The organism is Sporosarcina sp. SAFN-010 (assembly GCF_059415065.1).
Genome location: NZ_JBPFDS010000008.1, coordinates 128175 through 179943, shown reverse-complemented (window position 1 = coordinate 179943; position 51769 = coordinate 128175). Strand labels below are relative to the sequence as shown.

The following is a 51769-nucleotide window of genomic DNA, read 5'->3' as shown; positions in this document are numbered from 1 at the left end:
GAAATTCACATGATGAATTTCCTGTGTTTTCATGCCAAAGGCATTTATCACAGAACTTGTCGCGCTGGCCCGTTTGCGGCATAGTGACTAATTAAAGTTCTACACCGCAACAACCATTTTAACTATTCATTCAATTTTAACATACTTACCAATAATTGAAATACTCTCCAGGAAAAAATACCCTTTAAAAGTATTTGGTGTAGAGATCGTATCTCAGTTTCCCACTAAGTTGAGCGTAAATTCTTGTTGTTTCACTTTTTTCGTGACCCAGGAGGCTTTGAATCACTTCAAGCGGGGCTCCGTTATCGATCATATGAGTCGCATAGCTGTGACGCAACTGATGAGGGTGGATTGTTTTTTTAATGTTCGTTCGACCTGATATCTGCTTCACTACGTACCTTAACGAATCTATGCTCATTCGCTTTATAGGATTACGCTCTGTGGCAAACAAGCAAGGATCCTCGTCCTTCCGTTCCTCTAAATACCTTTTTAACCAAATGGCACACCGCACATTGAAATACACTTCCCTCTCCCTATCCCCTTTGCCATGGACAATGACTGAGTTTCCCGTGAAGTCAATATCTTCCCGGTTCAATTTTGCCACTTCACCGATTCGGCAGCCCGTCGAATAGAAAAACTCAAACAACGCATTCTCTCTGGATGTTTGACAGCTTTCGCGAAGATGTTCAATTTCATGTTTGGTTAGGAATCTGGGAACGCGCTTTCCTATTTTTGGTTCTTTCAACTTTGAAGCTGGATTTTTCACTATAAATCCTTCCTCATGGGTCCATCTAAATAGTGATTTTACAAATCGTACACGGTGGCCTAAACTGGATGGTTTTAAATGTTCCGCAGCTTCTCCTAAATACTGTTTCAAGTTATCTGTTGTGATATCTCTTATGTTGACATCACCCAAATAGCGCGTTAACAGATCATATTGGTACCCGTATGTTTTCAATGTTAGAGGTGAATAACCTTCAATTCTTTTATCGGATTGGTATTTTCGCCACGCTTCCGATATTAACATCGTAACCACGCTCCCTTACTATGAATTAGGTATGAATGTGTTCGAGCTGAAAGGCAAACAAACCATTTCGTTTCGGCAACTCTTTATTTACCCATTACTTTCGATGGTGATCACCTCACTCCTTAAGCTTTGTCCATAGTTGCTCACTACCCAAGGTTTTAAAAAAGTACCTGCGACCGGAACTCTCATGGATGTTTAAGCATTCATGATTGTTTCTCACACAGATACGCTATTATTTACTTCATTACAATCAGGTCTCTTATCACAAAACACTTTTACTTTTATAAATAGATATCCGAAAACTCATATTTTATTAACTCATCTCTATCCATGTTACTTTTATGGGCCTGATTACTATTTGTAGTATCTATTCTTTTAATAGGAAGTTCTATAGTAAATGTACTCCCTTCATCTACAATGCTCTCTACACGAATACTACCTCCATGTAGCTCAGTCAAAGATTTGGCTATGGGTAAACCTAGTCCAGTACCTTCAGCTATGCGATTTAAATTCCTGTTCAACTGTGTGAATTTCTCAAAAATCGCATCTATATTCTGTTGGTCTATTCCTATGCCTTCATCTGTTACAGAGATGCTCACAGTATGCTTGTCTTTTTTCACTAGCCTTATTAATATGACTTCACCTGGAATAGAGAATTTAATCGCATTCGAAATTAGGTTAAGTAATATCCTATCAAATTTATAGACATCCACCGCCATATTCAGTTCTTCAAGTTCCGGATCAAATATTATCTTGATGCCTTGTGACTTTGTATATTCAGATACCGAATCTACAATATCATCTATTATCGCTACAATATTGTAAGTAGATAAGTTCAGTTCATGTAGTCCGGATTCTATTTTGGAAATATCCAATATATTATTTACGAGTCTGGTCAGCCTATAACAATTCCCTATTGTCATTTTACTTACACTTTTTATATCTTCTCTATGGTCTTCTAAAGAATCATGTTCCAAATATAAATTCAATAATTGAGCGCCACTGAATATTACCGTTAATGGAGTCTTAAGTTCATGAGAGGTGTTGATGAATAGTTCTTCTTGAGCTTTAAGAAGCTTAGCCATGGTTTTGTTAGCTAGTTCTTCATCCGATATATCTATTCCTAAAGCAATTATCTTTTCTACCTCATTATTTTGGTTGATAATAGGCTGAAAAATTGTTTTCGTATGATATGTTTTTCCATCTTTAGTAAACTCGAGTTTATGCAAATATGAGGATTGAGTTTCAATCGATTTATTAATATCTTGAGTCAATTCTTCTAAATCTTTGGTTCTATAGTAATTAAAAAAGTTTTTCCCAATTATATCCGACTCCGTTTTTATCTCTGGCCATTCTTCTTTAAAGGCTTTAAATGAAAACTGATTGAGATAATTAATTTTATAGTCTTTGTGAGAAAATGATGCATAGTACATAGAAATCTCTTCTACACTTTCTTGCAACGCTCTATATTCTTCGATTTTATAACCTGGTTCTATATTTTTATAGATCAGAATGCCACCATCTATATTCCCTTGCTCATCATAGATAGGTGTACCATCACATTCATAGTAAGTAGTCGGCAGTTCACTTGTTCCAACAACCATATGTTTAGTAAGTTTTTCTCCTCTTAACACCCTTTGTTCAGGAGTATCTTCAAATGATGATTTCTCTTTACTTGTATCATTCATATCAAAAGCATGATCTGATTCTATATCTGGGTTACCTGGAGCTAGAACTTGCTTGCCCACTTTATTTACATACGTATACTTTCCGTCCTTATCTAGAATCATTATGGCATCTGACATATTGTCTACAATGAATTCCATTTCGCTTCTTTGCTTTCTGAGAAGTTTTCTTTCTCGAGTTTTCTCCGTAACGTCATAAAAAGAAGTTACAGCATACTGCTTTGTTCCATCTCCTGCTATCATTTTCACATCAATGTCCCAATAAGTGGCTGATCCGTTAGAGCCGAGTGATTCCACTTCAAATTCATGAAAAGAAGTCCCTCGTTTAAGTAAATCTAAAATACTAGTCGAGAATGATGGACATTTTCCTATCGGATTGTCAGAAGCAATACCCATCAAGTGCAGTGTTGGGATGTAGTTTTCATCATGGCTAAGCAGAATACAATCCGGATAGCTAAATATTGCTGTAGAACCATTTCTATTCGTTTTGTTACCGCCAAAATTAGTTAACAAGAATTCTAGCGCTAGATTATTCTGTTCTTCAAAGTGATAAACTTTATGGTCTTCATTATCTAAGATATCAAAGCTAACTTTAACTTCTAATGGCACGTTATTGCTATTAAATATATGGGGATAATAGATATCTTTAATATCCTGAAACGCTATTTGATGTTCAGATTTTAATAATTTGTCTAATTCTATAAGAGATTTCCCCATCAAGTCACACTCTTCATAGCCAGTTAAGTGTAAGAAGCTTTCGCTCACCCTATAAATCATATTATCTCTAGTATAAAGAAGTGGATTTTTCTTTAAACTCTCTAAGCCGTTTGCCATAATGGATCACCTGCATGTTTTATTTTTATTTTCGGGGACACGTATTAGTAGAACCTATTTATATTCATCTATCAGATAGAAGGCGAATCAAAACCAAGGTGGAGTTAGGTCAAAATGATGGAACAACTGGTTTTCCTACATTATCAATAGCTATATTTTCGTTAAATATCAATTGCGTTCGTTTGCTGAATAAAATAATCTATCCTCACAATCATAACATTTATATGAGAATTATCGAACTACTTCCCAAAAACTTAATAGTAAAGGAAAACTTCTAATCCCATTTTTTAAATGTAGGATTAGAAGTTCAGGTTCAACTATAAAGTATACGTTTTACTAACCTTTATACATAATCTCTCCTGCCACAACGGTCATGACGGTTTTCGCTTTCAGCATGTCCTCACTTTCTACTGTCATCAAGTCTCGATCCAGAATGGTGAAGTCGGCGTCATAACCTTTTTCGATTTTACCGCGACTGTCCGCTTTGTCCATGGTTGCCGCACTACCTGAAGTAAATAGAGCAACAGATTCGTAGCGACTCAGCCTCTCATCAGGAAGATAGCCTTCGTGCGTTTCTCCTGGCTTCCGACGGGTTGCAGCTGCATAGATTCCGAGCAATGGATCCACTTCTTCGACAGGGGCATCCGAACCCCCACCGCATATGAAGCCACGGTCAATCAGTTTTTTCCATGCGTACGCCCAATCCATCCGATCTTCACCGAGGCGGTCTTTGGCCCAAGGGAAGTCAGATGGTACAAACACTGGCTGAATGTCTAGAATGACCGGAAGTTTCTCAAGACGATCTACCAGTTCATCACTCAAAACATTGACGTGGATGATGCGATCACGTTTTCCTGCTGCAGGTGGGTTTACTTCTATCACATCAAGCAATTTTTCCAACGCTTTGTCACCAATTGTATGAACTGCGACCGCTTCACCATACTTCCTTGCAACCGCGACGTTTTCTCGGATTTCTTCATCTGTCAGCACTGCCATCCCTGAATTTCCCGGATCATCGGAATAGGGTTTGCTAAGAAGCGCGGTTCTACCACCAAGCGCCCCATCGATGAAGAATTTCATCTCTCCGCCGTGGATCCAAGGTTCATCATAAGTCGCCTCATCTTCCATCAGTAATTGAAAGACCGTCGAACGGCGCAGCAAATGCGCACGGAATTTCAACTTGTCCTCACCAATCGCATTCCGAAACGCCTGAAGCGGGTTGCGGTAGTCTTCATAATAACCAAGGTCATCCGTCACAGCACCTGTAATCCCACGAGCCAACAAGTCTTCAACGGATGCTTGTAACGCCCGCGTGAGTGCCGCTTCGTCTGGCACCGGTATGACTGCTTCTATCAGATCAGCGGCACCTTCAAGTAGTAGTCCCGTCGCTTCTCCTGAGTCATCCCTCACAATCGTACCGTTGCCCGGATCAGGCGTATCTTTCGTGATACCCGCCAGTTCCAAAGCTTTCGAATTGGCAAGCGCAGCATGACGACATGTGCGTTTCAAAAACATAGGCGACGTGCTAATTGCATCCAGCTCAGAACGAGTCACAATTCGACGGTCTAAGAAGTTATTTTCGTTCCATCCGTCCGCTGTAAACCACTCACCTGCCGGATGATTCTCATTGGCTTCTTTCAGTCTCTTAAGCATATCTTCTGCAGAATTGACGTATGACAGATCCAATTGTAACAATCGGCTACCGTGCCCAATCATATGCATATGACTATCGATGAACCCTGGATACATGACAGCACCTTGCAAATCCACTTCATTATCTGCTTGCGCGCGTAAAGTATCGAAGGTCCCTACTTCAAGAACCGTCCCATTTTCCGTCAAAACAGCTTCTACTGTCTCGCCTTCTTTTCGCATCGTGTAAATCTTGCCATTATGCCAGATCGTCTTCATATCCCCATCGCACTCCTTTTTCCTTAGTGTACTCGCCCCGACAATTTGAGGCAATATTCTGCTACAATGAAATCACTAGAATCTAGGAGGAGATCCAAATGGAATTATCGGTATATTTAGCAGGTGAAATCCACAGTTCATGGCGTGAGGAAATTAAAGAAAAAGCAGCGGCCCTTCGTTTACCCGTCACGTTTTATGGCCCAATGGAAGACCACGACCGTTCGGACAATATCGGAGAGGAAATTCTCGGGAAGCAACACGATGCCGTGGCAAAGGATGCTGCTGCGTCGAGCTTTAATAACTTGCGTACGGAATTGCTCCTTAAGAAATGCGACCTTGTCATCGCGTTATTCGGTGAAAAGTATAAGCAATGGAATACGGCAATGGATGCAAGCACTGCGGTTGCACTCAACAAGCCGTTGATTTTAATCCGTCCTTATGAGCATCACCACGCGCTCAAAGAACTATCTAGAAAAGCCCATGCGACGGTAGAAACACCTGATCAGGCACTGAAAGCACTTAAATACATTTTCGAGTGAACAATATTTACACAATCTTTACACTGCCTTCATACCAACTCAACACTTCTTCTCTATACTGATGAAGAAGTTACGAGAAAGGGGCAGCGAACATGACTACATTGACAAATTACCGACCTGCCACACGGTTACGGGTCGTTGCACGAACTGAAGCGCCCGCACCGATTTTTACAACGGAAGGTTTGAACGTTTGGTATGGAACCACTCATGCACTAAAAAATATCGATCTAACGATTTATGAAAACGAAGTGACTGCAATCATCGGCCCCTCTGGATGTGGCAAGTCCACCTATTTAAAAACGTTGAACAGAATGGTCGAGACCGATCCTGCCGTAAGGATTGCTGGTACCGCCAAATTTAAAGAAACAGATCTTTTACATGCAACCGTGGAACGTCTTCGATCCGAAGTGGGTATGGTGTTCCAAAAGCCAAATCCATTTCCGAAATCGATTTATGACAATGTCGCCTATGGACCAAAGCTTCATGGCATCCGTAAAAAGGCCATGTTGGACGAAATCGTAGAGAACAGTCTGAAGAAAGCCGCTCTATGGGATGAAGTGAAAGACCGCCTGTCCTCCAGTGCATTCGGACTCTCTGGTGGACAACAGCAACGACTCTGTATCGCACGTTCACTCGCAATCGAACCTTCTGTCTTACTCATGGACGAACCCACATCCGCTCTAGATCCTGTGTCCACAAACAAAGTGGAAGAATTGATCGGCGAGTTGAAGAAAGACGTCTCCATTGTCATTGTGACGCACAATATGCAGCAAGCTGCACGAATTTCCGATCGTACTGCCTTCTTCTTGCATGGGGAAGTAGTTGAATTCGATCGAACTGAAGCGATTTTCGAGCGACCATCCAGTCATTTGACGGATGATTATGTAAACGGACGTTTTGGATGAACTATAAACGGGCTATTCCCTTCTTAATGTAGGGGAATAGCCCGTTTTTTTCTATTACAATAGAAAAAACTACTACGGGTAATTTACTAGCGTGATAGAATAGGAGTATCAAATTAAAAGATAATGAGGTGTACCGTGCCTAGAAAGAGCATTCGTACCTATTATATGAGAATTATTGCAGCGCTCTCGATCGGATTACTTCTATTACTTGGAGCCGCTTATTTCTATAGCACCTCCACGTTTGAACAACGGAGTGAAAAGCTAGTTGCACAAACTGAGAAAGCAAAAGTAATTAGTGAACTCTCCGACAGCATCACTAATCTCTTCTTTCGAACCCGTGGATTCTACGCGTTCAAACTCGAACACGAACTGAAATCAGCTCATAAAGAACTTCGTAAAATTGATGAGTTAAACAACAGATTGAACGCGATTGAGTTAACAGAGAAAGAACAACAATTCACCAATGAAATCAAAGGATTCGTTTCTAATTTCGAAAAGGTTATTCTTCCTAAAGCCGTACAATTAGTAGACAACGATGACTACGAAGGCTTGCGTGAATTGTCTGGTGCCGGGACAAATCTTTCAGTCAATCAGTTCATCAAGTATGCAGACCAATACGAACAGCAGGCAAAAGATGATCGAGATGAATTTTATCAAAAATCCGAACAGCAGTTGAATCAGCTCTATCTAGCTATTCTGCTTGTAGGAATTGTTGTGCTCCTATTCCTCGTTTTCTTCAGTTGGCGAGTCGTCAGTAAGCTCATCTCTCCGATTGAATCCATGACATCCGCAACTGAACGCTATATGTCCGATCAGGACGTGAATTATGAACCCGAAATCCGGGAAGATGAGCTTGGATCACTTTCCCGTTCATTTGCAGGAATGATGGAAACGATACAAGTGAAAGAACAAGAATTACTAGCTCAAAACGAAGAACTTTTGTCCCAACAAGAAGAGTTACTCTCTCAGCAGGATGAATTATTCAACCAGAAGAAACAACTCGAAAGTGCTCTCACAGAAGCACGCAATTCAAAAATACGGTTAGAACGCTATAACGGACTGAGTCATCAGCTCTCTTTTTCAGACGATGCGAAAGGGATTGCAACTTCAACCCTTAACTACTTGGATACACTGTTTTTCATTGACCAAGGAATGATCTATCTGCCTTCGACTAATCAGCATGTGTTACAAGGATTTTCAGAAGAGGCATTTGCAAACTATCCTGATGAGCTCGCGCAAGCTGCTCTTGAACGTTTAAAGAAAGAGCCCTACTTCCAAGTTGAGCGTGTATTGAAAGACAGCTCAATCTCTTATGATTTTTACGCTGCACCACACGTTACCGGTCAAACTTTTAAAGCACTGTTCGTACTTAGTAGTTCATCATGTGAATTTTCAGCAGAAGATCAGGCAGACTTATTCGCGCTTGCGAGCCGTGTTTCGTTCGCAATTGACCGAATCGATCAACATGAACTCATTAGTAAGGAGCGTCAATTGAACCGTACGATACTCGATAATCTAGAAGAAGGGATTCAGTTCATCTCTATGGAAGGAACCCCTGTTCAAGTGAACCAGGCGCTATCGATCTTAATTGATCAGCCTTCTGAAACGCTTTCTCAGCAGGACTGGAAAGAACGAATGGCTGAACTATCCACTAACCCAGAGGCGCTCACAAACTTTATAAATGCTTCTCTAGAAGACGAAACTTCTGGACTTGCAGAGACGGTCTATACAGTCAAAGGCTCAGAAGCGAAAGTGATTTCGCTCTATGGATCTCCTGTACACTATGAAGGACAGCGGATTGGCACGCTGTTTGTCCACAGGGATATTACACAAGCATTCGAAGTAGATAAAATGAAGACAGAGCTCGTCTCAACGGTTAGTCATGAACTACGTACCCCTCTATCAAGTATTCTTGGATTTACCGAATTACTCATTGGTAAAGAGATGGATAGTACAAGGCGCTCCCGTTATCTTGATGCAATTTATAAAGAAGCAAAGCGTCTGACCTCTCTTATCAACGACTTTTTAGACGTGCAGCGCATGGAGTCGGGGAACCAGGAATACACGATGCAAGAAGTGGACATTGTGGACATCGCACAGCAGACCATTCAGAACTTCCCAGCACAGGATCATCATTCGATTGCATTACAGGTGAATGATGATCAAACTATATGCATGGGTGATTCGGATCGTCTTGTTCAGGTTTTCACGAATTTGCTCAGCAATGCCATTAAGTTCTCTCCAGATGGTGGAGATGTACGTGTGACACTTGCTCAACAAGGTAATCATTTAAAAGTCACCGTCCAGGACCAAGGACTTGGCATTCCGGCGGATGAATTGAAGCATATGTTTGAAAAGTTCTATCGATTTGATAATACGTATAGAAGAAAAATCGGTGGCACCGGACTGGGTCTTGCGATATGCCGAAAGATCATCGAAAAACATGGTGGTGAAATAACAGTGGAGTCTGAGGAAAACGTGGGCACTGCAGTCAGCTTTACACTTCCATTAAAACCATCCCCGGCGCGCTTGCCCGAACGCTCTGACTTGCCCGCCATCGTAGTAGTCGAAGATGATCCAAGCATCGCTCTTTTGCTAGAAGAAGAATTGAAAGCGCATGAATATGAGGTGTTCCATTTTCACGACGTCGTGAGTTCGTTCGCTCATGCGAAGAAGCATCAGCCAGACTGCATGGTCATCGACTTAATGCTTCAAGAGGAGCTAACCGGTTGGGATTTAATCGGCATGTTGAAGGGTGACGTCGAGACGCGTCAAATCCCAATCATTATTTCTTCAGCGCTGGAACGTGAGGAAGAGTTGACCCGCAAGTTTGGAATCAGTCATTATATGACGAAGCCTTATCCGCTTCGTACACTTTCTGAAACCGTTGCTGAAACGCTGAAAGTGGATGACGGGCGAATTTTATATCCTACGAATGATGAGTAACACGAGCCACTGGGTGAGCAGGAAGTTTCCTGCATCGCCCGGTGGCTTTTTTGATTGGGGTTGGTTGTGGGAACGGGCGGGTTGATGGCCGATACGGGCGGGTTCTCCTCCGGAACGAGCGGGCTGGCCGCCGGAACGGGCGGGTTCTCCGCGAATACGGGCGGGTTGACCGTCGAAACGAGCGGGTTCTCCACGAAAACGGGCGGGTCGACCGCCGATACGAGCGGGTTGACCAACGGAACGGGCGGGTTCTCCTCCGGAACGAGCGCGTTGACCGCCGATACGAACGGGTTCTCCTCCGGAACGAGCGGGTTGACCGCCGATACGAGCGGGTTCCACCACGGCAACGAGCGGGTTCCCCCCCTCCCCCCCATCTTTACACAGTCTTTACACTTCTCCCATACTGCCTTTACACTCCATCCCTATACTAAAAGTTGAAAGGCACACAAAACATAAACAAAGGGGAGAACATTCATTGATCAAATCCATTAAAAAAACCATTCTAATCGGAGTGGCGGCTCTCGCACTTACTGCTTGTAGCGCAAAGGACGAAGAAAGTGGCACTGCTTCCGCAACTGCATCTTCGGAACTTGAAGGAAGTGTTCTCATCGATGGATCTGGAACGGTTTACCCGCTCATGGCAAAACTCGCTGAAAACTACATGCTCGATGAACAAGAAGGCGTCTCTGTAGAAGTAAGTCGCGCCGGCACGAGTGCTGGTTTCAAGAAATTCCTTGTAAAAGATGGAACAGATTTCAACGATGCTTCTCGTACTATAAAAGATGAAGAAACTCAAGCTGCTGAGGATGCGGGGATTGACGTGAAAGAACTCAAGCTCGCACTCGACGGTCTTACGTTCGTCGTCAATAAAGATAACGATTGGGTCGATCAACTGACACCTGAACAGCTTATAAGTATTTTCACAGCAGACGGTGAGGTAACAAAATGGTCGGATCTGGATCCTTCTTGGCCTGACGAAGAAATCAAGGCAATGGGACCGAACGAAAACCATGGAACTTACGAATTCTTCTATGAAAAAGTGTTGGAAGAACAAGATTTAAAGTCCTCTGTTAACTTGCAACAAGATTACTCAACACTCGTTTCACTCGTATCAGACGATAAGAACGGTATTGCATTTTTCGGATTTGGCTATTACGCAGGTAACCAAGAGAAACTAAAAGCAGTCCCTGTAGACTTCGGGAACGGACCGGTTGAACCTTCACTTGAAACAATCGCAGAAGATGGAGACTATGCAGCATTCACACGTCCTGTGTTTACGTATTTGAATGTCGGACACGCAAAAGAGAAACCACAAGTGCTCGACTACGCAAAATACGTCCTGGAAAATGCAAATAAGATGGCAGGCGAAACTGGATTTGCACCGATTCCGGAAGCTGAGAGTAAAGAGAACTTGGACTTCCTGAATTCACTAGGTGATAAGTAAAACATCGCCACTCATCGTAGAAAAGGAGGATGAGAGGTTATGACATCTCCATTCCAAGCAAGCTCAAGTAGCAGTAGCGGCATTCGTGACCTTATCCGTCACAATCAGGATAAGAAGTCGTTCAGAAAAACAATTGAAGTCTGGATTCCAAGATTTCTGTTCCTGCTCGCTTCCTTATCCGTACTAACGACGGTAGGCATTCTCATTATTTTATTGACAGAGGCTATTGAGTTTTTTAAAACAGTGCCAATACTCGACTTCTTCACTGGAACTGTGCTGAAACCACTTAGTCAAACACCCGCCTTTGGTATACTTCCCCTTGTAATGGGGACACTTGTGTCCTCTGGGATTGCGATCTTGGTGGCGGGTCCAATCGGTCTCATGGCAGCAATCTATTTGAGTGAATATGCTTCACGTCGGGTACGGAGCGTCCTGAAGCCTGCACTGGAATTGCTTGCAGGTGTGCCGACCATCGTCTATGGGTTCTTTGCATTCACATTTGTTACTCCATTGCTTCGAGAATGGATACCTAGCTTAGAAGCTACGAATATTTTGAGTCCTGGTTTGGTAATGGGTGTCATGATCATTCCGATGATTGCTTCACTTTCAGAGGACGCGATGCGCTCAGTCCCTCAAGCAATGCGTGAAGGCTCGGCAGCACTCGGTTCCACCAAACTGGAAACAGCCCTGAAAGTGGTTGTACCGGCTGCATTATCCGGCATCATCGCTTCCTTTGTACTGGGGATTTCACGTGCACTCGGAGAGACGATGATCGTCGCAATTGCAAGTGGCAGTTCGAAAAACTTCACGTTCGACATCACAGAATCTATGCAAACAATGACAGCCTATATCGTAGAAGTTACAAGTGGTGATGCGGCAGCAGGGTCTACAGTTTACTATAGCTTGTACGCTGTCGCGATGACGTTATTTGCAACGACGTTACTGATGAACTTACTGGCAGGGAAAATCGCGCGTAAGTTCAGGGAGGTGTACTAATATGCTTCATACACGACAATCGCCAAATTCATCTAGAATTCGTTTCCGTCTTCTCGCAGACCGCGCAGCTAAAATAGTGTTTGGAGCTGCTGCTCTGTTTGGAATTGTCATCATGGGCATCTTGTTAGTTCGAATTACTTCCGAAGGCTTGAGTTGGCTTTCACTCGATTTCCTAACAGGACGTTTTTCCACTACACCTGAACGAGCTGGGATTATGGGAGCCGTACTCGGTACTTTCTGGTTGCTAGCTGTTGTTGTTCCTGTAACAATGCTGATTGGAATTGGTTCAGCCGTATACTTAGAACTCTATTCAAAGAATGGTAAAATCCGAACGTTCATACAAACCAATATTGGGAATCTTGCAGGTGTCCCATCGATTGTCTTCGGAATTCTTGGATTGACGGTATTTGTGAGAGCACTCGGATTTGGAAGTGTCGTACTCGCTGGGGGCCTGACCTTATCGTTGCTCATTCTCCCTATCGTCATTGTTTCAGCTCAAGAAGCACTTCGATCTGTTCCGCATCAGCTCGGAGATGCTTCCTACGCACTAGGCGCTTCCAAGTGGCAAACCATTCAATCTGTTATTTTGCCAGTCGCTTTACCAACAATTTTGACAGGTGCAATCTTAGCTCTTTCAAGAGCAATTGGAGAAACAGCACCGCTTGTTGTCCTAGGAATACCCGCGTTACTTATCCCGTTCCCAGGTGGAATCTTAGATCGTTTCACGGTCTTACCGATGCAAATCTACTACTGGACATTGGACGCAGCACTGGTTGCAGACTATGCTCACTTAGCTGCAGCCGCTAGCATTGTGTTGCTCATCAGTCTATTTCTTTTGAATGGCTCTGCTATCTACTTACGGAACAAATACACGATTAAAGCGTGAAGACGCAAAAACGCTAGCTCCTAAATAAGGAGCTAGCGTTTTTGTTTGTCTTACACAGCATCTTCCAAGACTTGTGTTACCAGTGCAACAAGTTCAGAAGGGCTGAATGGTTTAGGCATGAAATAATCTGCTCCAAAATGAGCAGCTAAGTCACGATCTGATTGCTGAGCTTTTGCAGTCAGCATAATTATCGGGATTCCAAGTTGGAGCGGTTGTAAGCGTTCTAAGACCTCTGGCCCTGTTAATTTTGGCATCATGTAATCAAGGAGGATGACATCGTATTGACCAGTTGCCGCTTTGTCGAATCCTTCTTGTCCATCCTGCGCTTCTTCCACCGCATACCCTTCAAAAGAAAGCGTATCAGCGATCAGCATTCGTAAAATCTCTTCATCGTCGACCACCAATATCTTCTTGCCTTCTTCCATGAGCGATCCTCCTGGTCTAGTCAAATTTGTATTAAAACATTCTAGATGATAAATTCTGGATTCGAGATAGAATTTCATTCTTTTGGAAAGGTTTCATCAGATAATCGTCGGCGCCTAGCCAAAGTGCAGACTTAATATCCTCTTCACTCGTGCGGGCCGTCATCATTGAAACTAAGACATTGTTTGTATCGGGTCTTCTCTTTAGTCGTTCCAATACTTCAAGTCCATCCATTCCAGGCATGATGCCGTCCAGAAGGATAATGAAGTTGGTATCCGGTTCATACCAATCTGCTGCTAGAAATGATACTCCATCTTCAAACAACTTCACAGACAACTCAATGTCAGGTAAACTCCATCCACTCAGTTCTTCCTCCAGCATCGTCCTGATCAGAAGGTCATCATCGACAATGATGACTTGAAGTTTACGCTTTACTTGGACTATACTCTTATCAAAAATCACACTTCGATTCCGCCCAGTGCGTTTTGCTTGATAGAGCGCTTGGTCTGCTTCAATAAGAAGCATTTCCAATCTACCTTCATATTCCGCGATTCCTGCTGAAAACTTGACAGAAAATGAGCGATCGCCATCTTCGAACACAAGCTTGTTGAAGGACTCACGCAACCGTTCTACGAATGTATTTGCTTCCTCTTTGTCACCTGTAATGAGCATGACAAATTCTTCTCCTCCATAACGGAAGATATAGTCGGTTTCCCGTTTTTCGTCGAGGGCGATCCTGCTAAAAGCCCTGAGAACTTCATCTCCTGTGTGATGTCCATATGTATCATTTACACTTTTAAAATGATCTAAGTCCATCATTACAACAGAGAATGGCACGCCAGAGCGTTGCGAGAGTCTTTCACAGTATTTTAGCATCTCATCTAACCGTTTTCGATTACCTACACCAGTCAATCCGTCTGTCGTAATGGATTGACTAATTGCTTTTCGTAATTTATCTCGATTAAATACAAAAGGTACAAATACATCCAGTTCAAATGGCTTTCTTATAAAATCCATCACCCCTGCTTCATACGCTTGGCTAATCACTTCATTGGAATGGTTACTGCTCATTAAGATGGAGATTACATGCCGATCACTTGCAGTATCACAAATTCTCTTATAGACTTCCAAACCTGTCATATCCGGTAGTTGTAAGTCAATCATCACCATATTCGGTTGCATATCGTAAAATTGCTGTATACCGCGCTTGCCATTCATGGCGACAAGAACTTGCGCGCCTAGCTGTTCCAACAATTCCTTTACGAATGACACGAACTCCAAATCGTCATCTATGAGTAAAATGAAGGTCTCTTGGTCAAAATGATTCACATATAAGTCCGGCAATACGATATCCCGTCTTTTCTTCTTGTCACCATTAACCAGTAGACGAATGTTCTTTTTAAAGTTCTTTAAAGAAGAGACTGGAATACCTGTTTCATCATCTGGAGACAAGATTTCTAAATGTGCACTGCAAAATTCTGCTAGATCATGAAGTCCGATTGTTCCAGCAGTTCCTTTCAATGTATGAAGAAACGCATAGAGCTCGGACTCATTCACCATCTTTTGAGTGTCCCACTTTGTGAAAGATTCCTCTGTCTTTCCAGCTAACAGTTTACGATACTTTTCGTAGTCCACACCTACACCCCCGTTCCCTACTACAATCGTCCTTATCCCCTGGACACATTTCATGTGATAATTTTGAAAAGAACTGAAGCCCTTTTAATCCAGGAACTTCAGTTCTTCATCCATTTACGTTAGTCTAATCCCATCTCTTGAGTGACCACATTTACTATTCGGGTGCTATAACTTTCACACGCTTCTGTTGTCGGTGCTTCCACCATCACACGAACTAATGGTTCTGTTCCAGAAGGTCGTACGAGAACCCGTCCTTCTCCAGCCATTTCAACTTCCACTTCGTTGATAATCGCAGCGACTTTTGCATTATCCGTTACTGCATGCTTATCCGTCACTCGGATATTCACAAGCTTTTGAGGATAAATTGTCATACCACTCGTCAATTCAGACAACTTCTTACCTGTTCGCTTCATAATATTCACAAGTTGCAGTCCAGTGATAAGACCGTCTCCCGTTGTATTATAGTCCAGCAAAACAATATGCCCTGACTGTTCGCCGCCAAGATTATAATTGCCTTTACGCATTTCTTCTACAACATAGCGGTCACCTACCGCTGTTTGGGCACTTTGGATTCCTTGGTCTTCTAACGCTTTGTAGAATCCAAGATTACTCATCACCGTTGAAACAATCGTATCTGAATTCAATGCGCCTTTTGAGTGAAGATAACTACCGATGACATACATGATCTGGTCTCCATCTACAATCGTTCCCGTTTCATCGACTGCAATTAAACGGTCTCCGTCACCATCAAACGCAAGTCCAATTTGTGCATTCTTCTCAAGTACAAGCTTCGCGAGTTCTTCAGGATGAGTCGAGCCCACACCATCATTAATGTTTAAACCATTTGGGGATGCCCCCATAGTAGTTAGGTCTGCTTCTAAATCTGCAAACACGTGTGTCGCAATCGTAGAAGTTGCACCGTGTGCGCAATCGAGGACAACGTGCATGCCTTCAAAATCACCGTCTATTGTTTGTTTCAAATACTGATTGTATTTTTGACAGCCTTCGAAGTATTCTGTAATGGTTCCTACATCGCCACCTGTTGGGCGTGGTAACGTATCTGTCTCCGCATTTAACAGCTGCTCAATTTCAGATTCAAGATCGTCCGACAGTTTAAAGCCATCTGCTCCAAAGAATTTAATGCCATTATCTTCGACTGGATTATGTGAAGCTGAAATCATAACACCCGCTTGAGCATTCATGGCTCTCGTTAAATAAGCGACTCCTGGTGTACTAATTACGCCTAGTGTCATGACTTCGACTCCTGTTGACAAAAGCCCAGCGATTAACGCACTCTCTAACATTTGACCAGAAATACGAGTATCTTTTCCAACAAGAACACGTGCTACCTCTGTTGAATGTTGCGTGAGGACGTGACCACCGAAACGACCTAACTTAAATGCCAATTCCGGAGTCAATTCTGCATTTGCAACGCCTCTTACACCATCCGTACCGAAATACTTAGTCATTTTCATTCTCCCTTTCGATCCTATCCATTCTGCGTATTTTACGCTTGTTCAACCATTACGGTAATATCTTTAAAACTAACTTCATATTGAACATCCGATGGTACCTGCACAAAGATCGGCAGAACGTGGTCACCTACATGGTTCACACTTTTAGCTTCTGCAAACACCATAACATCCGATTCAGTTAGCGCATCGATCACTTTTTCTTCGCCCGTTAACGTAACTGCTGCTACCCCATCCGAAGGCTTTACAATTCTTCCTTTAAAACTCTTGTCTAAACCATTTATTCCAATTTGTATCCCAGTGAATTTACGAGTCTTCTTAGTGACGGTGGTAGGTTCCTGTCCATCTGTAGAAGGTTCTTCTGTTGCAACATCTGAGTTGGTAGAGTCTCCAGAAGACGGTACTTTTGCTTCGTCATCGGACTTGTCTCCATCAGCATTTTCCTTTTCTGCCTCTGGAGATACTTTGACGTCAATATTGACGTTTACTTTGTCAACAGACATTTTGAGAACACCCTTTGGTTTTGGCAATTCAATCGATTGCTTCCCACTTCCGGTAAGCTCACTCACATCTACATCCACGTTCAGCTGATCGATAGCATCTACCGTTTTACGAGGGCCATATAAGGTAACCATTTTTTCATCAGACGTTAAGGAGTTGACTGTAACTCCATCTTTCGTTTTTCCTTTTTGCTTAACGGAAATCGGCACCTCTTTATGATACGCTTCTACATCCACTTTTACAGTGACTTCTTCCGGTTCAATAGTAACATTCAATTTATTTAAATCCCGATCGAGTACTCGAACTCTTCCTTTTTGCTCAAACGATTCGTTGATTTCATTGTCACCAGTTACAGAAACCTTTACAAAGCTGATGGAATCCACAACACTTTTAGCACCTGTTACTTCAATCGTCGATGGGTCCACTTCCATTTTCACCAGTTCGAAATCATCTGCCAGTAACTTATCGTTCATTTCTGGATCCACTCTAAACGATTGTGTAATTTTCTCTTCAATGTCCACTTCAATCGTTGCTGGATCCAATTCGACTTTGATTTTATCTGAAATATTTTCTGTTTGAATTTGAACCGTATGGCTTCCCATCGGCATACTTCGCAAGTCGACTTTTAAAGTAAAGTCTTTAAGCAATTTTGTAGTCTGCACTAAATTTGTAGGTCCTGAAATTGTCATATTGACTGTTTCAGGAACTCCCGTAACTACGAGGTTCTCGTTGTCGTAATATACTTCAACAGGAACATCACGAATGATCCCCATTGAGTCTCCTACATTTGCAAGAGATTTTTTTTCCTCGTCTGCACGTACGGAAAAGAAGAGAGATAGCGCAAGTGCGAGTGCCGTTAATCGCAAAAACCAAGGACTATCCATAAATTTATCCATTTTTTCTCTTCCCCCATTTCCAAATGGAGTTTACAGCACTAACAGCTGTAGAGTCTCCGAACCAAGCGAGACGTACAATCCGTTCAAATTCTTCCATCGAGACATTACGATTAATATCGCCGTCACTTGTCACACTAACTGCACCGGTTTCTTCGGAAACAATAATGGTGAACGCATCGGTCACTTCACTAATCCCTAGAGCTGCTCGGTGGCGTGTTCCCAACTCTTTTGAGATGAACGGGCTTTCCGAAAGTGGTAAATAACAAGCTGCTGCTGCAATTTTGTTTTTTTGAACAATAACTGCACCATCATGCAGTGGTGTATTCGGAATGAAGATATTAATGAGCAATTCTGATGAAATATCAGAATTCATGGTGATACCGGTCTCAATGTATTCACTTAAGCCCGTTTCTTTTTCCACTGTAATGAGCGCTCCGATTCGTCGTTTCGCCATATAGCTCACCGATTTAGTAAATGCACTAATCAAACGGTCTCTCTCTTCTTCCTCCTGCATTTGTGTCCGAGCGAACAGTCGACCTCGGCCAAGCTGTTCCAGCGCTCGACGCAACTCAGGTTGGAAAATGATAATCACAGCTAAGAAACCAAATGTCAGGACTTGCTCTACCATCCATTTCAAGGTATCTAGACCGAGCAATTCAGTCAAAATACGGACGATTAAAATAACAAAAATCCCTTTTAATAGCTGTACAGCTTTTGTTCCTTTGATAATTGTGATGAGTTTATACACAACAAACCAAACGAGAAGCACATCCAAAATGGCTTTCAAGACTTCAACAGCATTCATATTTGTAATTATTCCCCAATCAGGCATGCGCTTCCCCTACCTTTGCATACAATTTTTCACTTACTTAAGTATACCATAGAGCATTCTTTACATGCTGTACTTAGACGGGAAAACCGTTCTCCAAGTTCCCGCCCCTACTGAAAAAGCGACCGGCATAATTGCTCGTCGCTTACTCAGTATCTTGATTTTCAGTTTTGTCCGGGGTTAGACCTTTAAATGCAGTTTTCATCTTATACCATAGCCAGTCGAATAGTTCATCGATTTCTTCAATATTACCCGTCACTACGGCGGTGGAAGCCATATACTTCTCTCCCCTGATGACAGTTACATTTCCATCAACCTGTCCCTCAATACGTAAGTCCCCGTTCTTTACTACGAGATCTCCCTTGATCACTTCGCCTGCAGGGACGACAACTGTATCTCCTTCAATTACGAGGTTCGGTTGCATCGTAACTGAAAATTGTTCGTTAGTATTGTAACTTGAAAAGAGTGCCGCACTCATTAGAATGAGAAATAATGCTGCCGCAGACAACATCGGATGTTTGCGTAACCAGCGATTTACTCCTGTCTTCTTTTTTTGTTGTGTACTTTGCGGTAATCGCGTCATGACTCCCTCAGCAAATCCAACAGGTGCTTGCATCGGATCTGCGAGTTCAAGGAGCGCAACCGCTTCACTTAATTCATCGAATAGCATTTGGCACTCTTCGCACGTAGCGAGATGTTCGTTTAATACCTGTTCTTGTTCAGGAGCAATTTCTCCATCCAGGTATTCGTGCATATATTGGACAACCTCATTTGGACAGTTAGTCATCCTTACCCCTCCTACATTGTACCTATCTGTTTTCGTAATGCTTCCCGCCCTCGATGCACACGTGTTTTTACGGTGCCCAGCGGAAGATCTAATATGTCGGCGATCTCTTGGAGTGGCAGTTCTTCCATATACCTAAGCGTTATAACAGAACGATACTTTTCTGGCAAACGTCCAATTTCGTATTGAACACGTTCTTGTGTCTCCATACGTTCGACTTCCTCTTCAGGCAGATCCTCAGCGGCTGCAATTTGTGAGTACATATCGAGCCCTTCCGTACCAGGAACTTGCGCATCCAGAGAATAATCTGGCTTCTTTTTCCGGATTCTATCAATGCAAAGGTTCGTCGCAATTCGAAAAATCCACGTTGAAAATTTACGCTTTTGGTCAAACGTATGCAAATTTGAATACGCCCTAACGAAAGCCTCCTGCGCAATATCCTGTGCCTCCTCCCGACTTCCGAGCATCCGATAACAGACATGATATAAGCGGTTCTGGAAAAGCAGTACAATCTCTTCAAAAGAATCTTGATTCCCTTTCAGCACTTCATTTATTCGTTTATTGATCAACTCATCCAAAGACTCTCATCCTCCGCTTCTGCTGCGGCTGTCCCTTCTATACGGACGAAGGGGTCTACAGGTTTCATTTAAATATAAATTCATTTTACCAAATTGCAGAAAATATTTCCTTACTTTCTACAATACTCCCAAAAAATAAGAGACACACATGTATTGTATGCCTCTCTTACACTTAACTATTAGTTTCACAACGTGCAATTATTTCATCTTAAAGAAGTTTTTCACCGAATAGTGAACCGATTAATCCAACTGCTACGTCGGCAGTTGCATTTTTATCATCCAATATCGGATTGACTTCTACGAACTCCGCAGAAGTGACTAATCCTGAATCTTGAAGCATCTCCATTGCTAAATGACTCTCACGATAGCTGATGCCACCTGGAACAGGCGTGCCAACACCTGGCGTATATAGTGGATCCAATCCATCCAAATCCAGTGACAAATGGAGTCCATCAATATTTTTAGATTTTAAGTAGTCGATTGCTTGATTCATGACAGACGTCATGCCATCACGATCGATTTCGTGCATTGTGAACACTTTAATCCCCAATTCCTTAATCACTTCGCGTTCACCAGGATCGACAGAACGTGCTCCTATGATAACGACGTTTTCAGGTTTAATTTTCCGACCCTCTTTATAGATGTTTACAAGTCGATCATGCCCCATTCCAAGGCTAACCGCAAGAGGCATCCCATGGATATTACCTGAAGGCGATGTTTTTTCTGTATTGATATCAGCGTGCGCATCATACCAGATGACACCCAAATTATTGTATTTCTCCGATAGTCCTGCAAGTGTACCAATCGCCATGCTATGATCGCCGCCGAAAACAAGCGGGAATTGTCCATTCTTCGTCAACTCAGCCACACGTCCAGCAAGCTCCGTGCATGCATTTGTAACTTCATCAAGGTTTTTCAACCCATCTATATCCTGTCCAACTCGCTCGCCCGTTGGAACAGCAATATCTCCCGTATCTGTCACGAGATGGCCTATTGCTTCAAGACGAGACACTGCACCTGCGTAACGAATTGCACTTGGCCCCATATCTACGCCTCTTCGGCTCTGTCCATAGTCAAGCGGAACGCCTACCATTGAAATGTTCAAGTTCTTCTCCATGTCTATTTCCCCCTGAAGTTTTCTTTATCTGACATTTCTATTGTATCCGCTTCTTTCTAATGGCTCAACCAAGCAATATACTGAATATTTATTCAGTGTCATTACCGTTTTTCGAAAATTTTTCAAGTAATTCACGGATTTCTGTAGATGGAATTGGACGGCTATAAAAATAACCTTGTCCCTCTCTGCAACCGAGCTGTCTGACAATACTCGCTTGCTCAGCAGTCTCAATTCCTTCTGCTATGACATTCATGCCGGCAATGTCCGCCATTGTAACGATTGCTTTTATGATCGCACGACTATTTTCACTCGTTTCAACATCCCGAACAAAAGACATGTCAATCTTCAATGTTTCCGCAGGGAATTCCTTTATATAACTGAACGAGCTAAACCCTGTACCAAAATCATCTATGGATACAACAAATCCAAGGTCCCGCAATCGTCTAAGAGACGAACTCATTTCCAAACGGTCTGCAAAAGCACTCTCTGTCACTTCCATTTCTATGTATGCAGGATCAAGATCAGTCTTCTCCAGTAATGAGCGAACATAGGGAATGAGATCTGGACTCTCTAATTGGACCGCCGAGAGATTGACCGCTACTGTTATAGGCAATGAACAGACAGTCTGAAGTTCCTTTGCTTTTTTAAACGCTTCTTCTAAAATCCATTCTCCAAGAGGAATGATAATTTTCGTTTCTTCTGCTATCCCAATAAATTTGTCGGGAGGAATTCGTCCAAGATCAGGGTGTTGCCATCTAACTAGCGCTTCAAATCCAACGATCACTTCTTTATCCAGATCAACTTTCGGCTGATATTCTAATAGAAAGTGTCCCTCTTTGACACTTTTCCTAAGCTCGTTTTCTAAGATAATCCGGTCTAACGATTTTGAATACATATCAGGAACAAAAATTGCGCTTCCCGAGCCTCCTTGTTCTTTTACATACTGCATCGCTTGCTGTGTCGTTGTAATCCAACCAGGTACTTCAGTCGCATGGTTAGGATACACAGACAGACCACAGCTTACGGAAGGATTATATAATTGCCCCGCCACTTCAACAGGTGCTTCTATTATTTTCTGCAAAGCACAAGTCCAGTCAAAAAGTTCTTCCAAGGACTTATCACTTTTCATTACAAAAGCAAACTCATCTCCAGCCGTTCTCCCACACAATGCCCCATCCAGATGCAAAGCAAGGCGCTCTGCAATTTTTCTAAGGATTTCATCACCCCGGTCATGACCAAACGTTTCATTGGCATAACGCAATTTGTCAATGTTCAGGTGGACTAATCCAAGCAATTCGTCCGTATTTTTCGCTCGATCGATTTCAACAAACAACCCTTTCAAAAAGGATCTTCGATTTAATAGGCCTGTTAGCTGATCGATAGATGTTAAGTCTAAAATGAGTTTTTCTTGTTGTTTTACGGCCGTATTATCATGTATGACCAATACGCTGAATCCAACATATTCCCCTTCAGTTGTAATACGTGACAAACTACCACTCATTTGCATAACGCAGTTTTGATTTACTTTCAAACGGAACTCCACTGACACCTCATGCACCTGTGAATGATTTATCCGATGAAGAGCGTCCTTCAGGTTGTCGAGATCCTCACTTACCATTGCCTTCAATACATCAGGATTTGAGCCGCCGATTAGTTTCTCAATCGAAGGAGATTGGTAGTGAATTCTTCCATTTGCATCTACCACAGCAATATAGTCACCTGAGTTTTCAGTAATCAGCCGATACAACTCTGCTTGTTTTCGTAATGTTACTTCTATGCTTTTCTTTTCAGTTATGTCATGTCTAATCGAAATATATTGTTTCGGAATTCCTTTTTCATTTAAGAAAGGAACAATTGTGGTATCGACCCAATAGTGAGAACCATCTTTAGCTCGATTGTAGATTTCTCCTCGCCAAATCCTCCCTTGACCAATTGTCTTCCACATTTCTTTGAAAAATGATTTTGGATGAAATCCTGAATTGACGATGCGCTGATTTGCCCCTATGAGCTCATCTTGAGAGTACTGTGAGAGGTTGGAGAAAAACTCATTTGCATAAATAATTTCACCAGTTCTATCCGTAATCGCTACAATCGCAGAATTATCTATAGCGTATACGATGTCGTTCAATAACTGCGAGACCTCTAATTGTGGTTGACGTTTAACTAAGTTATGAATCATATCCTGATGGTTCTTCATGTGACACCTCTTTCATCCAGGAACTGTCTGGAACCTGTGAGTATTCATGTTGATAAGTATAAGACAAAAAAGCCCTTTCCGTTGAACTAGGAAGGGACGAGGTCGTTCTATTTAAATTATCGGTTCGTTTTAATCACTTGTTAAAAGATCATTTTTTCTAATTATTTCAAGAGTGTTGTCATATAATAATTAGGATTTTCAATTACTTTGTATTGCTCCAAACAAAGTTTGAAAAATTGGCTGGGGTAGCTGGATTCGAACCAACGAGTGACGGAGTCAAAGTCCGTTGCCTTACCGCTTGGCTATACCCCAGTAATTAAAAAAATCGGCTCATCTCTGCGCCGGAGTACTACTAATTAAGATAACCATTATTATAAAAGACTATACATGGAAAATGGTGGTGGGGGACGGATTCGAACCGCCGAACCCGGAGGGAGCGGATTTACAGTCCGCCGCGTTTAGCCACTTCGCTACCCCACCATTGGTTAATTGTTAATAAGCGTGCATGGCGACATCGCTTATCTGCTATGTATTACTGGAACAAACATGGTGACCCCTACGGGATTCGAACCCGTGTTACCGCCGTGAAAGGGCGGTGTCTTAACCGCTTGACCAAGGGGCCATATTTTTCGCAAAACAGTCGCCAGCTGTTCAAAACAGATTACTGGAGCTTCCAACCGGATTCGAACCGGTGACCTCTTCCTTACCATGGAAGCACTCTACCTACTGAGCTATGGAAGCATAGGCATGGAAAATGGCTCCGCAGGTAGGACTCGAACCTACGACCGATCGGTTAACAGCCGATTGCTCTACCACTGAGCTACTGCGGAATAATAGTATTAGCTTTTATCGAACAACGAAAATTATACCACAACTTCAAAAGATAGCAATAGGTTTTTTTATCGTGTTCTCTTCGTCTATTGACGACTTTTACATAATAGCATGTGGTGCGCATAACGGTCAAGCCTTCATCATAAAGTACAGTAAACATGTTGGAAAGGAGCTTTTTGTGCTAAAAAAGTTAGGTTGGATCATTATCATTTGTACGCTAATTCTCGTATTATGGCCCTCTTCCATCAAAACTCCGCAGATATTAAGTGTGTTCAAACTGACAGAGGAACCCGATGTTGTCGTTAGAGGCACATCCGGCTCAGCACTGACTTTGGATATTTCTTTTGGTGACTCCGCTCTTGAAAACTGGATTGCAGAGCTAGAAGCCCCTTATCCTTTGCTACTTGTAGATACTGCTTGGGCAATGCGCTTCCCGGACTCTGCTGAACTCATTCGCAAAAAGAATATTCCAGTTGCTCTTTTAGGTAAAGAAGGAGCCGCCTATGAAGAAGATTCTGCCCTCTTCACTAAGCAGCTAGAGGAATTCTCGATTCTATTCGAGAAAAAACCTCTTTGGTTCCGTACAAGCGATGAAGTCTTTCCAAAACTACTTCAAGAGTCCTTATGGAAGCATGAAATAAATGCTCTCGGTTCCACTTTGCGTTGGAAAGGTGGAAAACTCCCTCCCCATAAAAAAGGTGAAATATTGACTGCCGCCCTAGAGCGCAAAGGAAAAACAACATTGGATGATATTAATCGATTACTAGCCAGTCGTGAATTTCAATCCGTGGAAGATGTATTATTTGCGACAGATGTCAAAACCAAAAAGATTCCTGAATAACAAAAGACGCACATCTGGCGATTTTCGCTAGTGTGCGTCTTTTGTTATTTTGCATTTGCAGCTTTTTGTTTTCTACGCTCTGCTTTTCTTGCATCTAATTTTTGTTTGTCCTCGTCAGATTTCCGATTGTATTTGGGAAGCGCGAGGAGTTGATAGGAATTCACAGCGACAAGCGGGAATAGCATAATCGTCACCCATGTGTCGACTTCTCCATTGCGGACCATCAAAGCTGGTAACCATTCAAGAGTTGTTATGACAATCATGAAAAACAATGCGGAAATCAGGATATGTTTTTTTGTCCACTGCGCTTTGAACCAAGCCGTTACTGCAGCAGTTCCTACAAGTATCCCTAGCAACACCATATAGAGAACAGTCCGTCCTGCATCATCCGAAGTCAGACGGAATCTGAAAAAGACTAAGTCAAAGAGAACGACGACGATCAACAGTAGTTGTACCCAATTCCAGAGTGTCAACGTTCTAAACAAATTGACTCCGAACTGGTGGATGGTTAAATAAGCGAAGAAGCCCATTTGTGCGATAACACTCATCGTAAATCCTAGAAATACCATCCATAAAAAAGCACCTAAAAACTGGACATATTCTCCGGTTGATAAGTATGAGTAAAAAAAATCCCAACGAACAATCAGTCCGACAAGTCCAGTAATAGCGCCACCTAAAAGTAGAGCCCGTATGAAAAATTTAATCCAATTTCGTATAGTCACAGCAGCGTTCCTCCGTTTTGATTACTGATTCTAGTGTAACAGCGATTTATCGAAAAATCTATTTCATTCAACAGTCTTTGCATAATATGCGCAAAGTTGTGAACAATAATTGAAAAGCCAGTGGAGGGATTTCAAATTCATGAGAAAATTAGCAATGTGTCTGCTCCCTGTCCTATTCGTCTTATCCGCATGTAGCAACGCACAAAACGCAACACCTTCTTACGATGAAACGAAAAAGATGATGACTGATGCGATACAAACCGAGGAAGGGAAAAAAGCGATCAGGCAGTTGCTGACGGAAGAAGAATTCAGAAAACAGCTTGTCCTTGAACAACCCGAAGTAACTACCGCCATCGAATCGACGTTGCTTTCAAAAGAGGGGAAAGATTTTTGGAAAGAAACGTTCGATGATCCGAAGTTTCAAAAAACAATCGCATCCAGTATGAAGGATCAGCAGCAAGAAATTATGAAAGCCTTGATGAACGATGCGTCATTCCAAAAAGAGCTTGAAGAGTTCTTTGGAACCCCCGATATGCAAAAACAGTTAGAAAATATCTTGCACTCCGGCTCTTTGAAAAAGGAATTCGAAAAAGCGATTGAAGAAACGATTAGCAGTCCCTTGCTCCAAGCAAAGTGGCAAGAACTCATTTTGCAGGCAGGAGAAGTAAAGCCAGTTGAAAAAGACGATAAGAAGAAGAAAAAAGAAGATGACAAAGAAGAAAGCGGAGGGGGACAGTAGCCCACTCCGCTTTTACTTATTTCTGGATTTTATCCACAACGTTTTGAGCGATTTCTAAGTAAATCTTTCCAATTGGATGGTCAGCTGCGTAAACAGATGGCGCGAAGTCCTCTTCATCCCAATCCGGCTGCCCTAGTGGAATTTGTCCAAGCAATTCTGTACGAAGTTCCTCAGCAAGCCGCTTTCCGCCACCAGAACCGAAAACAAACTCCTTTTCACCCGTTTGTTTGGACTCGAACCAAGACATGTTTTCAATAACTCCTAGCAACGCGTGATCTGTTTGCAACGCCATTGCACCCGCACGAGCAGCAACGAACGCAGCTGTTGGATGTGGTGTTGTCACAACGATTTCTTTAGAGGCTGGAATCATCTGATGAATATCGAGCGCAACATCACCAGTACCCGGTGGTAAGTCGAGTATCATATAATCCAATTCTCCCCATTCCACGTCTCTGAAAAATTGGTCGAGGACTTTACCAAGCATCGGTCCACGCCAAACGACAGGTGCATTATCTTCAACAAAGAAGCCCATTGAAATGACCTTAACACCTTTACGTTCAACAGGAATAATCCGATCTCCGCGAATTACAGGTGATTCTGTAACCCCCATCATATCCGGAACACTAAAACCGTAAATATCTGAGTCAATCAGCCCTACTTTTTTACCAAGACGAGCAAGACCAACTGCTAAGTTAACTGAAACTGTCGACTTCCCGACTCCACCTTTACCTGACGCAATAGAGATGAACGTCACGTCATTGATAGGAGATAGTAAGTCTTGGGCTTCTGCAGCTGTCGCAGTTCCACGGAATTTCTCTAATGTCTCTTGGGGCAATTCTTCAAATCGAATTCCAACCGAGTCAGCACCCGTAGCCTTCAGAACCTCGACAACTTTCGATTGAAGGGTCATTTGCTCAGCTGTGTTCACTTTAGCAATTGCCAATTTCACACTCACATGCGCTTTTTCAGGCTTGATGGTAATGCCGACGATCCCATCTGTTTCTGCCAAAGTTTTATGTAAAAAAGGATCGCTCATACCACCAAGTAATTCACGTACTGTTTCTTCATTTATCACAACGGAACACTCCTTAGAGTTTAGTACATTCACCCCAAGTATATCATAGTCCGTCTTTCGAGTAAGGCGTTGCGCTTATCATTTCTGTTCCATCAGCTGATGTTTGACAACACCCTCGACAATCGCATCCGCAACTTTTTTCCGATAATTAGCATCAGCCAGCAATTTATGCTCTTCAGGATTTGAAATGAACCCTGTTTCAACGATTACAGAAGGAACTTGAATATTCTTCAGTAAGTATATACCTTTAATCTTCATTGCTTCACGATCCGTATTCTTTAATTGGTCTTTAAACGCACTCTGGATCGATTTTGCGAGTGCTTCTCCACCTTCATGTCCTTCAGGGTGGTAAAAAACCTGTGCCCCTCTCCATTGCGTCTGTGGGATCGCATTCACATGGACACTCAGAAACAAATCTGGTTCTTCAGTTTCGGCAATCTTAACGCGCATCTTAAGATCTTCGAATTTGCGTTCTCGCATCGATGAGAATTCTTTATCTGGCGCATGCTCAGCAATGGCATCCCCAGGTTTTGTACGCGTCATTACGACAGTAGCTCCTTTTTGTTTCAACTTCTTCTCTACTTCTTTTGTAATAGCAAGATTGACATCACTTTCAATGAGCTCTTTAGTAGAAGCGCCACCATCTTCTCCTCCATGCCCTGCATCCAGCAGCACTTTGACGCCCGCTAGTTCAGCAGGCATGAAAAATGCACGATCCGAAGCATTTACTCCATACCAGACAACGCTTAAAGAACAAACTAATAGTAAGCCAATAATTATCACACGCTTCATATGACACCGCCTTTTTCATCCACTATACGCGCGAGCGGTTTCTAATATGACCAAGCATAGAAAAGACGCCTTCCTTTGGAAGACGTCTGCATCAGTTACTTATTCGATTGGGCCTTGCCAGCTAAGCATACCGCCCGTCATATTGGTTACATCATATCCTTCTTCTTCTAAAAACTGTGCTGCACGACCGCTTCTTCCGCCCGAGCGACAAATAATTGTATACGGCTTTGTTTTGTCGAGTTCTTCTAATCGAGCTGGAATTTCACCAAGTGGAATGTGGATTGCACCAATAACTTTACCCGTCGCAATTTCATCCACTTCCCGAACGTCAACCATGTTAATGTGCTTACCGTCTTCTAACAATGTTTCCAATTCACTCGCTGTAATTTCTTTCATCATGTACGCCTCCTGTACGCTTGCCTTGCTATGGGTATCATATACGTTCCACTCAATCGCGTCCATTGCTTTCGCCTAGTTGCTCTTGCTGATGAATCACTTGATAGTTCAGTGGAAGTTCGATATTTGCTTCATCGAATGCTACCTTGATGGCCTTCAGAAGGTCTCGCTCACATTCCCATTGCAATCCATTTTCAACTTGACCAATCACACGAAGGACGACGTTTGTGCCATCTATGCTTTGCACTCCAATCGCATGTGGGCCGTCTTTAAAACGTTCGTCACGCTGGAAGTTCTCACAAATCCGCTCCAACACGCCAATCGCTTGGTCGACATCGTTGTAATAGCTAATCCCAACATCGACAAGAGCTCGCATATTGCCACGTGTATGGTTAGCTACATTTTCGATGATGCGGTTCGGTAAGTAATTGAGAGTCCCATCAAACGCCCGTACTTTCGTCGTGCGTAAACCGATCTCTTCCACAACCCCGTCAATGCCCGCCACCGTTACATAATCATCCACTTCCATCTGTTGCTCCAGAAGGATGAAGAACCCGGTCACGACGTCACTCACAAGCCCTTGTGCACCGAATCCTATGGCAAGTCCAACAACACCAGCACCTGCAATAAGAGGGCCAATGCTAACACCGAAAAGGGATAGCACGGTGCCAATAAAAATGAAGATCATTACATAAGAAAAAATATTCAAAAGTAATTTATCGAGCGTCTTAATGCGACCTGGTTTTGTCTTTCTAGTCAGGGACATCTTTTGAATGGTCGCACTGATCATTTTTTTACCTAAAGGAACCGCAATAGAAAAAGCCGCAATGATGACGACAAGCTTGATAACAATTTTAATTAGTTTATCAAAATCAATATCTAGAGGAATATGAAAACCGAATATGTCCATTTTAAATAAGAAACCTCACTTTCATGCTGTTGCATTAAAATAGCATAACTCATATGAAAACTTATTTTCAAGCAATCCGGTGCCCAGTTAACAAGTCAGAAAATTACTTTCAACTTCAATCTTTCACACGTATAGGTAAATGTACGTGACGATTTTGAATTCATCTTCTTACAAGTTAAATCTTTTTATGTAATCACATTTCATAGGTAATTAATAGACTATATTAAACACCGAAAGTAGGAGGAGTTCTATGGGAGCAAAAAACGGGCAGGAATTCATTAGTCGTATCAATCAATTGAAACCGGAAATATGGCTGGATGGCCATCCGTTGAAGGTACCTATTTCCGAGTGTCCAGAGTTTCGAGGACTGTTAAAAACAAAAGCTTCTTTATATGACTATCAAATATTACGTGAAAATAAGTCTGTGATGACATACGATTCTCCTACATCTGGTGAACAAGTAGGGATTTCTTTTTTACAGCCAACAACAAAAGAGGACTTAAAAAAGCGCAGGACTATGATTGAGAAATGGGCGCGTCAGACTTGTGGACTGATGGGTAGAAGTCCAGACTACTTAAATACGGTACTTATGAGTTTTGCAAGCTCCTCATACTTTCTAGAAGGAAAAGAAAATTGCTTCCCCCATCACGTTCAATCTGCATATGAACGGGCACGAGAACAGGATTTGACGTTTACCCATACATTCATCAACCCCCAAGTAAATCGAGCACCTATATACTTCGAGTCTTCAGATGAACCCATCTCTGCAAGAATCGTGGATACTACAAAAGACGGCCTCGTTATTAAGGGTGCGAAATTGCTTGCAACACAAGGCGGACTGACGGATGAAATCCTTGTATTCAGTGCACCAAAATTACTCCCAGACCCAGATGAAGCCTTTGCGTTCACACTTCCTTCAGATGCTGAAGGAGTGCGTTTCATCTGCAGGGAATCTTTCGCAGGCACTGACTCCACATTTAATTATCCACTGAGCTCTCGATTTGAAGAGATGGACTCGATTGTCGTGTTCGATAACGTACTCGTCCCATGGGAGCGTGTTTTCTTTTATCACAATACAGAAGTGGCTTCTCAATTCTTCGCAACCAGTTCCTTTCATCCATACACACTCCATCAAGTCATTACACGTCAAGTTGTCAAAACCGAATTCATGCTAAGTGTTGCAAAACTCCTTGTAGAAACGATAAATGTAGGCGAGTATTCGCACATCCAAGGGAAGTTATCTGAAATTATCGTTAGTTTAGAAACGATGAAAGCATTGTTGGATAAATCCGAGCAGGATGCGACACTCGACCAATGGGGGTATATGCGACCTAGTATGGTTCCACTCCAGGTGGCAAGTAACATCTTTCCTATAGTCTATCCCCGCTTCAGTGAAATCATTCAGCTAATAGGAGCTAGTGGGATGGTGACCATTCCTACCGAAAAAGCGTTTCAATCCGAGATACAGCAGGACCTAGTCCAGTATTTGCAGGGTGCTACTAAAAATGCTGAAGACCGAGTGAAAATCTTCAGACTCGCATGGGATTTGACGATGAGTTCTTTCGGTACTAGACAAACCCAATATGAACGCTACTTCTTTGGAGATCCCATTCGTCTGGCCAGTCAATTGTACCGCTCCTACCCATCAACTAGAGGGTTTTCCATGATTGAGTCTTTGCTAGGGCCTTTAGATGATTGTCAGGGATAATCATGTCAACAATGAACGACTGTCCTGAAGACAAAATCCAATCCGCTTATCTGGGTCAAATTTTCTCCAAACAAAAAACAGCCCATTCCAATAAAGGAATGGACTGTGAATAGTTGATGATTAACGCTTCGAGAACTGTGGTGCACGACGAGCGCCGCGAAGACCTGGCTTCTTACGTTCTTTCATACGTGGGTCACGTGTAAGTAGACCTGCAGCCTTTAGAGCTGGACGGAAATCAGGATCTACTGTTAACAATGCACGAGCTACTCCGTGACGGATTGCTCCTGCTTGTCCTGTGTATCCTCCACCGTTCACGTTTACGTGAATATCGTAGCTTCCAAGTGTACCAGTAGTTACAAGTGGTTGCTTAATGATTTCGCGAAGTGTTTCGAATGGTACGTATTCTTCTGCATCACGTTTGTTGATGATGATTTTACCTTCACCAGGAACTAAACGTACACGAGCTGTTGAACTTTTACGTCGGCCAGTGCCGATATATTGTACTTGTGCCAAAAGTGTTTCCTCCTCTTAATTACCCGCGAAGCTCAAATGCTTCAGGTTTTTGTGCTGCATGAGTGTGCTCTGCTCCAGCGAAAACGTGAAGCTTTTTAGCTGTTTGACGACCAAGTGGACCTTTTGGAAGCATTCCCTTGATAGCTAGTTCAAGCATTTTCGTTGAATAGTTTGTGCGCATTTCAAGCGCTGTACGAGACTTAAGGCTACCAGTGTAACCTGAGTGACGGTAATATTTCTTGTCTTTCAATTTGTTACCTGTAAGTTGAATCTTTTCAGCATTGATGATGATCACGTGGTCACCAGTATCAACGTTTGGTGTGAATGTCGGTTTATGTTTACCGCGAAGCAATGTAGCGACTTCTGAAGCAAGACGTCCAAGCGTTTGGCCTTCAGCGTCTACTAGGAGCCATTTCCGCTCTACTTCGTGGCCTTTAGCCATGAATGTTGTACGCATAGTTTCATATCCTCCTAAATGAATATCAGTCTGTTCCGTTTTCTCTATCCCTAAACACAAATAAACTTTCGGGGCTTTTTGTGGGGTTATTGAAATACCAAATATTATCTTACCGGTTATCGTCTAGAAAGTCAAGCAGTTTTCATAAAAACACCTGGAAAAGTTGCTTTACTCTACATACGTAACACTCATCAAATACAAACCGTGTGCTGGTGCGGTTTTGCCGGCACGTTTGCGGTCACGGGCCTCTAGGATTTCAGCCACTTTGTGTGGCTCGTCCCACCCGATACCAACCGCATAAAGGACACCTGCAATAGTGCGCACCATGTTATATAAAAAGCCGTCTCCTTCGATGGTTAAAATGAGATCATCGCTTTTTTCTTCGATTTCAAGCATACGAATTGTCCGAACCTTGTTTGACGTTGCTGTTTGGGATGAACAAAAGCTCGTGAAGTCATGCTTGCCAAGTAAATGTACCGCACCTTCTTGCATCCGTTTAAGATCCGGGTTCCATTTCCCTAAGTGAACGGAATAATTGCGGTCAAATGGACTTTGGATGGGTTTCCTCGTCCAGCGATATTGATACGTTTTTCCTTTTGCGGAATAACGAGCATGAAAATCCTCACTTACAGGTTGGGCAGAAAGGATACGGATATCTTTAGGCAGCAAAACATTCAATGCCATTAGCCAACTAGCTTCAGTCAGCTTGAGGGGCGTGTCAAAATGAATTACTTGTCCCCATGCATGCACCCCAGCATCCGTTCTCCCACTTGCCACGCTATGAATCGAATCATCCTTATGCATCTTACGAAGAGCTTTGTCAATATCCGACTGCACCGTTCGCATTTTAGGTTGAGATTGGTAGCCAGAAAATTGAGTACCGTCATATGCAACCGTCGCTTTTATACGCATCATGCGTGTCCTCCTTTACCCTCTGAAATACAGCATGATGGCTGAGAGTACACCTAACAAAACAAGAACCATTGTGTCGCTCGTTTGCCACTGCAGCTTCCTAAACCGTGTACGACCTTCTCCTCCACGATAACCACGTACTTCCATTGCAACCGCAAGATCTTCAGCACGCTTGAACGCACTTACAAACAACGGAACGAGTAATGGAATCACTGCTTTTACACGTTGCTGAATACTTCCCGAACTAATATCCGATCCCCGTGCGAGTTGAGCTTTCAAGATCTTATCGGTTTCATCCATTAATGTCGGGATGAATCTCAAAGCAATTGACATCATCATGGCAAGCTCATGCACTGGGAGTTTAAATCGTTTCAACGGATTCAGCAAAGTCTCCACACCATCAGTAATCGAAATTGGCGAAGTCGTCAGTGTGAGTACGGTCGTCATCAATACTAATATTAAAAATCGTAACGAAATGTAAATACCTTGGCGCAATCCTTCTTCATAAATCGTGATGAACTTCCACTGGAAGAGGATGTCCCCTTCACGCGTGAGAAATAAATGCATTAGCAGCGTAAAGACAACGAGAAATAGAATTGGTTTGAGTCCACCTAGCAAAAATGGAATTCGGATTTTTGAGAGGAGAATAACGAACACTGTAAACGCAAGTAAAATTGCATAAGTCGCTGTATTATTCGCGACGAAAACCGCGAAGATGAACAAAAATATGAAAATGAGCTTGGATCTTGGGTCCAGGCGATGCGTAATCGAATTCCCTGGTAAATAACGTCCGAAAATCATCTTCTCCATCATTTCGGCTCACCTGCTTCTTTAGCAAGCGCTGCAATCATTTCAGCAAGCTGCTCTTCCGTAAGAGCAGGTTTCGGCAGCAGTTGATGGACCAATCGCTCGAAGTCTCTCTGAAACCGCACTGAACGAGGCAATTCCAAACGATACGCTGCAAGCTGTGCAGCATCCGTCAGGACCTCTTCAGGAGGCCCTGCAAGCACCGCATGGCCTTCATGCATTACGATGACATGCTCTGCATAGCGGGCAGCATCTTCCATGCTGTGGGTAACTAAAATCGTAGTCAGCCCCTCTTCTTTGTGGAACCTTTCAAACATCTCCATAATTTCACGGCGCCCTTGCGGATCAAGACCCGCAGTCGGTTCGTCTAATATTAAAACGGATGGTTTAAACGCTAGTACACCCGCAATCGCAACCCGTCTCATCTGACCACCTGAAAGTTCAAACGGTGACTTATTCGCAACGTCAGCCGGCAAGCCCAGCATCTCGATTAATTCGTGTGCCCGCATTCTAGCTTCCTCTTCAGGGATTCCGAAGTTTAACGGACCGAACATTATATCTTTTTCTACAGTCTCCTCAAACAACTGATGCTCAGGAAACTGGAAGACGATTCCAACATCCCTTCGTACACTTCGCAGTGCCTTCCCTTTTGTTTCAGATGTAATGAGGGTGTCACCAACTCGTACCGTGCCTTCAGTTGGTTTTAACAAACCATTCAAATGCAACAGCAAGGTAGATTTTCCTGAACCGGTATGACCAATCACCGCTGTATAAGACCCCGTTTTAATCGAAGCATTGATATTATGTAGTGCTTTTTTCTCGAAAGGAGTATTCGGTGCATACGCAAAATTTACTTGCTGAAATGTGATGTCCATAACTCGTTCACCAACTCTTTTTCTGACATATGGTCGCCTACTAACGGCAGTCCTGCATTCCGCAATAACTGTGAAAGACGAAGAGCAAATGGCAAATCGAGTCCATGCTCTTGAAGTTTACTTCCTTGTTCAAAGATAGAGGTCGGTGTCCCGGAAGCAGCAAGCTTCCCTTTGTTCATGACGAAAACACGATCTGCTAAAAGGACTTCTTCCAAGTCATGTGTAATTGAAATGACAGTAAGTCCAGTTGTACGCCGTAACGTAGTAATCAGCTCAATAACTTCACTGCGACCTTGAGGATCTAACATTGATGTCGCTTCATCTAATATTAAAACCGTAGGATTCATCGCAAGTGCTCCTGCAATAGCAACACGCTGTTTTTGCCCTCCTGATAAATGGTGGGGTTCATGACTGTGATACGATGACATCCCCACGTCAGAGAGCGCTTGTTTCACACGAGTTTGCATTTCATCGTAAGGGACGCCATTGTTCTCTAATGCAAATGCAACATCATCTTGAACTGTTGCACCTACGAACTGATTATCCGGATTTTGAAACACAACGCCGAGCTGTGATCGGACATCCCATAGATTATCTTCCGTCAATGGATCCAAGAAGACATTTACGGTTCCGTTAGCAGGAAAGAGTAGCCCGATCATCAGCTTAGCAAGCGTCGATTTACCTGAACCGTTATGTCCGACAATCGATACCCACTCCCCGTCACGGACCGTGAAGGAGACGTCTTGAACGGCTTGTACGAAAACATCTTCTTCTGTTTCATAAGCAAATGATACACCGTCCAACGACAAAAATTCCTTCATACACGACCGCCTCTTTTCTTGTGAACTTATGTATGTATAACTAGAAATCCTAAAAGATTTCTATAAATAAAAAAAGCGCGCATCTCATCCGAAGAATGCGCAGCAAAATGTTTCGATGCCGGGTGCTCAAGCCGTCATCGCGGATGAGATGCGTAGAGCTAGACCAATCAGAAACGATGTCTGTCGATCATAACACTCAGCTTTTCATATTGTCGTATAAATCATTATGTGGAAAGAGGGTGTGGCTGTCGCCAGTCACACCCCCAAGTTCCTTACACGAGTTCGATGACTACAACGGGTGCTCCGTCTCCACGGCGCGGTCCCATCTTCATGATTCGTGTGTATCCGCCCTGGCGTTCTGCATAGCGCGGTGCAACATCGTCAAACAATTTTTGAATGGCAAATGTCTTAGTTTCTTTACCTTCATCATCAGTACCAAGAATTACTTCACGGCGGATGAATTCAGCTACCTGACGGCGTGCATGCAAGTCCCCACGCTTACCAAGTGTGATCATTTTTTCAACAACTGAACGAAGCTCTTTCGCACGTGCTTCCGTTGTTTGGATGCGTTCGTGGATGATTAGGTCTGTTGCCAGGTCCCGTAGCATCGCTTTACGCTGTGAACTTGTGCGTCCAAGTTTTCTGTAACCCATAGAAGATTCCCTCCTTCAATCTAATTCTGCTTTCAATCTTCAGAGCGTAATCCTAGATTCAACTCTTCCAACTTCAGCTTTACTTCTTCAAGTGATTTTCGGCCAAGATTACGCACTTTCATCATTTCGTCCTCGGACTTGTTAGCAAGTTCCATAACGGTATTGATGCCTGCACGCTTCAGGCAGTTGTAAGAACGAACAGAAAGATCTAATTCTTCGATAGTCATCTCAAGAACTTTTTCTTTTTGGTCTTCTTCTTTTTCTACCATAATCTCTGCAGTTTGTGCTTCGTCTGTCATACCGACAAAAATATTTAAATGTTCCGTAAGGATTTTAGCACCCAGCGAAACAGATTCTTTAGGACCAATACTACCATCTGTCCAAACATCTAGTGTTAACTTATCAAAGTTTGTACTTTGACCAACCCGAGTATTTTCAACTTGGAAGTTTACACGAGATACCGGTGTGTAGATAGAATCGATTGGAATTACACCAATCGCAAGGTCATCACGTTTGTTTTGTACCGAAGGAGCATAGCCTCTTCCTCGTACTGCATACATGCGCATACGGAGGTGACCATTTTTCCCAAGTGTCGCAATTTGAAGATTCGGATTCAATACTTCTACATCACTATCATGAGTAATGTCAGCAGCAGTTACCTTACCTTCGCCTTTAACATCTATTTCAATAACTTTCTCGTCATCAGAATAGATTTTAAGAGCTAATTGTTTCACGTTTAGAATAATAGTCGCTACGTCTTCTACGACACCTTCGACTGTTGAGAACTCATGAAGAACGCCATCGATTTGAATCGATGTTACGGCAGCTCCAGGCAGAGAAGACAACAAGACGCGGCGTAATGAATTCCCTAAAGTATTTCCATACCCTCGTTCCAATGGTTCGATAACAAACTTACCAAACATGGAATCATCAGCAACCATAACGGTTTCAATCTTCGGTTTCTCAATCTCGATCATTCATTTACCCTCCTTCAAAACGTGTGTGTGGGTCGTTCCTTATTGAAATCGATTTTTATAGACAGCAAAATGCAATCGCACAATTCATTCTTACCAAAAATTGTGTTTCTCAATCAATTGGAATAGAAACCATTAAACACGACGACGTTTTGGAGGACGGCATCCGTTGTGCGGAACAGGCGTTACGTCACGGATTGCTGTGACCTCAAGACCAGCAGCTTGTAGTGAACGAATCGCAGCTTCACGACCAGCACCAGGACCTTTAACAGTAACTTCCAAAGTTTTAAGACCGTGTTCCATTGAAGATTTCGCAGCTGTTTCTGCAGCCATTTGAGCCGCAAAAGGAGTCGATTTACGTGATCCGCGGAAACCAAGTGCACCAGCACTAGACCATGAAATTGCGTTTCCGTGAGTGTCAGTAATCGTTACGATTGTATTGTTGAACGTCGAGCGGATATGTGCAATACCGGATTCAATATTCTTTTTTACACGACGTTTACGAGTTTGTTGTTTACGTGCCATGTTCGAAAATACCTCCTTTACCTATTATTTCTTTTTGTTTGCAACAGTCCGCTTAGGACCTTTACGTGTACGTGCATTGTTTTTTGTGTTTTGTCCGCGTACAGGCAATCCACGACGGTGACGGATTCCACGGAAGCTTCCGATTTCCATCAAACGTTTGATGTTAAGAGAAGTTTCACGGCGAAGATCCCCTTCTACTTTCAATGCATCTAATTGTTCACGGATTTTGTCGAGTTCCGCATCAGTTAAATCACGAACGCGTGTCTCTTCTGAAACGTCAGCTGCAGCAAGAACTTTCTGTGCTGTCGTTTTCCCAATTCCGTAGATGTAAGTCAATGAAATTACAACGCGCTTATCGCGCGGTACGTCTACACCAGCAATACGTGCCATATAGGTTGCGCACCTCCTTTATATTATCCTTGACGCTGTTTGTGCTTTGGATTTTCACAGATTACCATTACTCGGCCGCGTCTGCGAATAACTTTGCATTTTTCGCAGATCGGTTTTACAGATGGTCTTACTTTCATCTTACCCAACCTCCTTCATTAGTCCGGAGTTGCAAAATTTTATTTGAAACGGTATGTGATGCGACCACGTGTTAAGTCATAAGGCGACAATTCGATTGTCACTTTATCACCAGGCAAAATGCGGATGAAGTGCATACGGATTTTACCGGATACATGTGCAAGCACAGTATGTCCGTTTTCCAATTCCACTTTGAACATCGCATTCGGCAACGTATCTATTACAGTACCTTCAATTTCGATTACGTCATCTTTCGCCATCAGCTCAGTCTCCCTTCTATATCCTATAAAGGCCCTCACCTTCCGAGCGGCATCAGTCGCTTTACAAGCTTCTTCAACATATGTCCGGTATGCGCGAGTGATGTTCGAAAAGACGCAAATCACAATTCATGCCAGTTTGCCGGTCCCGAAATGTTGTTTGGAACTTCAAATCGGATCAAACATCACCGACAGTGCGCTTCTGATCTGTGTGTCCTAGGACAACAAACCCACTCACAACAACACATTATACTCCGAAGAGCTATAAAATGCATTCATGAAGTACCGAGCGTTTAACTGCCGACTGTTACCAATTTCCACTTAGCATCAACTGCTTTTGCAGCTCAATCTAATCAATTGCTCCTTCCGTACAGCAGAACGCTGCCGGACGTGATGCCCTGACGTCTGCATGCTTCGGAAAGGCTTAGTGAACCTGTGCAGTTAACACAGTATCCACGTCGTGAAATACGTCATTAATGTCTTGCTGACCATCAATGTTTGTCAGCACGCCTTTTCCATCGTAAAACGACAGCAGCGGTGCAGATTGTTTCATATTTACTTCCAGACGGTTTGTGACAGTTTCCGGATTGTCATCAGCTCTTTGATAGAGTTCGCCTCCGTCTTTATCACATACGCCTTCAACCTTTGGCGGGTTGAATTCGAGGTGGTAAGACGTTCCACAAACTTTACAGATCCGGCGACCCGTCAGCCGAGCAACAAGGAGTTCTTTGTCTACCTGGATGTTGAGTGCATGTTCGATTTTCCGAGACATTCCCTCAAGTATGCCATCAAGCGCTTCCGCTTGAGGGACAGTACGTGGGAAACCATCTAATAGAAAACCGTTATCACAGTCAGGTTTGCGAAGACGCTCACTGACAATACCAATCGTAACTTCATCAGGAACAAGTGCTCCCTGATCCATATACGATTTAGCTTTGACTCCAAGTTCCGTGCCTTCTTGTATTGCAGCACGGAACATATCGCCTGTAGAAATATGAGGGATTCCGTACTTTTCGACAATTTTGTCGGCCTGAGTTCCTTTACCGGCACCAGGCAGACCCATTAATACGATGTTCATACGCCTTGCCCTCCAAAGATATTCAAGTGGAGAAACTCTTCACTTGAATTTATTTCATAAATCCTCTGTAGTGACGCTTAACCAATTGTGATTCAAGCTGCTTCATTGTTTCGAGGGCAACCCCGACAACGATTAGCAAGCTAGTACCACCGATTTGAGCGGACTGTGGAAGATTTGCAATTTCAATAATAATAATCGGAAGAACTGCGACAGTAGCAAGGAAAATCGATCCAACAAAAGTCAGACGATAGAGCGTGCTTGTCAAATAGTCCTGTGTATTCTGACCAGGACGAATCCCTGGGATATAAGCCCCTTGTTTCTTCAAATTGTCTGCGACATTCTCAGGATTAACCTGAACAAATGCGTAGAAATAAGTGAAGGCAACGATCAGACCGATATACAGTGCCATGCCGGCTGGATGCGAATAGTTGAGCACTCGCGTAATAGCAGAAACAGTACTGTTGTCACTGAAGAACGTGCCAAGTAATTGCGGCGTTGTAAAGAACGCAACCGCAAAGATGACTGGGATAACCCCTGCAGCGTTCAGTTTCAGTGGTAGGTGAGTTTGTTGTCCAGCAGAAGTCTGCCCACGACCCGTCACCCGTTTTGCATATTGAATTGGAATTTTACGCAATGCTTCCTGGAAGTAGATCACGCCAACTGTAATTGCAATAACTGCAACAAGTAACAGAACCATCATTGCAATGCGGATGAACAAAGCATCCCCAGCATCTTGGATCTGTGACACGTACAATTGGTTGACTGCATTCGGAATAGCAGCAACGATTCCGGCGAAGATAATGATTGAAATACCATTACCGACACCTTTCGCTGTAATCTGCTCGCCGAGCCAGAGAAGAAAAGCGGTACCTGCTGTCAACACAAGAGCGATGACAATATATGTCGAAACTCCGTTATCTTCAACAAGTCTTCCTTGGAACATTTGGTTGAATCCAAATGACATAGCGATCGCTTGGATAAACGCAAGAATCATGGTGAAATAACGAGTGAATTGTGCAAGCTTCCGTCTTCCGACATCCCCTTGTTTTGCCCACTCAGAAAATTTCGGCACAACGTCCATCTGCAAAAGTTGCACGATGATTGACGCAGTGATGTACGGCATGATCCCCATGGCGAAGATTGAGAACTTAGAAAGTGCTCCTCCACCAAAAATGTTCAAAAATCCAATGAATTGATTGTCCGATTGCTGGAGCGCAGTCGCATCCACGTTCGGTACCGTTATAAACGTACCGAGACGGAATACGATGAGCAATAGCAGTGTGAAAATTATTTTAGACCGTATCTCTTTTACTCGCATGAAGTTTGAGATTGTCTGAAACATTATACCACCTCGACTTGCCCGCCCGCTTTCTCGATCGCTTCTTTAGCAGAAGCAGAGAATTTATGAGCTCTGACAGTAATCTTCTTCTCAAGAGTCCCATTACCAAGAATCTTAATACCGGATTTTTCATTGCTCACGATTCCTGTTTCAATCAACAATTCTGGTGTTACTTCTGTGCCTTCATCAAAACGATTTAACGTTTCAAGGTTTACGATGGCATATTCTTTACGATTAATGTTCGTAAATCCGCGCTTAGGTAGACGTTGGAATAGTGGAAGTTGTCCACCTTCGAATCCAAGACGTACACCGCCGCCTGAACGTGAGTTTTGACCGTTGTGACCTCTACCAGATGTTTTACCTGATCCAGATCCCATACCACGACCAACACGTTTGCGTTCTTTACGAGCACCTTCTGCAGGTTTCATTTCGTGTAATTTCATCTTTCGGCACCTCCTTATTCAAGAATAACAAATTATTGTTCGTTTACAGTAACCAAATGGCTGACCTTGTTGATCATGCCGCGGATAGCGACATTATCTTGGTGCTCAACCGTTTGGTTCATTTTGCGAAGCCCAAGAGCTTCAACTGTTTTACGTTGTGCTGGCTTAGCGCCAATCACGCTTTTAGTAAGGGTGATCTCAAGTTTATTTGCCATTGTGTTTCCCCCCTTAACCTAACAGTTCTTCTACGGATTTACCACGTAGCTGCGCTACATCTTCAGCACGCTTCAAATTCGTCAATCCCTGGATTGTAGCACGAACCATGTTAATTGGTGTGTTAGAACCTAGTGATTTAGAAAGGATATCCGTGATTCCTGCAAGTTCAAGTACCGCACGGACTGGTCCGCCGGCGATAACTCCTGTACCTGGTGCAGCCGGTTTGATAAGAATCTGACCTGCTCCGAAGTGGCCGATGATCTGGTGAGGCGTTGTGCCTTTGACCATTGGTACTTCGATTAGGTTTTTCTTCGCATCTTCGATTGCTTTACGGATTGCATCTGGAACTTCTTGTGCTTTCCCAGTACCGAAACCAACGCGGCCGTTTTTATCACCAACAACGACTAGAGCAGTAAAACGGAAACGACGTCCGCCTTTTACAACTTTAGCTACGCGGTTGATGGTAACTACGCGCTCTTCGAATTCACTTTTGTTTTGTTCATTACGACGCATGGAATATGTCCCTCCTTCTTAATTAAAATTCAAGTCCATTTTCGCGAGCAGCGTCAGCTAGTGCTTTGACGCGGCCGTGGTACAAATAGCCTCCGCGGTCGAATACGACAACTTTGACATTCTTTTCTGCACCTTTTTTCGCAATCATTTCGCCCACTTTAACAGCAGCGTCAGCATTAGAAGAAGAATCCGTTGAGAATTCTTTATCCATTGTTGATGCGCTAGCAAGTGTTACACCGTTTGCATCATCAATAAGTTGTGCATAGATGTGTTTGTTTGAACGGTATACGTTCAAGCGAGGACGCTCAGCAGTACCGTTGATCTTTGTACGGACACGTGCATGCCGCTTTCTGCGGGTAGCGTTCTTATCTTGTTTTGTGATCACTCGAGGTCACTCCTTCCGGATGCCTATGCGGCATTATTTACCTGTTTTACCTTCTTTGCGTCGAACAACTTCGCCTTCGTACTTAATACCTTTACCTTTATAAGGCTCTGGTGGACGTACTTTGCGGATGTTAGAAGCAAGAGCACCAACGCGTTCTTTGTTAGTACCGCGAACGATAATTTTTGTGTTAGCAGGCACTTCAACTTGAATGCCCTCTTCCGGTGTGAATTCTACCGGTTGTGAGTAACCAACGTTCAATACAAGTTTAGTTCCTTGCATTGAAGCACGATACCCGACACCAACTAGTTCAAGCGAGCGCTCGAAACCAGTAGATACTCCAGTAACCATGTTCGCTAGAAGCGAACGAGTAGTTCCGTGCATCGAACGGTGTTCTTTCGATTCAGATGGACGTGTCAAAGTGATCACGTTACCTTCTTGTTCGATCTTTATGTCTTTAGTAAATGTATTTGTAAGTTCGCCTTTCGGTCCTTTAACTGTAACGAAGTTATTCTCATCGATCGTAACTGTTACGTTTTCAGGCACCTCTATCGGACGTTTACCAATTCGGGACATTTGTTTGCACCTCCATTCAATTGTTACAGATTACCAAACGTAAGCGACGACTTCTCCGCCAACTTGTTTAGCACGAGCTTCTTTATCAGTCAAAACACCGTTAGAAGTTGAAACAAGGGCGATACCTAGTCCGTTCAACACTCTTGGCACTTCTGTTGACTTTGCATATACACGAAGACCAGGCTTAGAAATACGCTTGAGTCCAGTGATTACGCGTTCTTCGTTTTTACCATATTTGAGGAAAATGCGGATGATGCCTTGTTTGCTATCTTCCACATATTCTACGTCGCGGACGAAACCTTCACGTTTGAGGATTTCTGCGATCTCTTTTTTAAGGTTTGAAGCAGGTACTTCAAGCTTCTCGTGACGCACCATATTGGCGTTACGAATGCGAGTAAGCATATCTGCGATCGGATCACTCATTGTCATTACATTAACCTCCTTCCCAAAATGGGGTTTACCAGCTTGCTTTTTTAACGCCAGGAATTTGTCCTTTGTATGCGAGTTCGCGGAAACAAATACGGCAAAGTTTAAACTTCCGATATACTGAGTGCGGACGCCCACAGCGCTCACAACGTGTATATTCTTGAACCTGGAACTTTGGCGTACGTTTCTGTTTTGCGATCATTGATTTTTTAGCCACGTTTTACGCCTCCCTTATGTTTACTTTTGGAACGGCATGCCGCACTGCGCTAGCAACTCACGAGCTTCCTCGTCTGAGTTGGCAGTCGTAACGATGACGATATCCATTCCGCGTACTTTAGACACTTTATCGAAGTCAATTTCCGGGAAAATTAGTTGCTCTTTCACACCAAGTGTGTAGTTACCGCGTCCGTCGAATGATTTATTCGATACACCACGGAAGTCACGTACACGTGGAAGTGATACAGCGATCAATTTGTCCAGGAACTCATACATGCGTTCTCCACGTAGAGTAACTTTTGTTCCGATAGGCATTCCTTCACGAAGACGGAATCCAGCGATAGATTTCTTCGCTTTAGTCACGACTGGTTTTTGACCTGAAATAATTGTCAAGTCTTCCACTGCAGCATCAAGTGCTTTTGTGTTTTGAACCGCGTCGCCAACACCCATATTGATAACAATCTTATCAACTTTTGGTACTTGCATTACAGATGTATAGTTGAACTTGCTCATGAGAGCAGGCGTGATTTCTTTTTGGTATTTATCCTTTAATCGGCTCATTCAGAAGAACCTCCCTTCTTAGAGAGTTATTTTTGAAGTTCTTTTTTGCTAATTTCGTCGATAACTTCGCCAGACTTCTTCGCAACACGGGACTTAACACGGAATGTTTTGTCGCCTTCGGTTTTTTCTTCAATCTTGTAACCGATACGTGTAGGTTCGCCAGACTTAGGATCAACGAACATTACGTTAGATACGTGAATTGCAGCTTCAAGGCTTACAATACCACCTTGCGGATTCGCTTGGTTCGGCTTTGTATGCTTTTTAACAATGTTCACGCCTTCAACGAGGATTCGTTCTTTGTTCGGGAATACGGAAAGGATGACACCTGTCTTCCCTTTGTCTTTCCCGGAGATAACTTTTACTTTATCGCCTTTTTTAATGTGCATTCTGTTGCACCTCCTTGATTGGCACTGCTCTTAATTAAAGTACTTCTGGAGCAAGAGAAATGATTTTCATGAAGTTGCTGTCGCGTAATTCGCGTGCAACTGGTCCGAAAATACGTGTTCCACGAGGGCTCTTGTCGTCTTTAATGATGACACAAGCATTCTCGTCGAATGAGATATAAGATCCGTCTTTACGACGCATACCGCTCTTAGTACGAACGATAACCGCTTTAACGACTTCACCCTTCTTAACAACGCCACCTGGTGTTGCTTTCTTAACTGTAACAACGACAACGTCGCCGATGTTTGCAACTTTACGGCCTGAACCGCCAAGAACTTTAATTGTAAGCACTTCACGTGCGCCAGAGTTATCTGCGACTTTCATGCGGGATTCCTGTTGAATCAATTTGGTTACCTCCCCTCGGATACTGTGTTCCGAACGTTATTAGATGATGACCGCTTTTTCGACTACTTCAAGAAGGCGGAAACGCTTTGTAGCTGATAACGGACGAGTTTCCATAATACGGACTACATCGCCGATCTTAGCTTCGTTCATTTCATCATGTGCTTTATATTTTTTAGAATACTTTACACGCTTGCCATACAAAGAATGTTTCTTGTGTGTTTCTACCATTACCGTTACCGTTTTGTCCATTTTGTCGGATACAACACGGCCTGTGTATACTTTGCGTTGGTTACGCTCAGTCATGGGTGCAACCTCCTTCATCAGTTATTTGCACTGATTTCTCTTTGACGTATTACTGTCTTCATGCGCGCAATCGATTTGCGTACTTCACGGATGCGTGCAGTGTTTTCTAATTGTCCTGTCGCTAACTGGAAGCGAAGGTTGAAAAGCTCTTCTTTCAGTGATTTCACTTTTTGCTCGATCTCTGCAGTTGTCAAGTCACGGATTTCATTAGCTTTCATTAGATTCACCACCAATTTCTTCACGTTTTACAAACTTACACTTAACAGGAAGTTTGTGCGCTGCAAGGCGGAGTGCTTCACGAGCGACCTCTTCAGAGACGCCTGCGATTTCAAACATAACTCGGCCAGGTTTTACTACTGCTACCCATCCCTCAACAGCACCTTTACCAGAACCCATTCGAACTTCGAGAGGCTTCTTAGTATACGATTTGTGTGGGAAAATATTGATCCAAACTTTACCGCCACGTTTCATGTAACGTGTCATTGCGATACGTGCTGATTCGATTTGACGATTCGTAATCCATGCAGCCTCAAGAGACTGAAGGCCGAACTCACCGAATTGAACCGTTGCGCCGCCTTTTGTCTGTCCGCGCATTTTGCCGCGGAATACACGACGATGTTTTACTCGCTTTGGTACTAACATGATTAGTTGCCTCCTTCCCCAGAGTTCTTCTTCACTGGAAGGACTTCTCCACGATAGATCCATACTTTAACTCCAAGTTTACCGTATGTTGTATCGGCTTCAGCATGTGCATAATCGATATCTGCACGAAGTGTATGAAGTGGAACAGTTCCTTCGCTGTAATGTTCTGCACGTGCGATGTCAGCTCCACCAAGACGTCCGGATACTTGAGTTTTGATACCCTTTGCTCCAGAACGGATTGTACGTTGGATAGCTTGTTTTTGTGCACGGCGGAATGATACGCGGCTTTCTAGTTGACGTGCGATTGATTCTGCAACCAATTTCGCGTCAAGATCAGCACGCTTAATTTCAACGATGTTAATGTGTACACGCTTGCCAGAGATTTCGTTAAGATTTTTACGAAGTGCTTCGACTTCAGTACCACCTTTACCGATAACCATACCAGGCTTAGCTGTGTGGATAGTGATGTTAACTTTTTTCGCAGCGCGTTCGATTTCTACTTTAGAAACTGAAGCGTCTACTAAACGTGTTTCGATATATTTGCGGATTTTAAGGTCTTCGTGCAAGAGAGTCGCATAGTCTTTTTCTGCATACCATTTCGAATCCCAGTCACGAATTATACCGACCCGCAGACCGTTAGGATGTACTTTTTGACCCACGAATTATCCCTCCTTCTTTTCAGATACCACTACAGTGATGTGGCTTGTGCGTTTGTTGATTGCGCTCGCACGGCCTTGCGCACGTGGACGGAAACGTTTCATAGTAGGACCTTCATCAACGAATACTTCGCTAACAATTAGGTTCTCAATGTTCATTTCGTAGTTGTGCTCAGCATTAGCAATAGCTGAATTTAAAACTTTTTCTACGACTGGTGATGCCGCTTTCGGCGTCAAACGTAGGATCGCGACAGCTTCACCGATTTTCTTGCCCCGGATAAGATCAACGACTAATCGGACTTTACGAGGAGCAATACGGACTGTTTGCGCAGATGCTTTAGCTTGTTGCATCAGAAATTCCTCCTCTCAATTAGCGTTTCGTTTTCTTATCATCGGCACCATGGCCTCTGTAAGTACGGGTAGGTGCGAACTCACCTAGTTTGTGTCCAACCATATCTTCAGTGACGTAGACAGGAACGTGTTTACGTCCGTCATATACAGCAATCGTCAATCCGATGAAAGTCGGGAAAATCGTTGAACGACGTGACCAAGTCTTGATGACTTGTTTCTTTTGTGCATCTTTTTGAGCGTCAACCTTTTTAAGCAAATGATCATCTGCAAAAGGTCCTTTTTTCAAACTGCGGCCCATTTCGTTACCTCCCTTTGCGTTTGTACTACGGTCCAATCATTGAACCGCAGTGCAATCACATTATTTTTTGCGACGACGAACGATAAGTTTGTCGGATTTGTTTTTCTTAGAACGAGTTTTGTAACCAAGAGTTGGTTTACCCCAAGGTGTAACTGGGCTCGGACGACCGATTGGAGTACGTCCTTCACCACCACCGTGTGGGTGATCGTTCGGGTTCATGACAGATCCACGTACAGTTGGGCGTTTACCCATCCAGCGTGAACGTCCTGCTTTACCGATGTTGATAAGTTCGTGTTGTTCGTTACCAACTTGACCGATTGTTGCACGGCAAACTGACAAGATCATGCGAACTTCACCAGATTGCAAACGGATGATGACATATTTGCCTTCACGGCCGAGCAATTGTGCAGATGTACCAGCTGAACGAACTAATTGTCCGCCTTTACCAGGTTTCATCTCGATGTTGTGGATTGTAGAACCCATAGGGATGTTTTCAAGTGGAAGTGCGTTCCCTACGCGGATATCCGCTTCAGGTCCTGACATAATTGTCATTCCAACTGTCAATCCTTTAGGAGCTAGGATGTAACGTTTTTCTCCATCAGCATAGTTGATCAATGCGATGTTAGCAGAACGGTTTGGATCGTATTCGATCGTAGCAACGCGTCCTGGTATGCCATCTTTCCGACGTTGGAAGTCGATGACACGGTATTGGCGCTTGTGACCGCCACCTTGGTGACGAACTGTAATCCTACCTTGGTTGTTACGGCCGCCTTTACGTTTGACTGGCTGAAGCAAAGATTTTTCTGGTTTGCTAGCAGTGATTTCCGCGAAATCTGAAGTCGTCATGTTACGGCGTCCGTTGGAGGTAGGTTTGTATTTCTTAATCGCCATTTGTGTTCCCTCCTTCGTTTATTGTGATTAGATATCGAATAACTCGATGTCTTTAGAATCAGCAGTTAGTGTAACAATCGCTTTACGGCGCTTGTTCGTGTAACCAGCATGTTTACCCATGCGCTTGAATTTACCTTTGTAGTTCTGGACATTCACTTTTTCCACTGTTACTCCGAAGATTTCTTCAACAGCTTGTTTGATATGCGTTTTGTTGGCGCGAGTATCAACTTCGAAAGTGTACTTGTTGAATTCCATTGCTTCTGAAGATCGCTCGGTAATGACCGGACGCTTCAATACATCACGTGATTCCATTAACCAAGCACCTCCTCAATTTTTTTGACAGCATCTTTAGTTAAAATTAGCTGATCGTGACCAACTAGATCTAAAACATTGATACCGTTAGCAGTGACGACACTGATTCCTGGGATGTTACGAGCAGACAAAGCTACTGTTTCATCAAGGTCAGCAGTTACGAACAATGCTTTTTTGCTGATTGACAAGTCTTTCAGCACTTTTGTAAATTCTTTTGTCTTTGGTGCATCGAAAGCTAAAGCTTCTAATACTACCATTTCTTCGTCACGTACTTTTGAAGACAAAGCAGAACGAAGAGCAAGACGACGGACTTTCTTCGGCAACTTGTAGCTATAGCTACGTGGTGTTGGTCCGAATACGATACCGCCTCCACGCCATTGTGGGGATCTGATTGAGCCCTGACGAGCACGACCTGTTCCTTTTTGGCGCCATGGTTTACGACCACCGCCAGCTACTTCTGCGCGTGTTTTTACTTTGTGGTTCCCTTGACGCAATGATGCGCGTTGTTGAACCAATGCTTCGAATAGGACTGCTTCATTCGGCTCAATTCCGAATACATGTTCATTCAATTCGATTTCGCCTGCTGCAGATCCTGTTTGATTCACTACGGATACTTTTGGCATTAGTGTTTCCTCCTTTCTTCGTTAATTAGTTCCCTTTAATCGCGCTTTTCACTACTACTAGTGATTTGCGTGAACCTGGAACGTTACCTTTTACTAGTAACAAGTTGCGCTCTGTGTCAACTCGAACAACTTCAAGGTTTTGGATTGTAACTGTTTTGCCACCCATACGGCCTGGCATTTTTTTACCTTTGAATACGCGTTGAGCATCAACCGAACCGATTGAACCAGTAGAACGGTGGTGTCGAGATCCGTGGCTCATTGGTCCACGTGAGAAACCGTGACGCTTAATTACACCTTGGAAACCTTTACCTTTTGAAACTCCTGTGATGTCGATGATTTCGCCTTCTGCGAATGTATCGACTTTGACTTCCTGACCAACTTCGTACCCAGCTACGTCTACTCCGCGGAATTCGCGAATGAAGCGCTTAGGTGTCGTTTCAGCTTTTGCAACATGTCCCATTTCTGGTTTGTTGGAAAGCTTTTCACGTTTGTCTTCGAATCCGAGCTGGATTGCTTCGTAGCCGTCTGTTTCAATTGTCTTCTTTTGAAGAACAACGTTTGGAGCAGCTGCAATTACAGTTACGGGGATCAAATCGCCGTTTTCAGCAAAGATTTGCGTCATACCGACTTTTCTTCCTAAGATTCCTTTGGTCATTTGTCACACCTCCTGATAAATTTGTTTTTAGTTTTATAGTTTGCCATTAAAGTTTGATTTCAATGTCCACGCCTGATGGTAAGTCAAGCTTCATCAATGCGTCAACAGTTTGTGGTGTCGGATTGACGATATCGATCAGACGTTTGTGAGTACGCATTTCGAATTGCTCACGTGAGTCCTTGTATTTGTGGACCGCACGAAGAATTGTGTACACCGAACGTTCTGTCGGCAATGGAATCGGACCTGAGACACTAGCTCCGGAACGCTTTGCAGTTTCAACAATCTTTTCAGCTGATTGATCGAGTACACGGTGATCATAAGCCTTTAAACGGATACGAATCTTTTGTTTTGCCATTATTTTCCCTCCTTCTCGCCTATTTTCTAGACATTCTCCACGGAAATTTTCCCACACACATGCCATGGCAAAGCGGCCGGGTGTGTCGGTAACCTCCCGCTTCATCGCAGTCAAAGACCAACACTAAACATTATACACATAAAAAAAGAATGTCGCAATAGGTTTAGCGATATTCTTTAACAACTTTTATAGTATAGAACGAAATGGCGATAGATGCAACTAATTTGTTGAGAATATTTACGAGTAATTAGTATTTTTTTGCGGAATGATGCGTGTAGGTATGTGGAGAATCTAAAGTTTGCGCTTACACTTATCTTGTTAGGCAAGTCTCTTATTTTAAAGGGACGCAAAATTCTAGCTCATTGCTATTATAGATGGAGAATTGATTTAGCTGAGGAGATAATTTCTATTCCCTTCTACAATATATTCTTCAAAAGTGGATTTTTAAAATTGGGGTAGTTTCAATCTTTCAATACGCTTGGCGCGATTCAGTGTGATTGAAAGCGGTGGATTTCACCGCGTAAAAAAATTTCGTGGAGATATGAGCAGTTTCACGTTTTATGAGCGCTTCCACACGTTTATGAGCAAATTGCGGGGTTAGGATGAATTCTATGGAGGAGCTAACGGACAACGCTCTCCTGCAGTAAGTGGCTTCGTAAAACGAAGCGTGTAAATTAATCGTGGTTTTGGTTAGCGGAGCGCACTTGGCGCGGCTTAGTGGATTTCTCTGCAGCTGGAGAGATCTTCCGTGAGATTAGGAACGGCTTTGTAGGTTTATGAGCAGTTTTCAGGATTTATGATCACTATTGGAGTTTTATGAGCGCTTTGCATAGTTTATGAGCACTTTTCTATGTTTATGAGCGTTCCGCCTCGTTTATGATCACTTTTCATTGTTTATGATCACACCTAGAGATTTATGAGCACTTTCCATGATGCATGCCTACTTCTCAATAGTCCAGTCCCCACATTGGTTGTTTTCCTCCTTCTCATATCCAAACAAATAAAAAACCCGCCACAAGGGCGGGTTTAAAGGTTTTACTTAACGATTGTAGCTACAACGCCAGCTCCAACTGTACGTCCACCTTCACGGATTGAGAATTTAGTACCTTCTTCAATCGCGATTGGAGAGATCAGTTCGATAGTCATTTCAACGTTATCGCCAGGCATAACCATTTCTACGCCTTCTGGAAGAGAGATGATTCCAGTTAC

At 43.1% G+C, this 51769-nt stretch carries 63 protein-coding genes and 5 tRNA genes (1 of these 68 running past the window's edge); 9 read left to right on the top strand and 59 right to left on the bottom strand.

Features of this window, described 5'->3' with window-relative positions; genetic code table 11:
* Nucleotides 1-184: 184 nt before the first annotated feature.
* The 3 genes from ACR65F_RS11155 to ACR65F_RS11145 all read right to left on the bottom strand — a co-directional run bounded on the left by ACR65F_RS11155 (nucleotide 185) and on the right by ACR65F_RS11145 (nucleotide 5454).
* Nucleotides 185-1027 carry a tyrosine-type recombinase/integrase gene (locus ACR65F_RS11155; protein WP_440504440.1) on the bottom strand — a complete coding sequence of 281 codons (843 nt, stop codon included), beginning with the start codon at nucleotides 1025-1027 and terminating at the stop codon, nucleotides 185-187.
* Between the two features lie 281 nt (nucleotides 1028-1308).
* On the bottom strand, nucleotides 1309-3546 hold the full coding sequence (locus ACR65F_RS11150) for a PAS domain-containing sensor histidine kinase (protein WP_440504439.1): 2238 nt from the start codon (nucleotides 3544-3546) through the stop codon (nucleotides 1309-1311).
* A 336-nt stretch (nucleotides 3547-3882) separates the two neighbouring features.
* Nucleotides 3883-5454 carry an amidohydrolase gene (locus ACR65F_RS11145; protein ID WP_440504438.1) on the bottom strand — a complete coding sequence of 524 codons (1572 nt, stop codon included), beginning with the start codon at nucleotides 5452-5454 and terminating at the stop codon, nucleotides 3883-3885.
* A gap of 98 nt (nucleotides 5455-5552) precedes the next feature.
* Between ACR65F_RS11145 and ACR65F_RS11140 the strand changes: the two genes are divergently transcribed.
* The 3 genes from ACR65F_RS11140 to ACR65F_RS11130 all read left to right on the top strand — a co-directional run bounded on the left by ACR65F_RS11140 (nucleotide 5553) and on the right by ACR65F_RS11130 (nucleotide 9844).
* Entirely contained in the window at nucleotides 5553-5993 is a 441-nt protein-coding gene (locus ACR65F_RS11140) for a YtoQ family protein (protein ID WP_039043272.1), read from the top strand.
* A gap of 92 nt (nucleotides 5994-6085) precedes the next feature.
* A complete protein-coding gene (gene pstB / locus ACR65F_RS11135; RefSeq protein WP_039043273.1) occupies nucleotides 6086-6898 on the top strand; it encodes a phosphate ABC transporter ATP-binding protein PstB in 813 nt (270 codons plus the stop codon).
* Nucleotides 6899-7033: 135 nt separating this feature from the next.
* Complete coding sequence (locus tag ACR65F_RS11130; RefSeq protein ID WP_440504437.1) at nucleotides 7034-9844, top strand: ATP-binding protein; 2811 nt, start codon at nucleotides 7034-7036, stop codon at nucleotides 9842-9844.
* Here ACR65F_RS11130 and ACR65F_RS11125 read toward each other — a convergent pair.
* Nucleotides 9821-10186, bottom strand: coding sequence for a ribosomal eL19 family protein (locus tag ACR65F_RS11125; protein WP_440504436.1), 366 nt, complete (start codon nucleotides 10184-10186; stop codon nucleotides 9821-9823). The two genes, ACR65F_RS11130 and ACR65F_RS11125, sit on opposite strands and share 24 nt — an antisense overlap.
* 136 nt (nucleotides 10187-10322) lie before the next feature.
* Here ACR65F_RS11125 and ACR65F_RS11120 point away from each other — a divergent pair, with 136 nt between their 5' ends.
* Genes ACR65F_RS11120 through pstA form a run of 3 tightly spaced genes read left to right on the top strand, consistent with a single transcriptional unit; the run spans nucleotide 10323 to nucleotide 13170 of the window.
* Nucleotides 10323-11288 (top strand): PstS family phosphate ABC transporter substrate-binding protein, encoded by a 966-nt coding sequence (locus ACR65F_RS11120; protein WP_440504447.1) that lies wholly within the window; start codon nucleotides 10323-10325, stop codon nucleotides 11286-11288.
* A 39-nt stretch (nucleotides 11289-11327) separates the two neighbouring features.
* On the top strand, nucleotides 11328-12284 hold the full coding sequence (gene pstC / locus ACR65F_RS11115; RefSeq protein WP_440504435.1) for a phosphate ABC transporter permease subunit PstC: 957 nt from the start codon (nucleotides 11328-11330) through the stop codon (nucleotides 12282-12284).
* 1 nt (nucleotide 12285) lies between these two features.
* Nucleotides 12286-13170 carry a phosphate ABC transporter permease PstA gene (gene pstA, locus ACR65F_RS11110; protein WP_440504434.1) on the top strand — a complete coding sequence of 295 codons (885 nt, stop codon included), beginning with the start codon at nucleotides 12286-12288 and terminating at the stop codon, nucleotides 13168-13170.
* A gap of 50 nt (nucleotides 13171-13220) precedes the next feature.
* Here the strand turns inward: pstA and ACR65F_RS11105 are convergent, their stop codons facing one another.
* From ACR65F_RS11105 to ACR65F_RS11040, 14 genes are all read right to left on the bottom strand, one after another.
* A complete protein-coding gene (locus ACR65F_RS11105) occupies nucleotides 13221-13595 on the bottom strand; it encodes a response regulator transcription factor (RefSeq protein ID WP_440504433.1) in 375 nt (124 codons plus the stop codon).
* A 31-nt stretch (nucleotides 13596-13626) separates the two neighbouring features.
* Complete coding sequence (locus tag ACR65F_RS11100) at nucleotides 13627-15228, bottom strand: response regulator (RefSeq protein ID WP_440504432.1); 1602 nt, start codon at nucleotides 15226-15228, stop codon at nucleotides 13627-13629.
* A gap of 119 nt (nucleotides 15229-15347) precedes the next feature.
* Nucleotides 15348-16697 (bottom strand): phosphoglucosamine mutase, encoded by a 1350-nt coding sequence (gene glmM, locus ACR65F_RS11095; RefSeq protein ID WP_039043279.1) that lies wholly within the window; start codon nucleotides 16695-16697, stop codon nucleotides 15348-15350.
* A 38-nt stretch (nucleotides 16698-16735) separates the two neighbouring features.
* The gene (locus ACR65F_RS11090) at nucleotides 16736-18097 is read right to left on the bottom strand and encodes a CdaR family protein (RefSeq protein ID WP_440504431.1); all 1362 of its coding nucleotides are present in this window, start codon (nucleotides 18095-18097) and stop codon (nucleotides 16736-16738) included.
* Nucleotides 18090-18929, bottom strand: coding sequence for a diadenylate cyclase CdaA (gene cdaA, locus ACR65F_RS11085; RefSeq protein ID WP_039043281.1), 840 nt, complete (start codon nucleotides 18927-18929; stop codon nucleotides 18090-18092). The genes ACR65F_RS11090 and cdaA overlap by 8 nt, the downstream gene beginning before the upstream one ends.
* Before the next feature lie 142 nt (nucleotides 18930-19071).
* The gene (locus ACR65F_RS11080) at nucleotides 19072-19713 is read right to left on the bottom strand and encodes an anti-sigma factor family protein (RefSeq protein ID WP_039043282.1); all 642 of its coding nucleotides are present in this window, start codon (nucleotides 19711-19713) and stop codon (nucleotides 19072-19074) included.
* Between the two features lie 11 nt (nucleotides 19714-19724).
* Nucleotides 19725-20288: an RNA polymerase sigma factor SigW gene (gene sigW, locus ACR65F_RS11075; protein WP_039043283.1), complete on the bottom strand. Its 564-nt coding sequence runs from the start codon at nucleotides 20286-20288 to the stop codon at nucleotides 19725-19727.
* 208 nt (nucleotides 20289-20496) lie between these two features.
* Nucleotides 20497-21405: an arginase gene (gene rocF, locus ACR65F_RS11070; RefSeq protein ID WP_039043284.1), complete on the bottom strand. Its 909-nt coding sequence runs from the start codon at nucleotides 21403-21405 to the stop codon at nucleotides 20497-20499.
* An 88-nt stretch (nucleotides 21406-21493) separates the two neighbouring features.
* Nucleotides 21494-23602, bottom strand: coding sequence for an EAL domain-containing protein (locus ACR65F_RS11065; RefSeq protein ID WP_039043285.1), 2109 nt, complete (start codon nucleotides 23600-23602; stop codon nucleotides 21494-21496).
* A gap of 237 nt (nucleotides 23603-23839) precedes the next feature.
* Nucleotides 23840-23914 (bottom strand) — tRNA-Gln (locus tag ACR65F_RS11060).
* Between the two features lie 83 nt (nucleotides 23915-23997).
* Nucleotides 23998-24082 (bottom strand) — tRNA-Tyr (locus tag ACR65F_RS11055).
* Nucleotides 24083-24149: 67 nt separating this feature from the next.
* Nucleotides 24150-24224 (bottom strand) — tRNA-Glu (locus tag ACR65F_RS11050).
* 43 nt (nucleotides 24225-24267) lie between these two features.
* Nucleotides 24268-24343 (bottom strand) — tRNA-Thr (locus ACR65F_RS11045).
* Nucleotides 24344-24357: 14 nt separating this feature from the next.
* Nucleotides 24358-24432, bottom strand: a tRNA-Asn gene (locus tag ACR65F_RS11040).
* 179 nt (nucleotides 24433-24611) lie between these two features.
* Here ACR65F_RS11040 and ACR65F_RS11035 point away from each other — a divergent pair.
* Entirely contained in the window at nucleotides 24612-25274 is a 663-nt protein-coding gene (locus tag ACR65F_RS11035; RefSeq protein ID WP_039043286.1) for a hypothetical protein, read from the top strand.
* A 44-nt stretch (nucleotides 25275-25318) separates the two neighbouring features.
* Here the strand turns inward: ACR65F_RS11035 and ACR65F_RS11030 are convergent, their stop codons facing one another.
* On the bottom strand, nucleotides 25319-25996 hold the full coding sequence (locus ACR65F_RS11030) for a KinB-signaling pathway activation protein (RefSeq protein WP_039043287.1): 678 nt from the start codon (nucleotides 25994-25996) through the stop codon (nucleotides 25319-25321).
* A gap of 139 nt (nucleotides 25997-26135) precedes the next feature.
* Here ACR65F_RS11030 and gerD point away from each other — a divergent pair, with 139 nt between their 5' ends.
* Nucleotides 26136-26735, top strand: a complete 600-nt coding sequence (gene gerD / locus ACR65F_RS11025; RefSeq protein ID WP_039043288.1) for a spore germination lipoprotein GerD — start codon at nucleotides 26136-26138, stop codon at nucleotides 26733-26735.
* A gap of 16 nt (nucleotides 26736-26751) precedes the next feature.
* Here the strand turns inward: gerD and ACR65F_RS11020 are convergent, their stop codons facing one another.
* The 4 genes from ACR65F_RS11020 to ACR65F_RS11005 all read right to left on the bottom strand — a co-directional run bounded on the left by ACR65F_RS11020 (nucleotide 26752) and on the right by ACR65F_RS11005 (nucleotide 29908).
* Nucleotides 26752-27810: an iron-sulfur carrier protein/transcriptional regulator SalA gene (locus ACR65F_RS11020; protein ID WP_039043289.1), complete on the bottom strand. Its 1059-nt coding sequence runs from the start codon at nucleotides 27808-27810 to the stop codon at nucleotides 26752-26754.
* Nucleotides 27811-27888: 78 nt separating this feature from the next.
* Nucleotides 27889-28602 (bottom strand): N-acetylmuramoyl-L-alanine amidase, encoded by a 714-nt coding sequence (locus ACR65F_RS11015; RefSeq protein WP_039043290.1) that lies wholly within the window; start codon nucleotides 28600-28602, stop codon nucleotides 27889-27891.
* 99 nt (nucleotides 28603-28701) lie between these two features.
* Nucleotides 28702-28998: a rhodanese-like domain-containing protein gene (locus ACR65F_RS11010; protein WP_440504446.1), complete on the bottom strand. Its 297-nt coding sequence runs from the start codon at nucleotides 28996-28998 to the stop codon at nucleotides 28702-28704.
* A 52-nt stretch (nucleotides 28999-29050) separates the two neighbouring features.
* A complete protein-coding gene (locus tag ACR65F_RS11005) occupies nucleotides 29051-29908 on the bottom strand; it encodes a mechanosensitive ion channel family protein (protein WP_440504430.1) in 858 nt (285 codons plus the stop codon).
* 250 nt (nucleotides 29909-30158) lie between these two features.
* Here ACR65F_RS11005 and hpaB point away from each other — a divergent pair, with 250 nt between their 5' ends.
* Entirely contained in the window at nucleotides 30159-31616 is a 1458-nt protein-coding gene (gene hpaB / locus ACR65F_RS11000; RefSeq protein ID WP_440504429.1) for a 4-hydroxyphenylacetate 3-monooxygenase, oxygenase component, read from the top strand.
* A gap of 120 nt (nucleotides 31617-31736) precedes the next feature.
* Here the strand turns inward: hpaB and rpsI are convergent, their stop codons facing one another.
* The 36 genes from rpsI to tuf all read right to left on the bottom strand — a co-directional run.
* Nucleotides 31737-32129 (bottom strand): 30S ribosomal protein S9, encoded by a 393-nt coding sequence (rpsI, locus tag ACR65F_RS10995; RefSeq protein ID WP_039043294.1) that lies wholly within the window; start codon nucleotides 32127-32129, stop codon nucleotides 31737-31739.
* 19 nt (nucleotides 32130-32148) lie between these two features.
* A complete protein-coding gene (rplM, locus tag ACR65F_RS10990) occupies nucleotides 32149-32586 on the bottom strand; it encodes a 50S ribosomal protein L13 (RefSeq protein ID WP_025783833.1) in 438 nt (145 codons plus the stop codon).
* A gap of 168 nt (nucleotides 32587-32754) precedes the next feature.
* Complete coding sequence (gene truA / locus ACR65F_RS10985; RefSeq protein ID WP_440504428.1) at nucleotides 32755-33501, bottom strand: tRNA pseudouridine(38-40) synthase TruA; 747 nt, start codon at nucleotides 33499-33501, stop codon at nucleotides 32755-32757.
* A gap of 12 nt (nucleotides 33502-33513) precedes the next feature.
* Nucleotides 33514-34311: an energy-coupling factor transporter transmembrane component T family protein gene (locus ACR65F_RS10980; RefSeq protein ID WP_440504427.1), complete on the bottom strand. Its 798-nt coding sequence runs from the start codon at nucleotides 34309-34311 to the stop codon at nucleotides 33514-33516.
* Entirely contained in the window at nucleotides 34308-35180 is an 873-nt protein-coding gene (locus ACR65F_RS10975; protein ID WP_440504426.1) for an energy-coupling factor ABC transporter ATP-binding protein, read from the bottom strand. Before ACR65F_RS10975 ends, ACR65F_RS10980 begins: the two co-directional genes overlap by 4 nt.
* Nucleotides 35156-36001 (bottom strand): energy-coupling factor ABC transporter ATP-binding protein, encoded by an 846-nt coding sequence (locus tag ACR65F_RS10970; protein WP_440504425.1) that lies wholly within the window; start codon nucleotides 35999-36001, stop codon nucleotides 35156-35158. Before ACR65F_RS10970 ends, ACR65F_RS10975 begins: the two co-directional genes overlap by 25 nt.
* Before the next feature lie 272 nt (nucleotides 36002-36273).
* Complete coding sequence (gene rplQ / locus ACR65F_RS10965; RefSeq protein ID WP_025783838.1) at nucleotides 36274-36654, bottom strand: 50S ribosomal protein L17; 381 nt, start codon at nucleotides 36652-36654, stop codon at nucleotides 36274-36276.
* 32 nt (nucleotides 36655-36686) lie between these two features.
* A complete protein-coding gene (locus ACR65F_RS10960; RefSeq protein ID WP_039043299.1) occupies nucleotides 36687-37631 on the bottom strand; it encodes a DNA-directed RNA polymerase subunit alpha in 945 nt (314 codons plus the stop codon).
* Between the two features lie 132 nt (nucleotides 37632-37763).
* Nucleotides 37764-38153 (bottom strand): 30S ribosomal protein S11, encoded by a 390-nt coding sequence (gene rpsK / locus ACR65F_RS10955; RefSeq protein WP_039043300.1) that lies wholly within the window; start codon nucleotides 38151-38153, stop codon nucleotides 37764-37766.
* A 24-nt stretch (nucleotides 38154-38177) separates the two neighbouring features.
* Nucleotides 38178-38543 (bottom strand): 30S ribosomal protein S13, encoded by a 366-nt coding sequence (gene rpsM, locus ACR65F_RS10950; RefSeq protein WP_039043301.1) that lies wholly within the window; start codon nucleotides 38541-38543, stop codon nucleotides 38178-38180.
* 23 nt (nucleotides 38544-38566) lie between these two features.
* On the bottom strand, nucleotides 38567-38680 hold the full coding sequence (rpmJ, locus tag ACR65F_RS10945; protein WP_076758849.1) for a 50S ribosomal protein L36: 114 nt from the start codon (nucleotides 38678-38680) through the stop codon (nucleotides 38567-38569).
* Nucleotides 38681-38719: 39 nt separating this feature from the next.
* The gene (infA, locus tag ACR65F_RS10940; RefSeq protein ID WP_025783842.1) at nucleotides 38720-38938 is read right to left on the bottom strand and encodes a translation initiation factor IF-1; all 219 of its coding nucleotides are present in this window, start codon (nucleotides 38936-38938) and stop codon (nucleotides 38720-38722) included.
* Between the two features lie 421 nt (nucleotides 38939-39359).
* Nucleotides 39360-40013: an adenylate kinase gene (locus ACR65F_RS10935; RefSeq protein ID WP_039043302.1), complete on the bottom strand. Its 654-nt coding sequence runs from the start codon at nucleotides 40011-40013 to the stop codon at nucleotides 39360-39362.
* Between the two features lie 49 nt (nucleotides 40014-40062).
* Nucleotides 40063-41355, bottom strand: coding sequence for a preprotein translocase subunit SecY (secY, locus tag ACR65F_RS10930; protein WP_039043303.1), 1293 nt, complete (start codon nucleotides 41353-41355; stop codon nucleotides 40063-40065).
* Entirely contained in the window at nucleotides 41355-41795 is a 441-nt protein-coding gene (gene rplO / locus ACR65F_RS10925) for a 50S ribosomal protein L15 (RefSeq protein ID WP_025783845.1), read from the bottom strand. The genes secY and rplO overlap by 1 nt, the downstream gene beginning before the upstream one ends.
* Nucleotides 41796-41827: 32 nt before the next feature.
* On the bottom strand, nucleotides 41828-42010 hold the full coding sequence (rpmD, locus tag ACR65F_RS10920; RefSeq protein ID WP_039043304.1) for a 50S ribosomal protein L30: 183 nt from the start codon (nucleotides 42008-42010) through the stop codon (nucleotides 41828-41830).
* Between the two features lie 13 nt (nucleotides 42011-42023).
* Nucleotides 42024-42524, bottom strand: a complete 501-nt coding sequence (gene rpsE, locus ACR65F_RS10915) for a 30S ribosomal protein S5 (protein ID WP_039043305.1) — start codon at nucleotides 42522-42524, stop codon at nucleotides 42024-42026.
* 22 nt (nucleotides 42525-42546) lie between these two features.
* Complete coding sequence (gene rplR / locus ACR65F_RS10910) at nucleotides 42547-42909, bottom strand: 50S ribosomal protein L18 (protein WP_039043306.1); 363 nt, start codon at nucleotides 42907-42909, stop codon at nucleotides 42547-42549.
* 33 nt (nucleotides 42910-42942) lie between these two features.
* Nucleotides 42943-43482 carry a 50S ribosomal protein L6 gene (rplF, locus tag ACR65F_RS10905; RefSeq protein WP_039043307.1) on the bottom strand — a complete coding sequence of 180 codons (540 nt, stop codon included), beginning with the start codon at nucleotides 43480-43482 and terminating at the stop codon, nucleotides 42943-42945.
* Nucleotides 43483-43512: 30 nt separating this feature from the next.
* Complete coding sequence (gene rpsH, locus ACR65F_RS10900) at nucleotides 43513-43911, bottom strand: 30S ribosomal protein S8 (protein ID WP_025783850.1); 399 nt, start codon at nucleotides 43909-43911, stop codon at nucleotides 43513-43515.
* A 28-nt stretch (nucleotides 43912-43939) separates the two neighbouring features.
* A complete protein-coding gene (gene rpsN / locus ACR65F_RS10895) occupies nucleotides 43940-44125 on the bottom strand; it encodes a 30S ribosomal protein S14 (RefSeq protein ID WP_025783851.1) in 186 nt (61 codons plus the stop codon).
* 20 nt (nucleotides 44126-44145) lie between these two features.
* Nucleotides 44146-44685 carry a 50S ribosomal protein L5 gene (gene rplE, locus ACR65F_RS10890; protein ID WP_025783852.1) on the bottom strand — a complete coding sequence of 180 codons (540 nt, stop codon included), beginning with the start codon at nucleotides 44683-44685 and terminating at the stop codon, nucleotides 44146-44148.
* A gap of 26 nt (nucleotides 44686-44711) precedes the next feature.
* Nucleotides 44712-45071, bottom strand: a complete 360-nt coding sequence (gene rplX / locus ACR65F_RS10885; RefSeq protein WP_039043308.1) for a 50S ribosomal protein L24 — start codon at nucleotides 45069-45071, stop codon at nucleotides 44712-44714.
* A gap of 34 nt (nucleotides 45072-45105) precedes the next feature.
* On the bottom strand, nucleotides 45106-45474 hold the full coding sequence (rplN, locus tag ACR65F_RS10880) for a 50S ribosomal protein L14 (protein WP_039043309.1): 369 nt from the start codon (nucleotides 45472-45474) through the stop codon (nucleotides 45106-45108).
* Nucleotides 45475-45513: 39 nt separating this feature from the next.
* Entirely contained in the window at nucleotides 45514-45777 is a 264-nt protein-coding gene (gene rpsQ, locus ACR65F_RS10875; protein ID WP_025783855.1) for a 30S ribosomal protein S17, read from the bottom strand.
* A gap of 17 nt (nucleotides 45778-45794) precedes the next feature.
* Complete coding sequence (gene rpmC, locus ACR65F_RS10870; protein WP_025783856.1) at nucleotides 45795-45995, bottom strand: 50S ribosomal protein L29; 201 nt, start codon at nucleotides 45993-45995, stop codon at nucleotides 45795-45797.
* Entirely contained in the window at nucleotides 45985-46419 is a 435-nt protein-coding gene (gene rplP, locus ACR65F_RS10865; RefSeq protein WP_025783857.1) for a 50S ribosomal protein L16, read from the bottom strand. Before rplP ends, rpmC begins: the two co-directional genes overlap by 11 nt.
* Before the next feature lie 2 nt (nucleotides 46420-46421).
* Nucleotides 46422-47078 (bottom strand): 30S ribosomal protein S3, encoded by a 657-nt coding sequence (gene rpsC / locus ACR65F_RS10860; protein WP_039043310.1) that lies wholly within the window; start codon nucleotides 47076-47078, stop codon nucleotides 46422-46424.
* A gap of 3 nt (nucleotides 47079-47081) precedes the next feature.
* Nucleotides 47082-47426 carry a 50S ribosomal protein L22 gene (gene rplV, locus ACR65F_RS10855; RefSeq protein WP_025783859.1) on the bottom strand — a complete coding sequence of 115 codons (345 nt, stop codon included), beginning with the start codon at nucleotides 47424-47426 and terminating at the stop codon, nucleotides 47082-47084.
* A gap of 19 nt (nucleotides 47427-47445) precedes the next feature.
* Entirely contained in the window at nucleotides 47446-47724 is a 279-nt protein-coding gene (gene rpsS / locus ACR65F_RS10850; protein ID WP_039043311.1) for a 30S ribosomal protein S19, read from the bottom strand.
* Nucleotides 47725-47784: 60 nt separating this feature from the next.
* Nucleotides 47785-48615, bottom strand: a complete 831-nt coding sequence (gene rplB, locus ACR65F_RS10845) for a 50S ribosomal protein L2 (RefSeq protein ID WP_039043312.1) — start codon at nucleotides 48613-48615, stop codon at nucleotides 47785-47787.
* A gap of 27 nt (nucleotides 48616-48642) precedes the next feature.
* Nucleotides 48643-48927 (bottom strand): 50S ribosomal protein L23, encoded by a 285-nt coding sequence (gene rplW / locus ACR65F_RS10840; RefSeq protein ID WP_039043313.1) that lies wholly within the window; start codon nucleotides 48925-48927, stop codon nucleotides 48643-48645.
* Entirely contained in the window at nucleotides 48927-49550 is a 624-nt protein-coding gene (gene rplD, locus ACR65F_RS10835) for a 50S ribosomal protein L4 (RefSeq protein ID WP_039043314.1), read from the bottom strand. Before rplD ends, rplW begins: the two co-directional genes overlap by 1 nt.
* 25 nt (nucleotides 49551-49575) lie before the next feature.
* Nucleotides 49576-50205 carry a 50S ribosomal protein L3 gene (gene rplC, locus ACR65F_RS10830; RefSeq protein WP_039043315.1) on the bottom strand — a complete coding sequence of 210 codons (630 nt, stop codon included), beginning with the start codon at nucleotides 50203-50205 and terminating at the stop codon, nucleotides 49576-49578.
* A 46-nt stretch (nucleotides 50206-50251) separates the two neighbouring features.
* Nucleotides 50252-50560 carry a 30S ribosomal protein S10 gene (gene rpsJ / locus ACR65F_RS10825; protein ID WP_025783865.1) on the bottom strand — a complete coding sequence of 103 codons (309 nt, stop codon included), beginning with the start codon at nucleotides 50558-50560 and terminating at the stop codon, nucleotides 50252-50254.
* A gap of 1035 nt (nucleotides 50561-51595) precedes the next feature.
* On the bottom strand, nucleotides 51596-51769 hold the final stretch of the coding sequence (tuf, locus tag ACR65F_RS10820) for an elongation factor Tu (protein WP_039043316.1). The gene runs 1014 nt beyond the window's last position; the window shows 174 of its 1188 coding nt (coding positions 1015-1188); its start codon lies beyond the right edge, outside the window; its stop codon occupies nucleotides 51596-51598.

What these genes read in the sequence shown, in the direction of transcription:
- ACR65F_RS11150 (WP_440504439.1), bottom strand. Translation starts at nt 3,546, where the DNA reads ATGGCAAACGGCTTAGAGAGTTTAAAGAAAAATCCACTTCTTTATACT.
- rplO (WP_025783845.1), bottom strand. Translation starts at nt 41,795, where the DNA reads ATGAAATTACACGAAATGAAACCTGCAGAAGGTGCTCGTAAAGAACGC.
- rplQ (WP_025783838.1), bottom strand. Translation starts at nt 36,654, where the DNA reads ATGGGTTACAGAAAACTTGGACGCACAAGTTCACAGCGTAAAGCGATG.
- rpsM (WP_039043301.1), bottom strand. Translation starts at nt 38,543, where the DNA reads ATGGCACGTATTGCTGGTGTAGACGTACCGCGCGATAAGCGCGTTGTA.
- rplX (WP_039043308.1), bottom strand. Translation starts at nt 45,071, where the DNA reads ATGCACATTAAAAAAGGCGATAAAGTAAAAGTTATCTCCGGGAAAGAC.
- ACR65F_RS11105 (WP_440504433.1), bottom strand. Translation starts at nt 13,595, where the DNA reads ATGGAAGAAGGCAAGAAGATATTGGTGGTCGACGATGAAGAGATTTTA.
- ACR65F_RS10960 (WP_039043299.1), bottom strand. Translation starts at nt 37,631, where the DNA reads ATGATCGAGATTGAGAAACCGAAGATTGAAACCGTTATGGTTGCTGAT.
- hpaB (WP_440504429.1), top strand. Translation starts at nt 30,159, where the DNA reads ATGGGAGCAAAAAACGGGCAGGAATTCATTAGTCGTATCAATCAATTG.
- rocF (WP_039043284.1), bottom strand. Translation starts at nt 21,405, where the DNA reads ATGGAGAAGAACTTGAACATTTCAATGGTAGGCGTTCCGCTTGACTAT.
- ACR65F_RS11005 (WP_440504430.1), bottom strand. Translation starts at nt 29,908, where the DNA reads ATGGACATATTCGGTTTTCATATTCCTCTAGATATTGATTTTGATAAA.
- glmM (WP_039043279.1), bottom strand. Translation starts at nt 16,697, where the DNA reads ATGACTAAGTATTTCGGTACGGATGGTGTAAGAGGCGTTGCAAATGCA.
- rpsH (WP_025783850.1), bottom strand. Translation starts at nt 43,911, where the DNA reads ATGACAATGAGTGATCCGATCGCAGATATGCTTACTCGCATTCGTAAC.
- pstA (WP_440504434.1), top strand. Translation starts at nt 12,286, where the DNA reads ATGCTTCATACACGACAATCGCCAAATTCATCTAGAATTCGTTTCCGT.
- rpmC (WP_025783856.1), bottom strand. Translation starts at nt 45,995, where the DNA reads ATGAAAGCTAATGAAATCCGTGACTTGACAACTGCAGAGATCGAGCAA.
- pstC (WP_440504435.1), top strand. Translation starts at nt 11,328, where the DNA reads ATGACATCTCCATTCCAAGCAAGCTCAAGTAGCAGTAGCGGCATTCGT.
- rpmJ (WP_076758849.1), bottom strand. Translation starts at nt 38,680, where the DNA reads ATGAAAGTAAGACCATCTGTAAAACCGATCTGCGAAAAATGCAAAGTT.
- cdaA (WP_039043281.1), bottom strand. Translation starts at nt 18,929, where the DNA reads ATGCCTGATTGGGGAATAATTACAAATATGAATGCTGTTGAAGTCTTG.
- rplP (WP_025783857.1), bottom strand. Translation starts at nt 46,419, where the DNA reads ATGTTAGTACCAAAGCGAGTAAAACATCGTCGTGTATTCCGCGGCAAA.
- ACR65F_RS10970 (WP_440504425.1), bottom strand. Translation starts at nt 36,001, where the DNA reads ATGAAGGAATTTTTGTCGTTGGACGGTGTATCATTTGCTTATGAAACA.
- pstB (WP_039043273.1), top strand. Translation starts at nt 6,086, where the DNA reads ATGACTACATTGACAAATTACCGACCTGCCACACGGTTACGGGTCGTT.
- rplE (WP_025783852.1), bottom strand. Translation starts at nt 44,685, where the DNA reads ATGAGCCGATTAAAGGATAAATACCAAAAAGAAATCACGCCTGCTCTC.
- rpsS (WP_039043311.1), bottom strand. Translation starts at nt 47,724, where the DNA reads ATGGGCCGCAGTTTGAAAAAAGGACCTTTTGCAGATGATCATTTGCTT.
- rplM (WP_025783833.1), bottom strand. Translation starts at nt 32,586, where the DNA reads ATGCGTACAACATTCATGGCTAAAGGCCACGAAGTAGAGCGGAAATGG.
- rplV (WP_025783859.1), bottom strand. Translation starts at nt 47,426, where the DNA reads ATGCAACAAGCTAAAGCATCTGCGCAAACAGTCCGTATTGCTCCTCGT.
- ACR65F_RS10935 (WP_039043302.1), bottom strand. Translation starts at nt 40,013, where the DNA reads ATGAACATCGTATTAATGGGTCTGCCTGGTGCCGGTAAAGGAACTCAG.
- rpsQ (WP_025783855.1), bottom strand. Translation starts at nt 45,777, where the DNA reads ATGACTGAGCGTAACCAACGCAAAGTATACACAGGCCGTGTTGTATCC.
- ACR65F_RS10975 (WP_440504426.1), bottom strand. Translation starts at nt 35,180, where the DNA reads ATGGACATCACATTTCAGCAAGTAAATTTTGCGTATGCACCGAATACT.
- ACR65F_RS11090 (WP_440504431.1), bottom strand. Translation starts at nt 18,097, where the DNA reads ATGGATAAATTTATGGATAGTCCTTGGTTTTTGCGATTAACGGCACTC.
- ACR65F_RS11140 (WP_039043272.1), top strand. Translation starts at nt 5,553, where the DNA reads ATGGAATTATCGGTATATTTAGCAGGTGAAATCCACAGTTCATGGCGT.
- infA (WP_025783842.1), bottom strand. Translation starts at nt 38,938, where the DNA reads ATGGCGAAAGATGACGTAATCGAAATTGAAGGTACTGTAATAGATACG.
- rpmD (WP_039043304.1), bottom strand. Translation starts at nt 42,010, where the DNA reads ATGGCAAATAAACTTGAGATCACCCTTACTAAAAGCGTGATTGGCGCT.
- rplB (WP_039043312.1), bottom strand. Translation starts at nt 48,615, where the DNA reads ATGGCGATTAAGAAATACAAACCTACCTCCAACGGACGCCGTAACATG.
- gerD (WP_039043288.1), top strand. Translation starts at nt 26,136, where the DNA reads ATGAGAAAATTAGCAATGTGTCTGCTCCCTGTCCTATTCGTCTTATCC.
- ACR65F_RS11080 (WP_039043282.1), bottom strand. Translation starts at nt 19,713, where the DNA reads ATGACTAACTGTCCAAATGAGGTTGTCCAATATATGCACGAATACCTG.
- rpsE (WP_039043305.1), bottom strand. Translation starts at nt 42,524, where the DNA reads ATGCGTCGTAATGAACAAAACAAAAGTGAATTCGAAGAGCGCGTAGTT.
- ACR65F_RS11065 (WP_039043285.1), bottom strand. Translation starts at nt 23,602, where the DNA reads ATGAAGAACCATCAGGATATGATTCATAACTTAGTTAAACGTCAACCA.
- rplF (WP_039043307.1), bottom strand. Translation starts at nt 43,482, where the DNA reads ATGTCCCGAATTGGTAAACGTCCGATAGAGGTGCCTGAAAACGTAACA.
- ACR65F_RS11145 (WP_440504438.1), bottom strand. Translation starts at nt 5,454, where the DNA reads ATGAAGACGATCTGGCATAATGGCAAGATTTACACGATGCGAAAAGAA.
- ACR65F_RS11015 (WP_039043290.1), bottom strand. Translation starts at nt 28,602, where the DNA reads ATGAAGCGTGTGATAATTATTGGCTTACTATTAGTTTGTTCTTTAAGC.
- rplW (WP_039043313.1), bottom strand. Translation starts at nt 48,927, where the DNA reads ATGGAATCACGTGATGTATTGAAGCGTCCGGTCATTACCGAGCGATCT.
- ACR65F_RS10980 (WP_440504427.1), bottom strand. Translation starts at nt 34,311, where the DNA reads ATGATGGAGAAGATGATTTTCGGACGTTATTTACCAGGGAATTCGATT.
- ACR65F_RS11155 (WP_440504440.1), bottom strand. Translation starts at nt 1,027, where the DNA reads ATGTTAATATCGGAAGCGTGGCGAAAATACCAATCCGATAAAAGAATT.
- secY (WP_039043303.1), bottom strand. Translation starts at nt 41,355, where the DNA reads ATGTTTCAGACAATCTCAAACTTCATGCGAGTAAAAGAGATACGGTCT.
- rpsJ (WP_025783865.1), bottom strand. Translation starts at nt 50,560, where the DNA reads ATGGCAAAACAAAAGATTCGTATCCGTTTAAAGGCTTATGATCACCGT.
- truA (WP_440504428.1), bottom strand. Translation starts at nt 33,501, where the DNA reads ATGATGCGTATAAAAGCGACGGTTGCATATGACGGTACTCAATTTTCT.
- ACR65F_RS11010 (WP_440504446.1), bottom strand. Translation starts at nt 28,998, where the DNA reads ATGAAAGAAATTACAGCGAGTGAATTGGAAACATTGTTAGAAGACGGT.
- rpsK (WP_039043300.1), bottom strand. Translation starts at nt 38,153, where the DNA reads ATGGCACGTAAACAACAAACTCGTAAACGTCGTGTAAAAAAGAATATT.
- rplC (WP_039043315.1), bottom strand. Translation starts at nt 50,205, where the DNA reads ATGACCAAAGGAATCTTAGGAAGAAAAGTCGGTATGACGCAAATCTTT.
- rplD (WP_039043314.1), bottom strand. Translation starts at nt 49,550, where the DNA reads ATGCCAAAAGTATCCGTAGTGAATCAAACAGGATCTGCAGCAGGCGAA.